43 protein-coding genes are annotated in these 57671 nt (G+C 58.9%); 21 read left to right on the top strand and 22 right to left on the bottom strand.

What is annotated here, in order from left to right; all coding sequences use genetic code 11:
* Positions 1 to 160: 160 nt before the first annotated feature.
* Positions 161 to 685, bottom strand: coding sequence for a hypothetical protein (locus GVL50_RS18410; RefSeq protein ID WP_306109865.1), 525 nt, complete (start codon positions 683 to 685; stop codon positions 161 to 163).
* 469 nt (positions 686 to 1154) lie between these two features.
* Here GVL50_RS18410 and GVL50_RS18405 point away from each other — a divergent pair, with 469 nt between their 5' ends.
* Positions 1155 to 2018, top strand: coding sequence for a DMT family transporter (locus GVL50_RS18405; protein WP_159814660.1), 864 nt, complete (start codon positions 1155 to 1157; stop codon positions 2016 to 2018).
* Positions 2019 to 2138: 120 nt separating this feature from the next.
* On the opposite strand, the gene GVL50_RS18400 is transcribed toward GVL50_RS18405, so the two are convergent.
* Entirely contained in the window at positions 2139 to 3047 is a 909-nt protein-coding gene (locus tag GVL50_RS18400) for a DMT family transporter (protein WP_159814659.1), read from the bottom strand.
* Between the two features lie 220 nt (positions 3048 to 3267).
* Between GVL50_RS18400 and aceK the strand changes: the two genes are divergently transcribed.
* The 6 genes from aceK (at position 3268) to GVL50_RS18370 (ending at position 13924) form a co-directional block, all read left to right on the top strand.
* Positions 3268 to 4989 carry a bifunctional isocitrate dehydrogenase kinase/phosphatase gene (aceK, locus tag GVL50_RS18395; protein ID WP_159814658.1) on the top strand — a complete coding sequence of 574 codons (1722 nt, stop codon included), beginning with the start codon at positions 3268 to 3270 and terminating at the stop codon, positions 4987 to 4989.
* Between the two features lie 155 nt (positions 4990 to 5144).
* On the top strand, positions 5145 to 7439 hold the full coding sequence (locus tag GVL50_RS18390; protein WP_159814657.1) for a hypothetical protein: 2295 nt from the start codon (positions 5145 to 5147) through the stop codon (positions 7437 to 7439).
* 113 nt (positions 7440 to 7552) lie between these two features.
* Complete coding sequence (hrpA, locus tag GVL50_RS18385; protein ID WP_159814656.1) at positions 7553 to 11464, top strand: ATP-dependent RNA helicase HrpA; 3912 nt, start codon at positions 7553 to 7555, stop codon at positions 11462 to 11464.
* 391 nt (positions 11465 to 11855) lie between these two features.
* Complete coding sequence (locus GVL50_RS18380) at positions 11856 to 12977, top strand: beta-ketoacyl-ACP synthase III (protein ID WP_141127922.1); 1122 nt, start codon at positions 11856 to 11858, stop codon at positions 12975 to 12977.
* Between the two features lie 105 nt (positions 12978 to 13082).
* The gene (locus GVL50_RS18375; RefSeq protein ID WP_053118150.1) at positions 13083 to 13697 is read left to right on the top strand and encodes an RNA polymerase sigma factor; all 615 of its coding nucleotides are present in this window, start codon (positions 13083 to 13085) and stop codon (positions 13695 to 13697) included.
* Positions 13691 to 13924, top strand: coding sequence for an anti-sigma factor (locus tag GVL50_RS18370; RefSeq protein WP_159814655.1), 234 nt, complete (start codon positions 13691 to 13693; stop codon positions 13922 to 13924). Before GVL50_RS18375 ends, GVL50_RS18370 begins: the two co-directional genes overlap by 7 nt.
* A gap of 149 nt (positions 13925 to 14073) precedes the next feature.
* Here GVL50_RS18370 and GVL50_RS18365 read toward each other — a convergent pair whose 3' ends face one another.
* The gene (locus GVL50_RS18365; protein ID WP_053118153.1) at positions 14074 to 15396 is read right to left on the bottom strand and encodes a putative porin; all 1323 of its coding nucleotides are present in this window, start codon (positions 15394 to 15396) and stop codon (positions 14074 to 14076) included.
* A gap of 283 nt (positions 15397 to 15679) precedes the next feature.
* Here GVL50_RS18365 and GVL50_RS18360 point away from each other — a divergent pair, with 283 nt between their 5' ends.
* Entirely contained in the window at positions 15680 to 16804 is a 1125-nt protein-coding gene (locus tag GVL50_RS18360) for a GNAT family N-acetyltransferase (protein WP_159814654.1), read from the top strand.
* Between the two features lie 113 nt (positions 16805 to 16917).
* Here the strand turns inward: GVL50_RS18360 and aqpZ are convergent, their stop codons facing one another.
* The 5 genes from aqpZ to GVL50_RS18335 form a co-directional block, all read right to left on the bottom strand.
* The gene (gene aqpZ / locus GVL50_RS18355; RefSeq protein WP_053118157.1) at positions 16918 to 17613 is read right to left on the bottom strand and encodes an aquaporin Z; all 696 of its coding nucleotides are present in this window, start codon (positions 17611 to 17613) and stop codon (positions 16918 to 16920) included.
* Between the two features lie 278 nt (positions 17614 to 17891).
* Positions 17892 to 19724, bottom strand: a complete 1833-nt coding sequence (locus GVL50_RS18350; RefSeq protein ID WP_053118159.1) for an ABC transporter ATP-binding protein — start codon at positions 19722 to 19724, stop codon at positions 17892 to 17894.
* 88 nt (positions 19725 to 19812) lie between these two features.
* Positions 19813 to 20376, bottom strand: coding sequence for a peptidylprolyl isomerase (locus GVL50_RS18345; protein WP_053118162.1), 564 nt, complete (start codon positions 20374 to 20376; stop codon positions 19813 to 19815).
* A 3-nt stretch (positions 20377 to 20379) separates the two neighbouring features.
* The gene (locus tag GVL50_RS18340; protein WP_159814653.1) at positions 20380 to 21183 is read right to left on the bottom strand and encodes an alpha/beta fold hydrolase; all 804 of its coding nucleotides are present in this window, start codon (positions 21181 to 21183) and stop codon (positions 20380 to 20382) included.
* A gap of 14 nt (positions 21184 to 21197) precedes the next feature.
* A complete protein-coding gene (locus tag GVL50_RS18335) occupies positions 21198 to 22121 on the bottom strand; it encodes a LysR family transcriptional regulator (protein ID WP_008086429.1) in 924 nt (307 codons plus the stop codon).
* Positions 22122 to 22170: 49 nt separating this feature from the next.
* On the opposite strand from GVL50_RS18335, the gene GVL50_RS18330 reads away from it, so the two are divergent.
* The 3 genes from GVL50_RS18330 to GVL50_RS18320 all read left to right on the top strand — a co-directional run bounded on the left by GVL50_RS18330 (position 22171) and on the right by GVL50_RS18320 (position 24512).
* Positions 22171 to 22485 (top strand): hypothetical protein, encoded by a 315-nt coding sequence (locus GVL50_RS18330; protein ID WP_053118166.1) that lies wholly within the window; start codon positions 22171 to 22173, stop codon positions 22483 to 22485.
* 231 nt (positions 22486 to 22716) lie between these two features.
* Positions 22717 to 23316, top strand: a complete 600-nt coding sequence (locus GVL50_RS18325; protein ID WP_053118168.1) for an FMN-dependent NADH-azoreductase — start codon at positions 22717 to 22719, stop codon at positions 23314 to 23316.
* Positions 23317 to 23645: 329 nt separating this feature from the next.
* Entirely contained in the window at positions 23646 to 24512 is an 867-nt protein-coding gene (locus GVL50_RS18320) for a carboxylate/amino acid/amine transporter (RefSeq protein ID WP_159814652.1), read from the top strand.
* A 127-nt stretch (positions 24513 to 24639) separates the two neighbouring features.
* Here the strand turns inward: GVL50_RS18320 and GVL50_RS18315 are convergent, their stop codons facing one another.
* Positions 24640 to 25938, bottom strand: coding sequence for a mechanosensitive ion channel family protein (locus GVL50_RS18315; RefSeq protein ID WP_053118172.1), 1299 nt, complete (start codon positions 25936 to 25938; stop codon positions 24640 to 24642).
* A gap of 191 nt (positions 25939 to 26129) precedes the next feature.
* Here GVL50_RS18315 and GVL50_RS18310 point away from each other — a divergent pair, with 191 nt between their 5' ends.
* Positions 26130 to 27470 carry a DEAD/DEAH box helicase gene (locus GVL50_RS18310; protein ID WP_053118174.1) on the top strand — a complete coding sequence of 447 codons (1341 nt, stop codon included), beginning with the start codon at positions 26130 to 26132 and terminating at the stop codon, positions 27468 to 27470.
* Positions 27471 to 27559: 89 nt separating this feature from the next.
* Here GVL50_RS18310 and GVL50_RS18305 read toward each other — a convergent pair whose 3' ends face one another.
* Together GVL50_RS18305 and GVL50_RS18300 are read right to left on the bottom strand one after the other, a co-directional pair.
* On the bottom strand, positions 27560 to 27835 hold the full coding sequence (locus tag GVL50_RS18305; protein WP_053118177.1) for a hypothetical protein: 276 nt from the start codon (positions 27833 to 27835) through the stop codon (positions 27560 to 27562).
* A gap of 182 nt (positions 27836 to 28017) precedes the next feature.
* Positions 28018 to 28752 carry a thioredoxin family protein gene (locus GVL50_RS18300; RefSeq protein ID WP_159814651.1) on the bottom strand — a complete coding sequence of 245 codons (735 nt, stop codon included), beginning with the start codon at positions 28750 to 28752 and terminating at the stop codon, positions 28018 to 28020.
* A 175-nt stretch (positions 28753 to 28927) separates the two neighbouring features.
* Here GVL50_RS18300 and GVL50_RS18295 point away from each other — a divergent pair, with 175 nt between their 5' ends.
* Positions 28928 to 29320, top strand: coding sequence for a hypothetical protein (locus GVL50_RS18295; protein WP_053118180.1), 393 nt, complete (start codon positions 28928 to 28930; stop codon positions 29318 to 29320).
* 103 nt (positions 29321 to 29423) lie between these two features.
* Here the strand turns inward: GVL50_RS18295 and GVL50_RS18290 are convergent, their stop codons facing one another.
* The 3 genes from GVL50_RS18290 to GVL50_RS18280 all read right to left on the bottom strand — a co-directional run bounded on the left by GVL50_RS18290 (position 29424) and on the right by GVL50_RS18280 (position 31495).
* On the bottom strand, positions 29424 to 30296 hold the full coding sequence (locus GVL50_RS18290) for a DUF6279 family lipoprotein (protein ID WP_159814650.1): 873 nt from the start codon (positions 30294 to 30296) through the stop codon (positions 29424 to 29426).
* 76 nt (positions 30297 to 30372) lie between these two features.
* Positions 30373 to 31089, bottom strand: coding sequence for a TorF family putative porin (locus GVL50_RS18285; protein WP_159814649.1), 717 nt, complete (start codon positions 31087 to 31089; stop codon positions 30373 to 30375).
* Between the two features lie 217 nt (positions 31090 to 31306).
* A complete protein-coding gene (locus tag GVL50_RS18280; protein WP_016702300.1) occupies positions 31307 to 31495 on the bottom strand; it encodes a hypothetical protein in 189 nt (62 codons plus the stop codon).
* 340 nt (positions 31496 to 31835) lie between these two features.
* Between GVL50_RS18280 and GVL50_RS18275 the strand changes: the two genes are divergently transcribed.
* The 4 genes from GVL50_RS18275 to GVL50_RS29065 all read left to right on the top strand — a co-directional run bounded on the left by GVL50_RS18275 (position 31836) and on the right by GVL50_RS29065 (position 34765).
* Entirely contained in the window at positions 31836 to 32672 is an 837-nt protein-coding gene (locus tag GVL50_RS18275; protein WP_053118186.1) for a S1 RNA-binding domain-containing protein, read from the top strand.
* A 103-nt stretch (positions 32673 to 32775) separates the two neighbouring features.
* On the top strand, positions 32776 to 33174 hold the full coding sequence (locus GVL50_RS18270) for a DUF2177 family protein (RefSeq protein ID WP_159814648.1): 399 nt from the start codon (positions 32776 to 32778) through the stop codon (positions 33172 to 33174).
* Between the two features lie 250 nt (positions 33175 to 33424).
* The gene (locus GVL50_RS18265; RefSeq protein WP_053118190.1) at positions 33425 to 34354 is read left to right on the top strand and encodes a DMT family transporter; all 930 of its coding nucleotides are present in this window, start codon (positions 33425 to 33427) and stop codon (positions 34352 to 34354) included.
* 282 nt (positions 34355 to 34636) lie between these two features.
* On the top strand, positions 34637 to 34765 hold the full coding sequence (locus GVL50_RS29065; protein ID WP_003184145.1) for a PA1414 family protein: 129 nt from the start codon (positions 34637 to 34639) through the stop codon (positions 34763 to 34765).
* An 89-nt stretch (positions 34766 to 34854) separates the two neighbouring features.
* Here GVL50_RS29065 and GVL50_RS18260 read toward each other — a convergent pair whose 3' ends face one another.
* The 5 genes from GVL50_RS18260 to speB all read right to left on the bottom strand — a co-directional run bounded on the left by GVL50_RS18260 (position 34855) and on the right by speB (position 39717).
* Complete coding sequence (locus GVL50_RS18260; RefSeq protein ID WP_159814647.1) at positions 34855 to 35103, bottom strand: acyl carrier protein; 249 nt, start codon at positions 35101 to 35103, stop codon at positions 34855 to 34857.
* A 131-nt stretch (positions 35104 to 35234) separates the two neighbouring features.
* Positions 35235 to 36614, bottom strand: coding sequence for a sodium:solute symporter (locus tag GVL50_RS18255; RefSeq protein WP_053118194.1), 1380 nt, complete (start codon positions 36612 to 36614; stop codon positions 35235 to 35237).
* Positions 36615 to 36766: 152 nt separating this feature from the next.
* On the bottom strand, positions 36767 to 38278 hold the full coding sequence (locus GVL50_RS18250) for a cytosine permease (RefSeq protein WP_159814646.1): 1512 nt from the start codon (positions 38276 to 38278) through the stop codon (positions 36767 to 36769).
* A 55-nt stretch (positions 38279 to 38333) separates the two neighbouring features.
* Positions 38334 to 38756 carry a nuclear transport factor 2 family protein gene (locus GVL50_RS18245; RefSeq protein ID WP_053118199.1) on the bottom strand — a complete coding sequence of 141 codons (423 nt, stop codon included), beginning with the start codon at positions 38754 to 38756 and terminating at the stop codon, positions 38334 to 38336.
* 10 nt (positions 38757 to 38766) lie between these two features.
* Complete coding sequence (gene speB, locus GVL50_RS18240) at positions 38767 to 39717, bottom strand: agmatinase (RefSeq protein WP_008086245.1); 951 nt, start codon at positions 39715 to 39717, stop codon at positions 38767 to 38769.
* Positions 39718 to 40009: 292 nt separating this feature from the next.
* Between speB and GVL50_RS18235 the strand changes: the two genes are divergently transcribed.
* Together GVL50_RS18235 and GVL50_RS18230 are read left to right on the top strand one after the other, a co-directional pair.
* Positions 40010 to 40903 carry a LysR family transcriptional regulator gene (locus tag GVL50_RS18235; protein WP_053118206.1) on the top strand — a complete coding sequence of 298 codons (894 nt, stop codon included), beginning with the start codon at positions 40010 to 40012 and terminating at the stop codon, positions 40901 to 40903.
* 18 nt (positions 40904 to 40921) lie between these two features.
* Positions 40922 to 41518: a tRNA-uridine aminocarboxypropyltransferase gene (locus GVL50_RS18230; protein ID WP_053118208.1), complete on the top strand. Its 597-nt coding sequence runs from the start codon at positions 40922 to 40924 to the stop codon at positions 41516 to 41518.
* A gap of 114 nt (positions 41519 to 41632) precedes the next feature.
* Here the strand turns inward: GVL50_RS18230 and GVL50_RS18225 are convergent, their stop codons facing one another.
* The 3 genes from GVL50_RS18225 to GVL50_RS18215 all read right to left on the bottom strand — a co-directional run bounded on the left by GVL50_RS18225 (position 41633) and on the right by GVL50_RS18215 (position 46985).
* Entirely contained in the window at positions 41633 to 42994 is a 1362-nt protein-coding gene (locus GVL50_RS18225; protein ID WP_053118210.1) for an HlyD family type I secretion periplasmic adaptor subunit, read from the bottom strand.
* A 360-nt stretch (positions 42995 to 43354) separates the two neighbouring features.
* Positions 43355 to 45514, bottom strand: a complete 2160-nt coding sequence (locus tag GVL50_RS18220; RefSeq protein ID WP_159814645.1) for a type I secretion system permease/ATPase — start codon at positions 45512 to 45514, stop codon at positions 43355 to 43357.
* A 112-nt stretch (positions 45515 to 45626) separates the two neighbouring features.
* A complete protein-coding gene (locus GVL50_RS18215; RefSeq protein ID WP_159814644.1) occupies positions 45627 to 46985 on the bottom strand; it encodes a TolC family outer membrane protein in 1359 nt (452 codons plus the stop codon).
* 531 nt (positions 46986 to 47516) lie between these two features.
* On the opposite strand from GVL50_RS18215, the gene GVL50_RS18210 reads away from it, so the two are divergent.
* Together GVL50_RS18210 and GVL50_RS18205 are read left to right on the top strand one after the other, a co-directional pair.
* Entirely contained in the window at positions 47517 to 56897 is a 9381-nt protein-coding gene (locus GVL50_RS18210) for a retention module-containing protein (RefSeq protein WP_159814643.1), read from the top strand.
* Positions 56898 to 57134: 237 nt separating this feature from the next.
* Positions 57135 to 57650 carry a hypothetical protein gene (locus GVL50_RS18205; protein WP_178124205.1) on the top strand — a complete coding sequence of 172 codons (516 nt, stop codon included), beginning with the start codon at positions 57135 to 57137 and terminating at the stop codon, positions 57648 to 57650.
* Positions 57651 to 57671 lie beyond the last annotated feature (21 nt).

Here is a 57671-nt window from a genome sequence, read left to right as displayed (position 1 = left end):
TCAGTATCGGTTTCCAGTAATTTCAGAAGCCGGTATTGGCTTGCAGTCAGAAGCACCTTTCCAGATTTTCTGCTGCGGGGGAGCGATCCCTTTCTGGTGGGAGCCTTTTTTTCGGATTTACTCATGTTTCCACCACTATTGACCGTTATTTGAACAGTTTTCACGATACTCGGTTCTCCAGGTTTTTTACAAGGCGGCCCTGAGAATCGAAGTCAAAGCCGAGTTTTTGATACTGTGAAACCGCACCCTTCAGAGGCTCCTGGATTTCGAGAATATTGCTTCTAAGAAATTGGGCATATTGTTCGATTGCGATCAACGCCAATGCACCGACACGGTTTTTCAACGGGTGTTTTTCTCTAGGGCGTCCTTCCAGACGCACAATTCGTATTCTTTTCCTGCTGGCGTTTGGATTTGCAAAGCACAGTCCGCAAAGCTGCTCTTCGTGCCAGATCGCTATGTCGAGAGACAAGGGTTCCCGGGATTTCCATTCAACGACTTCACACCACGCGAAGTGCTGATCTTTCCAAAGTCGTGACGCTTCCACTGCTTGCCAATTGATCGGTTCGAAACGAACTTTTGATAAATCTGAGAGAGTCGATTCATTTTGCCCCGATTGAAGCTGTAAACGGGCGGTGACGAAAGTGGCCTGCTTTCTGGCTTCTGACCGATACAACTGATATCGCAAAGATGTCCGTTCCCTTGGCATGTGATTCCGTGCATTCCTTGTCCTCCATGGATGGGTGCTGCCATTGCAATTCAGCCTATGCGCCTCCAATCCACCTGTCGCTAGCGGCCATTCGCCCAAGTCATTGCAATCCATGTCACGCGCTGGTTATAGTCGGCGCTCGTGAGTCGCACGGCTCACTTCTCAACCCTTCAAAAAGATCAGCCCCAATGCCTGCATCCCTCATCAACGCGGTAGTCGATTCAGCGGTCAACGCTGGCGTCGTGCCGTGCGGGAATCAGCAGCCAAGGCAGATCAGTCATTACCCCCCACCTGTCAGTAGCACGCCGGTGTGCGCAGTCGTATCACCGCCGGGCGTTGGCGTTTCGGGCTGATCAGCGTTTTTGCTGCCCCCCGTGCCCGCCTGAAAAAACCTACTGAATTTCAGCCTCGGCTGAGTTGGCTATTTGCCTGACTACAGGTGGTATTCATGTTTGTCCTTTCGAAAAAATCCGCGCTCGCGGCGGCGTCCACGAGCCTGTTCGTTCTGCTGTGGAGCAGCGGGGCGATCTTCTCCAAATGGGGTTTGGCGCACGCGTCACCCTTTGCCTTTCTGCTGATACGTTTTGCGATTGCCTTGTGCGGGCTGGTACTTCTGACGCCGTTGCTCAAGTTGAAGTTGCCCGAGGGCGGCAAGCCGATCCTGTATGCGATTGCCACGGGCGTGGTGTTGTTGGGGGCTTATCAGATTTTCTATCTGCTGGCCCTGAACACCAAAGTCACACCCGGCGTGATGGCCACGATCATGGGTGTGCAGCCGATCCTCACCGTGGTGCTGATGGAACGGCAGCGCTCAGCGAGCCGCTTGTTCGGCCTGGCGCTGGGGCTGGCCGGGCTGATCATGGTGGTTTATCAGGGCATCGGTCTGGCCGGCATGTCCTGGGCGGGAATGCTCTTCGGTTTGCTGGCGCTCGCGAGCATGACGCTCGGTTCGATCATGCAGAAGCGCATCACCGAAAATCCCCTCGGCACGTTGCCGGTGCAGTACCTCGCCGGGCTGTTGCTGTGCGGGATTTTTGTGCCGTTCCAGCCGTTTCATTTTGAACACAGCGCAGGTTTTTTCCTGCCGGTGTTGTGGATGGGGCTGGTGGTGTCGGTGCTGGCGACGCTGTTGCTGTATCGGCTGATTGCGCAGGGCAATCTGGTGAACGTCACCAGCCTGTTTTATCTGGTGCCGGCAGTGACGGCGGTGATGGATTACCTGATTTTCGGTAATCAGCTGGCGCCGTTGAGCGTGTTGGGGATGTTGCTGATCATTGTTGGATTGGCTTTTGTGTTTCGTAAAACCAGTTAATCAATAAATAGGCGGTGACTGCGCGGCCGCCTTCGCGAGCAAGTCCGCTCCCACAAGGGATCGCATTCCAAATGTGGGAGCGGGCTTGCTCGCGAAGACTTATTCAGCAACGCCACAACATCAACGCGCTGACACCTCGACGGGCTTTACCACCGCAGGCTTCAGCACCAGCCACAACGCCGCCGCAATCAGCACGCCGCCATAAATGTGCGCCATCGACAGCGGCTCATCCAGCAGCAACGCCCCCCACAACACGCCAAACGGCGGAATCATGAAGGTCACGGTCATCGATTTCACCGGGCCGATCGAGCTGAGCAGTCGGAAATAAATGATGTACGCAAACGCCGTGCAACCCAGACCCAGACCGAGCAGCGACAGCCAGACATGCCAGCCGCCCCAACTCACGGGTGGCTGGGTCACCACGCTGTAGCCAAACAGCGGCAGCAGGAACAATGTCGCGCCGAGCATGCTGCCCAGTGCCGATAATCGACTGTCCAGTCCGCCAGCCTGATCCAGCCAGCGCCGCGCAAGAAACCCGGCAAAGCCATAACAAGTGGTCGCCAACAGGCAGGCGACGGCGCCCATCAACAATTCCAGATCGAATGCCACCGGCCCTGCGCGCGTCAGCACGCCAACCCCAAACAGTCCGAGGAAGACGCCGCTCAACTTGGCGACGGTCAATCTTTCACTGAAGAACAATCCGCCAATCAACACGCCCATCAACGGCGTGGTGGCGTTGAAAATCGCCGAGTAACCGGCCGGCAGCACTTGCGCGGCAACCGAGTACAGCGTCGCCGGAATCCCCGAGTTGATCACGCCGAGCAGCATCACGGTTTTCAGTTTGCCTTTGAAATCCCAGCTGATACGCATCAAACCGAGGATCACCAGCAGACCGACGGCAGCGATCGATACGCGAAAAAACGCGGTCGGAATCGTCCCGATCACGGGCGCAATCACGCGCATGAACAGGAAACTCGCGCCCCAGATGGCTGCCAGCGACAACATACGGAAAATATCGACAGGGCTCACGGCGGGGCTCCTTCCTTGATCGGGACGAGAGTGTTGCCGAGGCCCCGGATCATGGCAACCGCTAATCGGACATTTAATTTCCCGCAGCCGCTGCTTACACGCAGAAAACCGTACGCGGTAACAACCGGAACGGCATTTGGCCGAAATTGCACTTCACCTGTGCCCGCAACCGTGGCTAAGCTCAGGCACAGATTTCCAAACGTACGCCGAGGTCTCATTTATGCCGCAGCAATGGCCAGCCACCGACATCGCCCGCATGATCCTCGATGGCTTTGACGATTACCGCGAGCATTTCCGGCGGATCACTGACGGCGCGCGCGAGCGTTTCGAGCAAGCACGCTGGCAGGAGACGCAAACGGCGTCGGCAGCGCGGATCAACCTCTACGAGGAAAAGGTCGGCGAGACAATCGCCCGCCTGCGCGAGCATTTCGACGACGACACGCTGATGAACGTCAGCTGCTGGCCGCTGGTGAAAAGCGCCTATATCAGCGTTATCGACCTGCGCTTCGACGATGAACTGTCCGAGACCTGGTACAACTCGATTTTCTGCGGGCTGTTCAGCCATGACCTGATCAGCGATGGCTGCATGTTCATTCACACCACGCGCCCGAGCCTGCGCCGTGCCCGCGCCGCGCAAACCCGCACCTACAAACCGCAAGGGCAGCTGTCGGGCATGCTCGCGAGCATTTTTGCCGATTACCGTTTCAGCGAGGATTACGCCGATTTACCGGGTGACCTGCAGCGCCTCGAAGCGCAACTGCGTGAGAACCTGCCGGACTGGGTGTGCAAGGATCCGGAGCTTAGCGTCGAGCTATTTTCCTCGGTGCTGTACCGCAACAAGGGCGCGTACCTGGTCGGGCGCATCTACACCCGCGACGAACAATGGCCGCTGGTGATTCCGCTGCTGCACCGCGAAGGGCGCGGGATTCAGATCGATGCGTTGATCACTGACGAAGCCGACGTGTCGATCATCTTCTCCTTCACCCGTTCGTACTTCATGGTCGATGTGCCGGTGCCGGCGGAGTTTATTGGCTTCCTGCGGCGCATTTTGCCCGGCAAACACATCGCTGAGCTGTACACCTCGATCGGCTTTTACAAACACGGCAAATCCGAGTTTTATCGCGCGCTGATCAATCACCTGGCCAATACCGACGATCAATTCATCATGGCTCCCGGCGTGCGTGGCATGGTCATGAGCGTGTTCACCCTGCCGGGCTTCAACACCGTTTTCAAAATCATCAAAGACCGCTTTTCGCCCTCGAAAAACGTCGACCGTGCGACGGTGATCGAGAAGTACCGACTGGTGAAAAGCGTCGACCGGGTAGGGCGTATGGCCGATACCCAGGAATTCGCCGATTTCCGTTTTCCACTGACCAAGTTTGATCCAGCCTGCCTTGAGGAGTTGCTGGAAGTGGCAGCGTCGACGGTATCGGTTGAGGGCGACACCGTACTGATCCGCCACTGCTGGACCGAACGGCGGATGACCCCGCTCAACCTTTATCTGGAAAATGCCAACGACGCGCAAGTGCATGAGGCCCTGGACGATTACGGGCTGGCGATCAAACAACTGGCGGCGGCGAACATCTTTCCCGGCGACATGCTGTTGAAGAACTTTGGCGTCACCCGTCACGGGCGTGTGGTGTTTTATGACTATGACGAAATTTGCTTCCTGACTGAGGCCAACTTCCGACACATTCCCGCGCCGCGTACACCGGAAGACGAGATGGCTTCCGAACCGTGGTATTCGATCGGGCCACTGGATGTGTTTCCAGAAGAATTTCCGCCGTTCTTGTTTGCCGATTCAGGGCAGCGAAAGTTATTCGATCAGTTACACGGCGAGTTATATAACGCCGATTACTGGAAGAGTCTGCAGGAGGCCATTCGGGCAGGAAAAGTGATTGATGTCTTTCCCTATCGACGTAAAGGCCTCGATAACGAATGAATCTTAAGTCAGGTGCGGCTGTTTTTTATTGTTTGATGTGTTCTGTGTAGTGCGTGCTTACAGTTAGTGAGTAGCTCAGTACGCCTGGTTTGATTAGTTTGCGTAAATGCCTTCCATGGTGGAGGACTGTCACTAATTTAACTGGGCTAGCGTATATGAATGTTTCTGTGGGCGAACTGAGCCTGTATGGCAATGCTGAAAATCTGAAAAACTTTTTACAGATGTACCGAAAACATGGATTGCACAATGTGGAGACATCCAGTGAAGTACTTGGGCGCCTGCAGAGTGCGCGGATGCCGGTACATCCAGAATCATCCATTATTGAACATGAGGCGGTCGGCGCGGATCGTACCCTTAGCCTGGAAGCATTTATTCTTAGCCAGGGCTGGCTCGTTCCCCTGAACATTGAACAAGGTCAAAATCTGTATCAAGTTTTGATAACACCACTTCCACGCCTGACGGGAAATAACCATTACCTTAAGCTCATATCATGGAGTTTTGTACTGGACATAAACGATGCGCTCAGAAGCGAAATCGAAACGGCTGTACAAGACTGGATAAGTTCCAGGCCGGGCTCCGATGATACACGCGGCCTGTTAAAGCACTTGATTGAGACCCTCGGGGATACCGAATACGGCAACAGCGTTATTCAGCAGAAGATTGATCGGCTGCTAGCCGGGTTTGAAGCAGAACAGTTGGGCGTGTATTTGCAAACCCGGTTTCAAAACATTACTTTCGTCGAGAGCGCCAGTGAGTGGTGCATGGTCGCGATTCTGGTGAATATGCATGCTAATGGCTACATCGCCGACTATGAACTGTTGCAAAGCGACAATTGGGGTTTACCCGCTACAACGGTAATTCAAAACGTCGAAACATATTTGTTGGCGACCGGCCATTTTGAACCGCCCGTCGCTACCGTGGCAGCGTATCTGATGATTGCAGGGATTGCGCCGGCGCTGACGGTTTATGACCTGCCTGGCGATCTGGTCTTTGGTTCAACCGCATGGGCATTGTTCAATGCCACGGCTTTGCGTCTGGATCTACAGACACCGGGTATCTGTGCCGCAATGAGTTTTGGTCAGGTCATGTCGGTCTCGGTGTTGCGGCCGATTACCAACGAGCAAGCATTGATCGATCAGCAGGCATGGCGTTCCACCTTGATTCAATGGGGGGTGATGAATGGTGTCATCGGCATCAAGTCCGATGCGCAGTACGATGCGTATATCGAGCAGGTACGCGATATCTACAATCAACAGGTATGGGAGCAGGCTGAAAGCATTATCAGTTCAAGTGCGGTCATGCCCACTCGCAAAGCCTTGGCGGAATGGGAGTTGATTGGTCTTTTTGCTTCCGATACTTACGTGAACGAGCAGGAGCCAAGATACCGAGAGTCCCACGGTGCCAACGTAAAATTGTCGTTGGTCGAGATCTACATGAGGGGCTGGGTTCCCGGTAAAAAGATTACCTCGAATTTTGCCAATGACCCGTTGTCTGGTTACGCCGATCGACTGGACACTCTTCCTCGTATCGGAACACTGTTTAGTCAGGCATTTACGCCGTATGTCGAGAATCTGCGGGCCGGGTACATGACAATGGTGAAGTCCTTGTTGTCACAATTACCGCTCAAGGACAGGCGCTACCTGGAAACAGGAGAGATTACTGTTTATTCCCTGCAGTGCGGGTTTGCTCACTCAGCTTTTGAAAATTATGCGGCACGTGTCGCCCAGTTGACGTGGCGCCATGGCGTTCTATTGCGAGTTGCGGGAGGGTGGGGCGTTGAATATTACGAAATCATTCCGGGTGCTGGAATAATCAAGAAGAATTATGACCTCCCGGTAGAAATTGAAACGGGTTATGTGAGGCGGGGCGGCAGCATAGGGTCTTCCGATATAAACGGGTATTACGGGCGAGGTTATACATTCAACAGTAGTGATTATGTCTACACGCTGGCACACGCCGATGAGGGGCATGATTCAGGCCCCCGCTACGGGATTATTCTAGAGGAACTTGAGTTTGACCGCGCTGATGTTGTCGGGGCATGGACGCCAATCGATTCAACGGCTACAGGCGATTACACGTACTCGACTCGCACCACTCATTACATCGCTCAAATTGTCGCCCGACATTTGATTGGCCCAGAAGATGCTCTGAAAAAAACGGCATGGGGGCTGTCGCTACAAGACGAAATTGATGGCGAAGCCGACAAGTGGATCGGTTCCGCACTAGCGTTTATACCGTTCTATACCGCAATCAAAAACTTCATTGCTGGAAATATGGCGATGGGTTTGTTTTACGCTTCGCTGGATGTCTTCGGGTTCATGCTGAGCGGGACGGGCAATCGTCTTGTATCCGAACTGGTCAGGAGCGCAGCCGGCAAAGGCACGCTCAAAAGTCTGGCTGCTTTGGCACAGGCACCTAGCCTGAAAAGGCTTGAGCGAACTAGCGGCTGACGATCATCAGCGGCACAGCAAGACGGGCAGGGAAGTGGCCTCGCGAGCATTCCCTGCCCGATTTCTGCGACAATCGCGTCCTTGCATAACCAGACGACCGAATTGCGTACCCGATGACCGACGAATCGCCCTCCATCGACAAACTGCTGAAAAACCTCGACCACGCCATGCTCGCCGACCGTCACCGGCTGCGGCGGCAGTTGCTTGAGCTGCGCAAGAAACCTGATGAGGCCAAACTGGCCCAGTGGGTGGCGCGCATGCAGGCGTCCAGTGATCAGGTGCTGGCGCGCAAGGCCAGCCTGCCGGTGATTCGTTACGACGACAGTTTGCCGATCGCCGCCAAGCGCGACGAAATCAAAAAGGCGCTGGAAAAGCATCAGGTGCTGATCATCGCCGGCGAAACCGGTTCGGGTAAAACCACGCAATTACCGAAAATCTGTCTGGAGATCGGTCGCGGTCAGCACGGCTTGATCGGCCACACCCAGCCGCGCCGGATTGCAGCACGCAGTGTGGCCAGCCGGGTTGCCGAAGAGCTCGGCACGCCGCTCGGTTCCTTGGTCGGCTATCAGGTGCGCTTCGAAGATCAGAGCGATTCCAACACCCTGATCAAACTGATGACCGACGGCATCCTGCTCGCGGAAACCCAGAATGATCGCTACCTCGAACGCTACGACACGATCATCGTCGACGAAGCCCACGAGCGCAGCCTCAACATCGACTTCCTGCTCGGTTACCTGAAAACCCTGCTGCCGCGCCGCCCGGATCTGAAAGTCATCATCACCTCGGCGACCATCGATCTGGAGCGCTTCTCCAAGCATTTCGACGATGCACCGATTGTTGAAGTCTCCGGCCGTACCTTCCCGGTCGACACTTGGTATCGACCGCTGACGCTTGAGCAGGACGAAGAGGGCAACCGTGTCGAGGATGACCTGACGGTGGATCAGGCGATCCTCGCCACCCTCGATGAAATCGCCGCTTACGAACGCAGCGAACGCCGCAGTCCCGGCGATGTGCTGGTATTTCTGCCCGGCGAGCGCGAGATTCGTGACGCTGCCGATATGCTGCGCAAAGCCCAACTCAAACACACTGAAATTCTGCCGCTGTACGCTCGCCTGTCGCCGGCCGAGCAGCAGCGGATTTTCCAGTCGCACCCGGGCCGTCGCGTGGTGCTGGCGACCAACGTCGCCGAGACTTCGCTGACCGTACCGGGCATCCGTTACGTGATCGACAGCGGCACCGCGCGCATCAGCCGTTACAGCTACCGCGCCAAGGTGCAGCGCTTGCCGATCGAGGCGATTTCTCAGGCCAGCGCCAATCAGCGAAAAGGTCGTTGCGGCCGGGTCGAGCCGGGTATCTGCATTCGTTTGTACAGCGAAGAAGATTTCCTCGGGCGTCCGGAATTCACCGATCCGGAGATTTTGCGCACCAACCTCGCCGCGGTCATTTTGCAGATGCTGCATCTGCGCCTCGGCGAAATCACCGCGTTCCCGTTTATCGAGCCGCCGGACGGCAAGGCGATCAGCGACGGTTTCAACCTCCTGCAAGAACTCTCGGCGGTGGATCGCAACAGCCAGTTGACCCCGCTGGGTCGCCAATTGGCGCGTCTGCCGGTCGACCCGCGCATGGGTCGCATGCTGCTTGAAGCGGCCAAGCTCGGCAGCCTGCAGGAAGTACTGATCGTCGCCAGTGCCATGTCGATTCAGGATCCGCGCGAGCGTCCGCCGGAGCGTCAGCAAGCTGCAGATCAAGCCCACGCGCAGTGGAAAGGCATCGACTCGGATTTCGCCGGATTGGTGAATCTTTGGCGTGGCTTCGAAGAACAGCGCCAGGCCCTGACCGCGAGTCCGCTGCGCAACTGGTGCCGGAAGAATTTCCTCAACTACCTGCGTCTGCGCGAGTGGCGCGATTCCCATCGCCAGTTGAGCTTGATCTGCCGCGACATGCAGTTGAGCCTGAACAAAGAGCCGGCGGATTATCCGAAGCTGCACAAAGCCGTGCTGGTCGGTCTGCTCAGCCAGATCGGTCAGAAAACCGAGGACGGCGATTACCTCGGCGCGCGGCAGCGACGTTTCTGGATTCATCCGTCGTCGGGCATCGGCAAGAAGCGTCCGCAATGGTTGATGACCGCCGAACTGGTGGAAACCACCAAGCTTTACGCGCGCATGGTCGCCAAGATCGACGCTGACTGGATCGAACCGCTGGCCGGGCACCTGATCAAGAAAAACCACTTCGAACCGCACTGGGAAAAGAAGCGCGGCCAGGTCGTGGCGTTCGAGCAGATCACTCTGTTCGGGTTGATCGTGGTTGGTCGTCGCCCCGTGCATTACGGCCCGGTGGATCCAGTGGTTTCCCGCGAGCTGTTTATCCGCGAAGGTCTGGTGCGCGGCGAAATTCAGTCGAAAGCCAAGTGCCTGACCGCGAACAAACAACTGCTGGAACAACTCGACGAACTCGAAGCGAAGGCACGTCGCCGCGACATTCTTGCCGACGAAGAAACCCTCTACGCCTTCTACGACGCACGCTTGCCAGCGGAGATTCACCAGACCGCGACCTTCGACAGTTGGTATCGCGTCAACAGCCAGAAAGATCCGCAGCTGTTGATCATGCGCGAAGAAGACGTGCTGGCCCGCGAGGCCAGTGAAGTCACTGCGCTGCATTACCCGGACACGCTGCACATCGGCGATCTGGAACTGGCGCTGACCTATCACTTCGAACCGAATCACCCGCGCGACGGCGTGACCTTGCGTGTGCCGGCGCCGCTGTTGCCGATGCTGCCGCCGGAGCGTCTGGAGTGGCTGGTGCCGGGGCTGATCGAGGCCAAGTGCATCGCCCTCGTGCGCAACCTGCCGAAGGCGTTGCGCAAGAACTTCGTGCCGGTGCCGGACTTCATCAAGGCTGCGTTGCAACGCATGACCTTCGCCGAAGGTTCGTTGCCGCAAGCGCTGGGCCGTGAGCTGTTGCGCATGACCGGCGCGCGGGTCAGCGATGAAGCCTGGGCAGAAGCCGAGCAGGGCGTCGAAGGACATCTGCGGATGAATCTGGAAATCGTCGACGGCCAAGGCAAATTCCTCGGTGAAGGACGTGATCTGGCCGAGTTGACCGCGCGTTTTGCCGAGGCCAGTCAGGCCGCGTTGGCGGTGCCGCAGAGTGCGAAAAGTCAGCAACCGGTAGAGGCGAAAGTCTTCGCACCAGTCGCGGAAAAGACTCAACAGAAGATCGCCGGGCTGTCGATGACGGTGTATCCGGCGCTGGTGGAAGAGGGCGGCACGGTCAAGGAAGGGCGTTTCTCGACCCCGGCCGAGGCCGAATTCCAGCATCGTCGTGCGTTGCAGCGTTTGTTGATGCAGCAACTGGCCGAGCCGGCGAAGTTTCTGCGCAGCAAGTTGCCGGGGCAGACTGAGTTGGGCTTGCTCTATCGTGATTTGGGCCGGGTCGATGCGCTGGTCGAAGACATTCTGCTGGCCAGCCTCGACAGCTGCATTCTCGAAGGCGAAGACCCGTTGCCGCGTGACGGCGCCGGTCTGGCGGCGTTGGCGGAGCGCAAACGCGGCGGTTGGACCGAGCACGCTGAACGTGTGGCGCGGTTGACCCTGGAGATTCTCAAGCTGTGGCACGGTTTGCAGAAACGCTTCAAGGGCAAGATTGATCTGGCCCAGGCCGTGGCACTGAATGACATCAAGCAGCAGATTAGTAACCTGGTGTATCCGGGGTTCGTGCGCGAGACGCCGATGCAGTGGCTCAAAGAAATCCCGCGTTACCTGAAAGCGGTAGAGCAGCGTTTCGAGAAACTTGGCGCGCAAGTGCAGAAGGATCGCGTCTGGAGCGGCGAACTGGCCGGTCTCTGGGCGCAATATCAGGCTCGCGCCGCCAAGCATGCACAGGAAGGCAAACGCGATCCGCAACTTGAGCTGTACCGCTGGTGGCTGGAGGAATACCGGGTTTCCCTGTTCGCCCAGCAGTTGGGCACGAAAACCCCGATCTCCGACAAACGCCTGAGCAAACAGTGGAGCCAGGTAGAACCCTGATCTGGCGTAATCCCCCCGATCCCTTGTGGCGAGGGGATTCATCCCCGATCGGCTGCGAAGCAGTCGCCAAACCAACACACTCGGTAAGACTAATGAACCGAGGTGTCAGGTTTTGGGGCGGCTTCGCCACCCATCGGGGATAAATCCCCTCACCACAAGGGCTCACTCCTACATGGGGGAGCGGTGTTGTGCTTGAGAAAGGCGCCAAATCCCTGCGTTTATGGCAAACTTCGCGACCATAAACGCCGGTTTCGCGACCCAGAGCCTTCGGCCGTGTCGCGTGGCGGAATAAAACGATGCCAGGTTTGCGTCCCCCGGATGGGAATAGACCCTTTGTGTGTTGGTACGACGGTTCCAGCACTTTCTGCCTGAACAGATTAGAGAAACGACCATGCATAACGTCGTCATCAGCGGCACCGGCCTGTACACCCCGGCCAACAGCATCTCCAACGAAGAGCTGGTGCAGTCTTTCAATACTTACGTCGCGCAATTCAACGCCGACAACGCCGACGCGATCGCCAGCGGCGAAGTCCAGGCCCTGACCGAGTCCAGCGCAGCCTTCATCGAAAAAGCCTCGGGCATCAAAAGCCGCTTTGTCATGGACAAGGACGGCATTCTTGACCCGCAGCGCATGGCCCCGCGTCTGCCCGAGCGTTCCAACGACGAATGGTCGGTACTCTGCCAGATGGCCATCGGCGCGGCCGAACAGGCCCTGCAACGCGCCGGCAAAACCGCCGCTGACATCGACGGCGTGATCGTCGCCTGCTCCAACCTGCAACGCGCCTACCCGGCCATCGCCATCGAAGTCCAGGAAGCGCTGGGCATTCAAGGCTTCGGTTTCGACATGAACGTCGCTTGCTCCTCGGCGACCTTCGGCATTCAGGCCGCAGCCAACAGCGTGCAACTGGGCCAGGCCCGGGCGATCCTGATGGTCAACCCGGAAGTCTGCACCGGTCACCTGAACTTCCGTGACCGCGACAGCCACTTCATCTTCGGCGACGCCGCGACTGCGGTGATCATCGAGCGTGCTGACACCGCCACCTCCAAGCACCAGTTCGACGTGGTCAGCACCAAACTGCTGACCAAGTTCTCCAACAACATCCGCAACAATTTCGGCTTCCTTAACCGCGCAGCAGAAGAGGGCGTCGGTGCCCGCGACAAGCTGTTCGTGCAGGAAGGCCGCAAGGTGTTCAAGGATGTCTGCCCGATGGTTGCCGAGTTGATCGGTGAGCATCTGCAAGAGAACCAACTCAACGTCGGCGACGTGAAGCGCTTCTGGCTGCACCAGGCCAACCTGAGCATGAACCACCTGATCGTGCGCAAACTGCTCGGTCGCGAAGCCACCGAAGAAGAAGCCCCGGTGATTCTCGACACCTACGCCAACACCAGCTCGGCGGGTTCGGTCATCGCGTTCCACAAATATCAGGACGATCTCGCCGCCGGTTCGCTGGCCGTGCTGAGCTCGTTCGGTGCCGGTTACTCGATCGGCAGCGTGATCCTGCGTAAACGTTGATCGCGCCCAAGAGATCGTAGCCTTCGGCAGCTCCTGCACTGATCCTTGTAGGAGCTGCCGCAGGCTGCGATCTTTTGCTTTTGACCCTACGAAAAAGAGGCGCCAATGGCCGCAACGGACGACACCCAACTGCTTGAACGCCTGCTGGCCGGTGAGCAGAAGGCTTTCAAGGAACTCGTCAGCACCTATCAAAGCGCCATGCGCGCCGTGGCCTATGCCATCGTCGGTCAGCGTCACGTCGAAGAAGTGGTGCAGGATGCCTGGCTCTCCGTGGTTCGCCATATCGGCACCTTCGAAGGTCGCTCCAGCCTGAAAACCTGGCTGCTGACCATCACCGCCAACTCGGCCAAAAGCCGCTACAAGCAAAATCGCCGCGAAGTGCTGATGGATGACTTGCCGTCACCCCACGGCAGCATTGACGACGACCGCTTCTCCCCCGGTGACGGCCATTGGCTGATCGCCCCGTTCGCCTGGCACCAGGACACCCCCGAAGCACTACTCACCGAAGGTGAATTGCGCGACTGTCTTGAGCACACGCTGCTGAGTCTGTCGGAGCTGCAAAGCAGTGTTTTGCTGCTGCGCGAACGGCAGGGTCTGGAGCTGGAAGAGATCTGTAATCTTCTGGAGATCTCGCTCTCCAATGTCCGTGTGCTGCTGCATCGGGCGCGGCTGAAAGTCTTCGCCACGGTGGAGCATTTTGAGGAGACCGGCGAATGCTGACCTGTAAAGAACAAGTGGCGCGCTCCAGCGATTATCTCGATGGCCAGTTGAGCTTTCGCGAGAAGCTGATGGTGCGTCATCACCTGATGTTCTGCCCCAATTGCCGCCGCTTTATTCGGCAGATGCGCTTGATGCAGGCGACGTTGAAGGCAATGCCGGAAAAACCTGAAGAGGGCGTGGACGCCTTGGCCGAACGCCTCGCCGAACAACGCCGCAAAGACCTGTAGGAGCTGCCGAAGGCTGCGATCTTTTGACCTTGATAAACAAGATCAAAAGATCGCAGCCTTCGGCAGCTCCTACAAGGGAGTAGCACAGTGCGGGTGAAACGAACGGATGATGGGGATCGTCCCGCCCGCACCGGGCTAAATTGACGCGGTTAGAACTTGGCTTCGGCATCCAGTTGCAGGGTGTTGGTGTCCGCGTCACGCTGAGTTCGGCTGGCGAAGTCGGCCTTGGTCAGGAAGTACGTGGCACCGATGGCGAAGTTCTTGTCGATGTCGTAACCGACCTTGAACTTGTGGCCACGCGAGCCGGTGGTGCCGTTGGCGAAGTCGGAGTCGGTGAAGGCCCCCACCACGGCGTCGCGCTGCACATCACGGTAGTTGTAATCGAGGTTGAAACCGAAGACTTTCGACTTGGCGCCGATCAGCCAGGCGGTGTCTGCGTCGGTCACGGCGTCGTTGTTTTTCACGTACTGACCGTAGAACGACAGAGGCATAGCCAGACCGCCGATGTCGAGTTGGCTGAACCCTTCATACAGACGGAATTCGTTGTTCGCCGAGTTGCCGTTGACCGACAGCGCGCACGGTGTCGACGTGCCGGTGCAGCGGCTGTCTTCGTCGTTCTGGTAGGCGTAAACGCTGCCGCCGACGGTCAGTTTCAGGTTGTCGGTGATCGCCAGACGGCTACCCAACTGGCCGGCGGTCAGACGCAGGTCGTGACGGAACTGCACGCCTTCGCCATCGACGTTGTCCTTGAGGGTGTAGTTGCCCAGGCTGCCGAACAGTTCGGCGGTGCTGCCCAGTGGGTATTTGTAAGTAACGGCCAGACCTTCCGGGTTGATGTCGCCATCCCAGATCACGTCGCCCATGCTCACCCACGGTTGCAGCATCTTGCCGCCGATCACGTGCAGGTTCTTGATCTGATCGGGGTGGTAATCGATGTAGCCCAGGTCGAGCCAGATCTGCTTCTTGTCGAAATAGTTGTCCAGATCCTGGTTGGTCGAACGAGCGTCATCGCCGCCGCCAGTGGCGATGCGGATGCCGGTGTCGACTTGCGGGTTGATCTCGGTGTAGGCGCCGAGGCGGGCACGGATACGCTGGCGATCCTTGTCGCGACCGCCGTTGTTGGATTCGCCGTCGATCTTGACGGTCTCCTGACGGATGCGCACGTCGCCCTTGAATTGAGTCTTCGCTGCCCACGCCAGTTTCTGATCGAAAGCGCTTTGCTCGTTGGTCTTCTTCGCGACAGCCGCGACTTGTTCATTGGTCTCTTGCTGCGCCTGCTGCGCGATTTGCTGAGCCTTTTGATCCTTGGCCAGTTCGGTTTGCAGTTCGATGTACTGCGCCTGGGAAATCGAGCCGTTGGCTTTAAGCATGTCGAGCAGTTTGGCGTCGACTGCGGCGCTGGCCGGAACACTCATGGCCAGCAACAGGCCGCCACACAGGGCCGCCGCAGTTTTCGTGGAAGCAAGACGCATAGCAATCTCCGAAGATGAAAGGGGATGGCTGAACCATCCTGGACACAACCGACGGTTGAAGGTCGGAAAACAGTGGCCGGGCTATAACCCGACGCTCTAAAAACAGGCGCCAGTATCGCGATGGTTTATGACAGTGCAGTGGCACAGTGATGGCAGGATGATGACGATGGGTGTTTGGCCGGAACAATTGATTTAGAGCGGTGTCGGCCGAAGGAGCGTGTGCAAAGCACGTCGATAAGCGATACTCGCCGGGCTTTGAAGCCCCGATGTGGAGAGCCCGTTGATGCCGTTGCAACGCCTGCAAAACCTGTCAGAAATCGCCCCGGCAAGCTGGGATGCGCTGGTGCCCGAGAATCAGCCGTTTCTGCGGCATGCCTTTCTCAGTGCGCTGGAAGACAGCGGCAGCGTTGGCCCGCACACCGGTTGGCTGCCGGAGCATTTGCTGCACATCGAAGATGATCGCCTGATTGCCGCGCTGCCCAGTTACCGCAAGTGGCATTCCTACGGCGAGTACGTGTTCGATCATGGCTGGGCCGACGCCTGTGCCCGCGCCGGTATCGACTATTACCCCAAACTGTTGATCGCCGTGCCGTTCAGCCCGGTCAGCGGCCCGCGCTTGTTGGCGGCGAATGTCGAGGACGGTTTCGAACTGCTGAAAAGCCTGCCGGGTTATCTGGAGATCGAAGAGCTTTCCAGCGCACACATCAACTTCACTGACCCGTTTACCGATGCAGCGATGGCCGAGCAACCCGGCTGGTTGCAGCGCATCGGCTGTCAGTATCACTGGCAAAATCGGGGTTATCGCGACTTTCAAGACTTCCTCGACGTGCTCGCCTCGCGCAAGCGCAAGCAGATGCGCAAAGAGCGCGAGCAAGTGGCGGGGCAGGGTTTTGAGTTTGAATGGCTGGAAGGACGTGAGCTGGATGAGGCGCAGTGGGATTTCGTTTATGCCTGCTACGCCAATACCTATGCGGTGCGCCGACAAGCGCCTTATCTGACGCGGGAGTTTTTCAGTTTGCTCGCCGAGCGCATGCCCGAAGCGATTCGTGTGGTGTTGGCAAAACAGGGCTCACGGCCGGTGGCGATGGCTTTCAGTCTGGTCGGTGGCGACAGTTTCTACGGCCGTTATTGGGGCTGCCTGGCCGAGTTTGATCGGCTGCATTTCGAGACGTGTTTTTATCAGGGCATGGAGTATGCGATTGCCAATGGCTTTCAGCGGTTTGATGCGGGTGCTCAGGGGGAGCACAAATTGATTCGCGGGTTTGAGCCGGTGATCACGCATTCTTGGCATTACTTGCGTCATCCGGGGCTGAAAGCGGCGGTCAAAGACTTCCTCGAGCAAGAGCGCGCCGGCGTCCTCGCTTATGCCGAAGAAGCCCGAACAGCCTTGCCCTACCGCCAAACCTAGAACCCATGTAGGAGCAGAGCTTGCTCGCGATAGCGGTGTACCAGTCACGAAAGTATCGACTGATACACCTCTATCGCGAGCAAGCTCTGCTCCTACAGGGTTTTGTGTTGGGCTCAGGTTTCTTCTTTGCCCAGCCAGCGGTAGATTCCGCCGCCGACCACCGCGCCTATCAGCGGCGCCACCCAGAACATCCACAACTGCGCAATCGCCCAGCCGCCCACCATCAGCGCCGGCCCGGTACTGCGCGCCGGGTTGACCGAGGTGTTGGTGACCGGAATCGAGATCAAGTGGATCAGCGTCAGGCCGAGGCCGATGGCAATCGGTGCCAGTCCCGGTGGCGCGCGTCTGTCGGTCGCGCCGAGGATGATGATCACGAACATCGCGGTCATCACCAGCTCAGTGACAAACCCTGCCGCCATCGAATACTTGCCGGGAGAATGCTCGCCATAACCGTTGGACGCGAGGCCGGAGGCAATATCGAAACCTTCCTTGCCGCTGGCGATATGAGCGATCAACGCCGCCGCGAGGATCGCGCCGAGCACTTGGGCAATGATGTAAGCAGGCAACTCTTTGGCGGGGAATCGACCGCCGACGACCAGACCGACCGACACGGCCGGGTTGAGGTGACATCCGCTGATGTGGCCGATGGCGAACGCCATGGTCAGCACCGTCAGACCAAACGCCAGGGCCACCCCCAGCACGCCGATACCCAGCGGCGAAGACGCGGCGATCACCGCACTGCCGCAACCACCCAACACCAACCAGAACGTACCCAACAACTCCGTAGCTGAACGTTTCAACAGAGACATGAGAAGAGTCCTTGATAGCGCTGCTATCGAGACTGCATCGAGTTGTGCGTCCTTGCAGACTTACGACAGGCTCCGTTCCGAAGCCTTGGCTGAGTACAGCAGGGTTTTTACGGATTTCCAGCGGGGCAAAAAAGCAAAGATCGCAGCCTGCGGCAGCTCCTACAGTGATCGTTCCCACGCTCTGCGTGGGAATGCCTCAAGGGACGCTCCGCGTCCAGTGACGCGGAACGTCACGGGCTGCGTTCCCACGCGGAGCGTGGGAACGATCATTCAGTGCATCAGTCGATACCGACGAACCCCCCGGTCTGGTGCGCCCACAGCCGCGAATACAAACCGCGATGCGCGAGCAGCTCAGCATGAGTACCGCTCTCGGCAATCTTGCCGTTCTCCAGCACCACCAGCCGATCCATCCGCGCAATCGTCGAGAGCCGGTGCGCGATCGCAATCACGGTTTTGCCCTGCATCAAGGTTTCCAGACTTTCCTGAATCGCCGCTTCGACTTCCGAGTCCAGCGCCGAGGTGGCTTCGTCCATGATCAGGATCGGCGCGTCCTTGAGCAGCACTCGCGCAATCGCAATGCGCTGACGCTGACCACCGGACAACTTCACCCCACGCTCGCCGACGTGCGCATCGAAACCGGTACGGCCCTCGGCGTCCGACAGCAGCGGAATAAACTCATCGGCGCGCGCCTTGTGTACCGCGTCCCACAACTCGGCATCGGTCGCGTCCGGTTTGCCGTACAACAAGTTGTCGCGGATCGAACGGTGCAGCAGCGAGGTGTCCTGGGTGATCATGCCGATGCGCGCACGCAGGCTTTCCTGACCGACGTCGGCGATGTTCTGCCCGTCGATCAGAATGCGCCCGCCCTCGACGTCGTACAGGCGCAGCAGCAGGTTGACCAAGGTCGATTTACCGGCGCCGGACGGCCCGATCAAACCGATTTTCTCGCCGGGTTTGATGTTCAGGTTGAGGTCGCCGATGATCCCGCGCTTCTTGCCGTAGTGAAAATCGACGTGCTCGAAACGCACTTCGCCACGGGCTACTTGCAGCGGTTTGGCGTCTTCGCGATCGGTGACGCTGACCGGTTGTGCGATGGTCTGCAGACCGTCCTGCACCATGCCGATGTTTTCGAAAATCCCGGTGACCACCCACATGATCCAGCCGGACATGTTGACGATGCGAATCACCAGACCGGTCGCCAAAGCAATCGCGCCGACGGTGATCAACGATTGCGTCCACAACCACAGGGCCAACGCGGTGGTGCCGACGATCAGCAAGCCGTTCATGGTGGTGATCGCCACGTCCATGCTGGTGACCACGCGGCCAGCCAGTTGCGCTTTGACGGTCTGCTCTTCGATGGCTTCTTTGGCGTAGTGCTGTTCGAAATTGGTGTGGGCGAACAGCTTCAGCGTGGCGATGTTGGTGTAGCCGTCGACGATGCGCCCCATCAGTTTCGAGCGCGCGTCGGAGGCTTCCACCGAGCGTTGTTTGACTCGTGGCACAAAGTAGTAGAGCGCGCCGATGTAGGCGGCAATCCACAGCAGCAACGGGATCATCAAACGCCAGTCGGCTTCGGCAAACAGCACCAGCGAACTGATCGCGTAAATCACCACGTGCCACAGCGCATCCACCGCTTGCACCGCAGAATCACGCAGCGAGTTACCGGTCTGCATGATGCGTTGGGCGATGCGCCCGGCGAAGTCGTTCTGGAAGAAATTCAGGCTCTGCTTAAGCACATAGCTGTGGTTCTGCCAGCGGATCATGCTGGTCATGCCGGGGCTCAGCGTCTGATGCACCAGCAGGTCGTGCAGGCCGAAAAAGATCGGCCGCAACACGAGGGCAACCACCACCATCCACGTCAGTTCGAGGGCGTGGTCGCTGAAGAAATTCGGGTTCGGCGTGCCTTGGGCCAGGTCGATGATGCGGCTCAGGTAACTGAACAGCGCCACTTCGATCAGCGCGGCAAACAGGCCAACGACGAGCAGGGCGGCGAAACTCGGCCAGACCTGTTTGAGGTAGTAAACATAGAAGGGCCAGACACGGTCTGGAGGGGACGCCGTGGGGGCGTCGCGGAATATGTCGATCAGTTGTTCAAAACGGCGATAGAGCATCAGATAACCGCCCGGAATGCGGGCTCTCCTTTTATCAGTGTGAGCGGCGTGGGATCAGCCCGGCGCCGCTCGATATGCCCTGCAGTACTCAGTCGATGCGCTTGGCCGACTTGATGATCACAGGGTCGACAGGCACGTTTTGCATGCCGCTTTTGGTGGTGGTCTGCGAGTTGACGATGATGTCGACCACGTCCATGCCCTTGACCACTTTGGCGAATACCGCGTAACCGGCGTCACGGCCCGGGTCGAGGAAGGCGTTGTCAGCCACGTTGATGAAGAACTGGCTGGTGGCCGAATCCGGGTTGGAAGTGCGCGCCATCGACAGCGTGCCGCGAACGTTGTGCAGGCCATTGCTGGCTTCGTTCTTGATCGGTGCCTTGGTGTCTTTCTGTTGCATTTGTTGGGTGAAACCGCCGCCCTGAGCCATGAAGCCCGGAATCACGCGGTGGAAAATGGTGTTGGTGTAGAAGCCGCTGTCGACGTACTCAAGGAAGTTCTTGGTACTGATTGGCGCCTTGACCGGATCCAGCTCGATTTCGATCTGGCCGTTGGTGGTGTCCAGCAGCACGTGTGGCGCCTTGGCTGGCGTCGCTGCCATCAGGTTGGCGGCAAACAGCACGGTACCGGCGGCGAGGGCGAGTTTTTTCAGCATGGGTCAGTGATCCTGAGATTGAAGGTCGGCTGTGGCGAGAAACTCCAGCAGCGTTTGATTGAAGCGTTGCGGTTGGTCGAGCGGGGTGGCGTGGCGGGAATCGTCGATCACCACCAGCCGCGCATCAGGCAGCAGTTTTACATAGGTTTCTTTCAGCGCGACGGGTGTGTAATCACTGTCGGCGCTGACGATGAGGGTTGGACAGGTCACGCGGGAAAGTCGTTCCTGAACGCCCCAACCGACAATCGCATCGAAGCTGGCGAGATAAGCACGTTTGTCGTTTTTTGCCCAGCGTTCGGCCATTTTCTGCCGCAGATCGGCCTGTTCCGGTTTGGGAAAAAGTTTGCCGCCGAGGGCTTTGCCGATGGTCGCGAGGCTGAGCACGCGCATCAGGCTCCAGCGTTTGAACCACTGCCAATAGTCATCACGGCTGCGCAGTTTCACTTCGGGCGCGCTGTTGACGATGGTCAGACTCTTGAGCAGCTGCGGTTGATCGACGGCGAACTGAAAACCGATCATGCCGCCCATGGACAGCCCGGCGTAGTGCACCGGGCCGAGGTTCAAATGTTCGATCAGCGCAATCAGGTCGGCACTGAAACCGGCGATGCTGTAACGCTCACGGGGTTTGTCCGAGCGGCCGTGGCCGCGAACATCCGGAACGATCACCCGGTAGTGCGCGGCGAGTGCCGGGATCTGCATTTCCCAGTCCAGCGTGCTCGAACCGAGCCCGTGAACCAGCAGCAACGGCGTACCGTGGCCATATTCCTCGTAGTGCAGGTTGCAACCTTCGTGCTCGAAATACGCCATCGGTGGACTCCGTGTCAGGCTTGTTCAGGGGCGGCGTACGGCGCATCCAAAGGCAACGTATCGAAGGTGCGCAGTAGTTCGATGAGGATTTGCGTCGCCGGGCCCAGGGGTTTGTCTTTGTTCGAATACAGATAGAAGCTGGAGTTGCGGGTGCCGCCCCTGTCCAACGGTAGCAGCTTGAGCGAGCCATCCTTGAGTTCTCGTTCAATCATGTGCCGAGGCAACCAGGCAAAACCCAGACCGCTGCTGACAAATGTCGCGGCGGTGGCGAGGCTGCCGACCGTCCAACGCTGTTCAGCGCCGAGCCAGCCGACATCGCGGGGTTGCTGGCGGCCGGAGTCGCGGATCACCACTTGCATCTGCGTTTCCAGATCCTGAAAGCTCAATTCACGATTGAGCCGGTGCAGCGGGTGATCGGGGTGGGCGACGGCGATGAACTCGACGTCGCTCAATTCCGCCCCGAGGTGGCCGGGAATGCTCAGGCCGGTGATGGCCAGATCGGCTACGCCTTCAAGCAGAACTTCTTCCACACCCGACAACACTTCTTCACGCAGACGCACGCGGCAACCACGGCTCTGCGGCATGAACGCGGTCAGTGCGCGCACGATGCGCGCACTCGGGTAAGCGGCGTCGACCACCAGCCGCACTTCCGCTTCCCAGCCTTGCTCCATGTGATGGGCAAGGTCTTCGAGCTGACTGGCCTGTTTCACCAATTGCCGCGAACGGCGCAGCAACACGCCGCCGGCTTCGGTGAGCACGGCTTTACGCCCATCGATGCGCAACAGCGGCACGCCGAGCTGATCCTGCATGCGCGCGACGGTGTAACTCACCGACGACTGCGAGCGGTGCAGGGCCTCGGCGGCCTGGGCAAATCCGCCATGGTCGACCACGGCCTGCAATGTTCGCCATTGATCCAGGGTCACGCGGGGCGCTTTCATCAATAGCTCCTCTTGTCCTAAGCTGGCGATCCCTCATGGAGACTGCCGAATGAAAAAATTCTGTTGTGTGTTGCTGGCGCTGCTGCCGCTGACGGCGTTTGCGTACCCGATCGACGTGGAAAAGGATCTCAACGGTTTGAAGATCGACTACGAAACCTACGACACCGACAACGACATCGGCTCCATTCGGGTCGCCAACTACGGCGATGTCGATGCGACGTGCAAGGCCGTCTTCAGCAACGGCCCCGAGGCGCCGCGTACCCGCAGCATCGATGTTCCGGCCGGCAAACATAAAAACGCCACGGCCAAGTTCACCCGCTCGATCATCAAGTTGCGCATCAAACTGACCTGCGTCCCGAAATAACCCCGGATCCCATTGTGGGAGCGAGCTTGCTCGCGATAGCGGTGTGTCAGATAAATTAATGGTGCCTGACACTACGCCATCGCGAGCAGGCTCACTCCTACAGGGTAGGTATCAGCATCTAAACGAATTATTCGATACTTTGCAGCAATTATTTGCGCTTTTTCATCGATTCAACTCTGTTTAACCTTCACTCCATCGACTTACAACATTCTCGGATGGAGGCTACACAACATGTCCCGCGTTCTGATCATTGAAAGCAGCGCCCGCCAGCAAGACTCGGTGTCCCGTCAACTGACCCAGACCTTCATCAGCCAGTGGAAAGCTGCACACCCTGCCGATCAGATCACCGTGCGTGACCTCGCCGTGAACCCGGTACCGCATCTGGACGCCAACCTGTTGGGTGGCTGGATGAAACCTGCCGAACAGCGCAACGCCAGCGAACAATCGTCGCTGGATCGCTCCAATGAATTGACTGATGAACTGCTCGCCGCTGACGTGCTGGTGATGGCTGCGCCGATGTACAACTTCGCCATCCCGAGCACCCTCAAGGCTTGGCTCGACCACGTGCTGCGTGCCGGCGTGACTTTCAAGTACACCGAAACCGGCCCGCAAGGCCTGCTCAGCGGCAAGCGTGCCTACGTGCTGACCGCTCGCGGCGGCATCTACGCCGGCGGCCCGGCGGATCATCAGGAACCGTACCTGCGTCAGGTCATGGGTTTCATCGGTATCAACGACGTGACCTTTATCCACGCCGAAGGTATGAACCTTGGCGGCGACTTCCAGGAGAAGGGCTTGAATCAGGCCAACGCCAAACTGTCCCAGGTCGCTTGACAGGTTAATCGCCAGATAATCTCTGGATGGTCTAGTGACCTGGCGCAACCCCTTCAAGGTTCCACGCGCATCGAACCTCCCTTTGCACTTGTTGCTCCTGAGTGCTGTAGCCCGATTGAACGCATAGGCGAGATCGGGCTTTTTTTTGCCCGGGATTTGTCATTGCTCTTCTGTAGGAGCCGAGCTTGCTCGCGAAAGCGGTGGATCATTCGATATCGTTGTCGCCTGACACGCCGCCTTCGCGAGCAAGCTCGGCTCCTACGGGGGATTTGTGTTGGTTGCAGAATCGAAAACCGCTATCGTCGCCGCCATTCAAAACCGAGGCGAGCATGGGCTATCTACTTTTTGTCACGCTGATCCAGGCGTTTTCCTTCAGTCTGATTGGCGAGTATCTGGCCGGTCATGTCGACAGTTACTTCGCCGTGCTGGTGCGCGTGGTGCTGGCCGGGCTGGTGTTCATCCCGCTGACCCGCTGGCGCTCGGTCGAACCGTCGTTCATGCGCGGCATGCTGATGATCGGTGCGTTGCAGTTCGGTGTGACCTACGTCTGTCTGTACCTGAGCTTCCGCGTGCTGACGGTGCCGGAAGTGTTGCTGTTCACCATCCTCACGCCGTTGCACGTGACGTTGATCGAAGACGCGCTGAACCGCCGCTTCAACCCGTGGGCGCTGATCGCCGCACTGGTGGCGGTGAGTGGGGCGGCGGTGATTCGTTTCGACAGCATCAGCCCGGACTTCTTCATGGGCTTCCTGCTGCTGCAATTGGCCAACTTCACCTACGCCGCCGGGCAGGTGATGTACAAACATCTGGTGGCCAAGCACCCGAGTGATTTGCCGCATTACCGACGGTTTGGCTTCTTCTACGTCGGCGCGCTGGCGGTGGTGCTGCCAGCGTTTTTGCTGTTCGGCAAAGCGAATTTTCTGCCGGAAGCGCCGCTGCAGTGGGGCGTGCTGCTGTTTCTCGGACTGGTCTCGACCGCGCTGGGCATGTACTGGTGGAACAAGGGCGCGTGCATGGTCAATGGCGGGACGTTGGCGGTGATGAACAACCTGCATGTGCCGGTGGGGTTGCTGCTGAATCTGCTGATCTGGAATCAGCATGAGGAGCTGGGGCGGTTGTTCCTGGGTGGTAGCGTCATCCTTGCTGCCGTGTGGATCAGCCGCCTGGGCATCCGCAAATCACCAGCCACCGCATAACCCCTGATTGAAAACTGTCCCCTGTGGGAGCGGGCTTGCTCGCGAAAGCGGTGTGTCATTCAACGATTATGTCGACTGATCTGACGCCTTCGCGAGCAAGCCCGCTCCCACAGTTTTGGTCTGTGCGTTACATAAGATGTTTTTGTGGCTCGGGGATGCTTGCCGAGCCGAGCACCGCTGGCAACAGGCCAGAGCGCAAATCCCCGCCACTCGGCTGCTGATACAAACTCAGCCCGAATTCCGGCAACACCGCCAGTAGATAATCAAAAATATCCCCCTGAATCCGCTCGTAATCCGCCCACGCCGTGGTGCGGGTGAAGCAGTAGATCTCCAGCGGAATGCCCTGCGCCGTGGTCTGCATCTGCCGCACCATGCAGGTCATGTTCGGTTGAATCTCCGGATGACTCTTCAGATACGCCAACGCATACGCGCGGAACGTGCCGATATTGGTCATGCGCCGGCGGTTGGCCGACATTGCCGCAACGTTGCCCTGAGCCTCGTTCCACGCCTTGAGCTCGGCCTTTTTGCGGCTCATGTAGTCGGTCAGCAAATGCACCTGCGAGAGCTTTTCTTCCTCGTCATCGCGGATGAAGCGCACGCCGCTGGCGTCGATGAACAGGCTGCGTTTGATCCGGCGTCCGCCGGATTGCTGCATGCCACGCCAGTTCTTGAACGACTCGGACATCAAGCGCCACGTCGGGATCGACACAATGGTCTTGTCGAAATTCTGCACCTTGACCGTGTGCAAAGTGATGTCGACCACATCGCCATCGGCGCCGACTTGCGGCATTTCGATCCAGTCGCCAACCCGCAGCATGTCGTTGCTGGTCAACTGCACGCTGGCGACGAACGACAGCAGCGTGTCTTTGTAGACCAACAGAATCACCGCCGACATCGCACCGAGACCGGAGAGCAGCAACAGCGGCGAGCGGTCGATCAGCGTGGCGACGATGATGATCCCGCCAAACACATACAGAACCATTTTCGCCAGTTGCACGTAGCCTTTGATCGAGCGCGTGCGGGCGTGTTCGGTGCGCGCGTAGATATCGAGCAGGGCATTGAGCAGCGCGCTGATGGTCAGCAGCAAAAACAGGATGGTGAACGCCAGTGCGACGTTGCCGAGGAAATTCATCGCGGTTTTGCTCAATTCCGGCACCAAGTGCAGGCCGAACTGAATCACCAGCGACGGGGTGATCTGCGCCAGGCGCTGAAACACTTTGTTGTGGCGTAAATCGTTGATCCAGTGAAACGCCGGCTGGCGACCGAGCATGCGGCTGGCGTGCAGGATCAGGTAGCGCGCCACTCGTCCGAGTACCAACGCGATCACCAACAGCAGCATCAGCGCGAGGCTGGCTTGCAGGATCGGATGCTGTTCGAGGGTGCCCCAGAGGTCCTGGGCGTTGAGCCAGAGCTGTTTGATATCCATAAGTGAAACGATTCTTCTGTAAGACGCGATGGCCGATTAGAGCATTTAAGACGCTAGGTATTACGTTTGGAGACAAATCAGGCAACAAAAAAACCACTGATTGCTGCCGTTTGCATAAAGAAACTCGGCCTGAGCGCTCGAAACCGGTAACCTATGCAGCTGTTTTTTTGCATATCTTCGAGGTAGCACCCGTGTTTTCCCAATTCGCCCTGCACGAACGCCTGCTTAAAGCTGTGGCCGAGCTGAAATTTGTCGAGCCAACGCCTGTGCAAGCCGCGGCCATCCCGCTGGCGCTCCAAGGGCGTGATTTGCGGGTGACTGCGCAAACCGGTAGCGGCAAAACCGCCGCTTTCGTTCTGCCAATCCTCAATCGCCTGATCGGCCCGGCCAAGGTTCGCGTCAGCATCAAGACGCTGATCCTGCTGCCGACCCGCGAGCTGGCCCAGCAAACCCTGAAGGAAGTTGAGCGTTTTTCGCAGTTCACCTTCATCAAATCCGGCCTGATCACTGGCGGTGAAGACTTCAAGGTACAGGCCGCGATGCTGCGCAAGGTGCCGGACATCCTCATCGGCACCCCGGGTCGCATGATCGAGCAACTCAACGCCGGCAACCTTGACCTCAAGGAAGTCGAAGTGCTGGTGCTCGACGAAGCCGACCGCATGCTCGACATGGGCTTCTCCGAAGACGTTCAGCGTCTGGTCGACGAATGCACGAACCGTCAGCAAACCATGCTGTTCTCGGCCACCACCGGTGGTTCCGGCCTGCGCGAAATGATCGCCAAAGTGCTGAACAACCCTGAGCACTTGCAGCTCAACGCGGTCAGCCAGCTGAACTCGACCACCCGTCAGCAAATCATCACCGCCGACCACAATCAGCACAAAGAGCAGATTGTGAACTGGCTGCTGGCCAACGAGACCTATCAGAAGGCGATCATCTTCACCAACACCCGCGCCATGGCCGACCGCATCTACGGCCGCCTCGTGGCTCAGGAATACAAAGCGTTCGTGCTGCACGGCGAGAAAGACCAGAAGGATCGCAAACTGGCGATCGACCGTCTGAAGCAGGGCGGCGTGAAGATCCTCGTGGCCACCGACGTGGCGGCCCGTGGTCTGGACGTTGATGGTCTGGACATGGTGATCAACTTCGACATGCCCCGCAGCGGCGACGAATACGTGCACCGCATCGGTCGTACTGGTCGTGCCGGTAACGACGGCCTGGCGATCTCGCTGATCTGCCACGGCGACTGGAACCTGATGTCGAGCATCGAGCGCTACCTCAAGCAGAGCTTCGAGCGCCGCACCGTCAAGGAAGTCAAAGGCACCTACGGCGGGCCGAAAAAGGTCAAGGCCTCGGGCAAAGCCGTTGGCGTGAAGAAGAAAAAGACCGACGCCAAGGGCGACAAGAAGAAAACTGCCGCCAAGACGCCGACCAAGCGCAAGAGCGCCAACCGTCCGAAGCCAGACTCGTTGGTAAGCAGCGACGGCATGGCCCCGCTCAAGCGCCGCAAGCCAGCAGAGCCAGCGGCTGAGTAAGACTTTTCAGGCGCACAGAAAAAACCCGGACAATATCCGGGTTTTTTTTCGCCCCTCTGTAGGAGCTGCCGAAGGCTGCGATCTTCGCTTTAGCCTTCCGCCTTCTTCTCCGCCGTACCCAACTCTTTCAAGCGCTGATCAATCAACTGGCACTTGTCCGGCAGATCCGCACTGGCCGTGCCCAGATCCATTTTCTGCAACTCGGCGTTGATCTCTTTGGCCTTGGCCGGATTCTGTTCAGTGAGCTTGGTGACCTCTTTGGCCAGTTGTTCACGTTTGGCGGTCGCCTCCTCAGGCGTGCAGGCCCAGACGGGCAGGGCGCAGGCAAGGGTGGCGGCGAGGGTGAGCTTGATCAGGGTTTTCATGGGGGCAGGCCTCAGTTCCGGTTAAGGCGGGTTAACCGGTTGAGGGGCAAAGCCTGTGAAAAGTTCAGAAACTGTAGGAGAACCTGTGGGAGCGAGCTTGCTCGCGAAAGCGGTATGTCAGGCACTATTCATGGTAGCTGACCCGACGCTTTCGCGAGCAGGCTCACTCCCACAAAGGACGATCAGTTGCCGTGGCAGCAGCTGGATTTTGTCGCGCCTTCATACCGATCATGATGCCGCACCCATTCCATGATCTCGTCTTCATTGCGGCCCTTCGGCGTCAGGTCGAGGTAGTTGTAGGCGCCGACCAGCATGTCCAGACCTCGGGCGTAGGTCGAATAGGTGTGGAAGATGTTTCCGGCGTTGTCCTTGTAAAACACGCTCAGCCCGGGCATTTCTTCTTCGGCGCTGTCAGTTTTTTCGTAGTTGTACGTAGCCTTTCCGGCGGCAACATCCTCGGCACGGGCGCACACGCCGAAGTCATAGTTGAAGTCGCAGCCTTCTGAGGATACCCAGTCAAACTTCCAGCCCATGCGTTTTTTGAAGTCTTGAAACTGGTTAAACGGTGCGTGGGACACCGCAACCACGGCGATATCGTGGTGGGCCAAATGCTGGTTGGCGCCGTCGATGTGGTCGCTGAGGAACGAGCAACCCTGGCAGCCTTCCTCCCAATCCTTGGCGAACATGAAGTGGTAGGCGACCAATTGGCTGTGGTCGCCAAACAGGTCAGCCAGCTTCAATTCGCCGTTCGGGCCCTGGAAGTGGTAGTCCTTGTCGACTTTCACCCAAGGCAAGGCGCGGCGTTCAGCGCTGAGGCGATCGCGCTCTTTGGTGAAGGCTTTTTCGTGTTCAAGATGTTGTTTGCGGGCGGCGAGCCATGCTTCACGGGACACCACCGGATGATTCTCAACGTTCATGATGATTTCTCCTGCGGGGTTGAAACCGTCTGTTTCAGACTAGTCGTTTAACCCGCCGGGAAATCGACAGACCGCCGGTCGGTCGGCAACGGAAATACAGCTGAACGGCTGCGTCAGGCTCCGGTCACAACCTAGGTACGCGCCCCAAATCATGCGCACCGGAGGTTGAATCAGGATGACGACTTATAACTGGGATTTGATTGAACGCTTGCTGCACGAAGTGCAAAACAGCGCCGGCCACAGCTTCGCCCCTCGCGCCTACGCTGAGGATTACGCGGCGGAGAAAGCCAGCGCCGGCGAGCCGATCGAGAATCTGGATCACCTGAAAACGGTGGCCTGCGACTATGAACGGCTGTTGCTTTTGCGCGGTTTTATCCAGCCGCGTCCGGATGAAGAGGGCAGCACCGGCAACAATTTTTCTCTGACCCCGCGCGGTTCGAGCTTGCTGAGCCTGATCGACAGCAGCATTCCCGGCAATGACCACCCGCGTCAGGTGCTGGATGAACAGGCTGATGCGCTGGATGAAGCGACGTTTGATGAAGTCGCCTCGAAAGCCCAGATCGCCTAAAGGTTGACCGCGATCCTGTAGGAGCCGAGCTTGCTCGCGAAGGCGGCGTCAGCCCCAACATTATTGTTGAATGACAGACCGCTTTCGCGAGCGAGCTCTGCTCCTACAAGGATTTTTGTGCGGCCTTCAGACATTTGAGGTCGTTGAAGTCTTTGCGTACGCCTTCGATTTTTTTCAATAAGCGCTGACGCTGCTGCGGCGTGCTCTCCGCCATCAAATCAACGAACAACGAGCGTGCCTGCGCTTCGGTATCGGCGTAGGCCTTGCGGTAATCCGCTGTCCATAAGCTCTCGCGATTCACCAGAAGCGTCTCGATACGCTGTGGGAATTCTGCACTCTTGCGTTGCGCCACGGCGGCACTGAACTGCTTTTGCCAATGCGCGCGGTTGGCGATCCACTGGGTGTTCTGATCCCCGAGAGCGTTAGTCCAGGCCACTACACGCTGTTCTTGGGTGGCGCTCAGCGGCCCGAGCCAGTCGTTTAGGCGTTTGGTCATGCGCTCGCCACGTTCCTTGATCTGCTGGGCCAGCGGCGGATTGACGTAATCCTGCTGGCGTTTGCGCAAGTCCTTGGCGAACGCTTCATTCATCTCCGCCACTTGCTTGTCGTCCAGGCCTTGCAGCAATTCGATGGCTGACGGGGTGATCTCTTTCGCGGTTTCGGCGATGGCTTGCTTGGCTTCGGCGGTGCGCGCCTGCAGGGCGGCGTCGGTGACCTGATTGGTCTCGACCATGGTTTGCAAGCGATCCAGCCAGTCGAGGTAACCCGGTAATTGCGTGGTGCAGTGCCAGTTCAGGTGTTCCTTGAGGCGCTCGTTGAACCAGTCTTTCTGCTCGCCGTTCATGTCGACGTAGTCGCCGAGCGTCCACGGAATGATCACGTCGAGGTTGCGATAGGCCAGGCCGACGCGGCTGCAGGCGCCGAGGGCGAGGGTGAACATCAATAGCGCGGCAATGTGCTTGAACCAGCGAGACATGGGCGAATCCTTGCGATGGCCGGCCTGAGGGTCTGATGTGTATGTGAACGCAGAATGAGCCCGGCAGTTCAGCCGATCAATAGAAGGCGCGTTCGGCCTTGAGCGTGACGAGGCCGTCGCACTGGCTGTTGTGGCCGGAATAGGCCGAGCAATCGCTGCCGCTGAGGCTGGAGTTGCTGTAAATGAGATCGAGATCGACGCCCATGACCGGGCGGGAAAATTTCACCGACCAATCGGTAAAACTACTGACGTAGCCGCCGTCCACCGCTACTGGCGAGTTCAACTGGTGGGTGGTGTATTTCATGCTGACGCCGATGCCGAACGGCTGATTGCCGCCAAGGTCGGCGAAAAGGGTGTTGTTCTGTTTATCCGGGTCGTTGCTCAGCGCGATGCCGAAGCGGCTGCCAAGCAGGGTCAGGCCACCGAACACTTCCTGGCTGTCGAGAGTGTCGACCTTCGGATAGCTGTAATGAATCATCCCGACTTCGTAGCCGAGCAACTGATCGAATGGTTGTTTAAAGCCGACGTAGGAGTCGATTTCAAGGTTCTTGCCCGGCGAGATGCCCATGCTCGGTGCGTACTGACCGACGTAGAGGCCACTGTCGTGGCTCAGATCGAGACCGCCGTGGAACGAACCGACCGCCGCCGGTTTGACCAGACCCTGCGCCATGCTGCGGCTGGGTGTGGTGCCGAGCTTGAGGTCGAAATCACCGAGTTCACGCTGGAAAATCTGCGCGTGCGCGGTCGTTGCCGCGAACAGGCCTACAAGCAATAAACAGGAAGATGTGCGCATGCGTCACTCCATGAACAGCGAGCGCAGGACGGCGGGCCTGCTGAAACGCTTGATCTAGACGCGTGCAAGGATACCGGCGAATGCTCGGCATTGAAGGCCGTTCGTCGATTATTGAATATTTGCTGTTTGGTTTGTTTAAAACGGGGAGGGTGTTGCGCGGTGCCAGTCCAGGCGCTTCGAAGCTCAAAGCGCCTCTGGACGGGTGTAAAACCGGGTGTTACTTCTTGCCCAGGCTGATCTGCTTGGACGGGCCGAACGTCTGGCCACTGACGCCTTTGGCAATTTGCTGGATCTCGCCGCCGGACTTGAGGAACGCTGCGATTTGATCGTTGATCGATTCGCTGGTTTCAACGGCTGGAGCTGGCTTTGCTTTGCTGTTGGATGCTTTTACACGCATGGCGGCCATTAACCTGTAGAAAAGTAACTCGGCCAGGCATCGTACAGTAATTACTTGACAATTGCTTGGTAAATATCCCCGGGAATAACCCAGTGCGGTGCTGCATTATTCGCGGTTAATTAATTGGAATATCCAGCTAACCTGCTGTTTTAAATAAGATCATTGCTGTTTGACGGGACATTATGTCGCGGCTGAACCCCTCGCTGGCAGACTGACGAGCGGCACCTCGCTCGTCGGCGATCAAGGAAAATCAAGGCGCGGCGCAGTTTTAGCCGAAACCGAGGATCTGCCGGCGAACGTTCGCGGCAAAAACGGGTAGAATGCCGCCCACGTAATGAGGGTTCTGGAAATGGCTTTAGTCGGGCGTTACAACAGTTTGCAAGTGGTTAAACACACTAACTTCGGTTTATATCTGGACGGCGGTGCGGACGGCGAGATTCTTTTGCCCAACCGTTATATCCCTAAAGATATTCCCAGCGAAGATGAAGATTGGCTCAACGTTTTTGTTTATCTGGACAGCGAAGACAAACTTCTCGCTACCACAGAGAAACCAAAAGTTCAGGTCGGCGAATTTGCCAGTCTGAAAGTTGTTGAAGTCAACAGCATCGGTGTGTTCCTCGATTGGGGGCTGCCGAAGGATCTGTTGCTGCCGTATTCCGAAGAAAAGCGCCAGATGACTGCCGGCGAGTACTGCGTGGTGCACGTCTACCTCGACAAGCACACCCGCCGCATCACCGCCACCGCGCGGCTGGATCGCTACCTCGACAAAACCCCGGCCAATTACAGCCAGGGCCAGGAAGTTGATCTGCTGGTTGCCGAAGCCACCGACATGGGCTTCAAGGCGATCATCAACAACAAGCACTGGGGTTTGATCCATAAGAACGAAATCTTCAAGTTCATGCGCGCCGGCATGAGCGAGAAGGGCTACATCAAGGAAGTGCGCGCCGACGGCAAGATCGCTCTGAGCCTGCAACCGGTGGGTCAGGAAGCAGCGAGCAGCCTTAACTCGAAGATTCTCGCCAAGTTGCGTGACAACGACGGCACGCTGCCGGTCAGCGACAAGAGCGATCCAGCGTTGATCAGCAGCCTGTTCGGCGTCAGCAAAGGCAACTTTAAAAAGGCCATCGGTTCGCTGTACAAGGAAGGCAAGATCGTTATTCATGCCGATCGCATTGAACTAACCTGAGTCCACGCCAGCCCCATGTAGGAGCTTTCGCAGGCTGCGATCTGTTGATCTTCAAGGTCAAAAGATCGCAGCCTTCGGCAGCTCCTACATTGAGGGTGGTGTGATGAAAAGATCGCTGATTGCCTACGTCGCCACGCTGCTGACGTTTCTTCTGCTCGACGGCATCTGGCTCGGGCTGTTGATGGCGCCGACCTACCGCGAACTGCTCGGTTCGCTGATGCTGGAAAAACCGCTGCTGTTACCGGCCGCGGTTTTTTATTGCCTGTATGTTTTTGGCTGCGTGGTGTTTGTGGTGTTGCCCGCGCTGAGTTGGCAGTGGGCGGTGAAGAGGGGGGCGTTGTTGGGGCTGGTGGCGTATGGGACGTATGACCTGACGAATTGGGCGACGTTGCGTGGGTGGTCGGTGCAGGTGACGTTGATGGATTGGGTGTGGGGGATGGTGGCGACGGCTGTGGCTTGTGCGGTTGGGTTTTTGGTGGTGAGGCGGTTTGGGCAGGTCTGATCCGTAATGTGTGGTGTTGTTGCCGGCCTCTTCGCGAGCAAGCCCGCTCCCACATTTGAAATGCGTTGCCATTGTGGGAGCGGGCTTGCTCGCGAATGGCGGCGCAGCCGACGGCCATTCACCGCTGACGCTGCAGAAGAAACAAATGTCTTTTCCAGACGGCTTTTTCCGCCCGACTCATTGATAATCCCAAGCACTGTTTTCTGACCATTGGATGGCCTGCCATGTTGTGTGTGTTCGAGGTGTTGCGGTGAGTGTCGAGCGGCGCAATGCCGACCGGTTTGCCCTGCAAGTGATGATCGGCCTGTGCCTGATCTGGGGTGTGCAGCAAGTCATGATCAAATGGGCTGCGCCCGACATCGCGCCGGTGATGCAGGCGGCGGGGCGGTCAGGCATTTCCGCGTTGCTTGTAGGATTGTTGATCTGCTGGAAGGGTGGTTGGGATCAGGTCGGCAACACCTGGCGCGGCGGTTTGCTCGCCGGTGCGTTGTTCGGTCTGGAATTCTTCTTTATCTCCGAAGGCCTGCAACTGACCACGGCCGCGCACATGTCGGTATTCCTCTACACCGCGCCGATCTTCACCGCGTTGGGCGTGCATTTTCTGCTGGCGAGCGAGCGTCTAAGGCCGCTGCAATGGCTGGGGATTCTGCTCGCCTTCATCGGCATCGCGATTGCCTTCGCCGGCGGCGTGTCGTGGGACAACCTTGACCGGAGCATGCTGCTCGGTGATTTCTTCGGGATTCTGGCCGGTGCCTGCTGGGGCGCGACCACCGTGGTCGTGCGTGCCTCGCGCCTATCCGACGCGCCAGTGACCTTGACCCTGTTCTATCAATTGATGGTCGGTTTCGTCGGGCTGTTGTTGATCGCGCTGTTCAGCGGCCAGATCACTCACGTCAACCTGACCACGGTGGCGGTGGCCAGTGTGCTGTTCCAAGGGCTGGTGGTGTCGTTCTTCAGTTACCTGGTGTGGTTCTGGCTGTTGCGTCGGTATCTGGCGGCCAATCTCGCGGTGTTTTCGTTTATGACGCCGCTGTTCGGCGTGACCTTCGGCGTGATTCTGCTCGGCGAAGAGCTGAGCCTGAACTTCATCATCGGCGCCGTGCTGGTGTTACTCGGCATCACCTTCGTCAGCGCCGAGCAGTGGGTGCGTCGGCGTTTGCGCAAAGCGCTGGGTCAGTAGCCGCTGGCCGAGCATTCAGGGGGTGCGACAACATGGCTCATGGGGCCAAAGTCAGGGTCGGGGCCGATCCGAATGCGTCGATAGAAGTGCTGCAGGCTGTCTATCCCGCGGCTTCGGCGGATGTGCGAGAAACGGCTTGAACCAATGGCTGCAGATTCTGTTCCATTCAGTAACAGATCATTGCGGATTTCGCCGAGCATTGCGTAGGACTTCGGACTATTATCAGTGCGAAGCGGCCTCAGAATTCCGGTCGCTCAGCACCACCCTGAAGGGGGCATGACGATGAAAGAGAAAATTCAAAACTGGCTGCACGACTTGGGTGTTGCCCTCGGCTTGATCGAACCGCCTCTGCAACCTGTCCCGATCCGCACCGATGACGAGCAGCGTCGCCGCCAGCCGCGCCGGCGGTAAGTGCCTCTTTAAGGATCAAGAGATCGCAGCCTTCGGCAGCTCCTACATGGATCAGTGTAGGAGCTGCCGAAGGCTGCGATCTTTTGCTTTCAATGCCGTCCAATCTCTATTAAAAACCGGCTCAAGTCATTCGCGGTCTTCGCGGTCTTGAGCATACGGTCTTCTTCGGCGGTGAATGCCGTCAGTCCGAATTCATCTTCCAGATGAAAGATCAAATCCTCGATATCGGCCTTTTCCAACCCCAATTGCACCAGGCTGGTGTGGTCGTTGAAGTCGTGGTTCTCCAGCAGACGGCGGATGAACCGGTGCACGGCGGCACGCACGGCAGCTCTTCTCATGGCAGATTTTTCTAGTCGTTGTTCTGCTTGAGTGAAGCATCTTCATCAGCACTTTTCTACAGACGAAAAAAAACGGGTGTGGCAACCGACGCCACACCCGTCGAAGAAAGCATCAAGTCGTTACATCAAGCTTAGATCGCGCTCGCCACGGTTGCCGGGCGAGGGGAGACCAGGCTGACCACCACAAAACTGATCAGGCCCACAGCCAGGCTGTAGTAGATCGGCGTGTTGGCGTCGAGGCCGTCCTTGATCATGAACAACAGGGCGGTGGCGAAACCCAGGCCCATGCTGGCGATGGCGCCGGCGGTGGTTGCGCGTTTCCAAAAGATCGCCCCGATCAGCGGGATCAACATGCCGCCGACCAACAGGTTGTAAGCGAGGGTCAGCGCGCTGATCACATCGTTCACCACCAGAGCGATACCCAGCACCACAACACCGGTCAGCAGGGTGAACAGGCGGTTGATGCCCAGGCTCGATTGTTTACCGCCGCGCAGTTTCGGCAGCAGGTCTTCGGTGATGGTGGTGGCAGCGGCGAGCAGGCCGGCACTGGCGGTAGACATCATGGCGGCCAGTGCAGCTGCGATCACCAGACCCCGGATGCCGTCCGGCAGCGACAGTTTGACGATGGCGGCGAAGGCGTTGTTGACGTTGGACAGATCAGGAATCAGCACGTGTGCCGCCATGCCGATCAGGGCGCAGGCCAGGCCGTAGATGATGCAGTAGATGCCGGCGGCGCTACCGGCGTACTTGGCGACTTTTTCGTTCTTGACGGTGAACACCCGTTGCCAGATGTCCTGACCGATCAGGATGCCGAAGAAGTAGATCATGAAGTAGGTGATGATCGTGTCCCAACCGATCGTGGTGAAGTTGAACGCGGTGGCCGGCAACTTCAGCACCAGCTCGTCCCAACCGCCGACGCGGTACAGGCAGATCGGCAACAGGATGAACATCAGGCCGACGGTCTTGATGATGAACTGGACGATGTCGGTCAGGGTCAGCGACCACATGCCGCCGATCGCCGAGTAGATCACCACCACGCCACCACCGACCAGTACCGAAACCCAGAATGGCAGGTCAAACAGCACTTGCAGGACGGTGCCGATCGCGAGGATCGAGGTCACGCCGATCATCAATGCGTAGGCCAGCATGATCAGCGCGGAGGCCGAGCGGGCCATCGGGTTGTAGCGCTTTTCCAGCACTTGGGTAACGGTGTAAATCTTCAGTTTCAGCAGCGGTTTGGCCAGAAACAGGTTCAGCGCGAGAATCCCGCAACCCAGCGCGGCGCACAGCCAGAAACCGGAGATGCCGTGCACGTAGCCGAGGCGAACGGTGCCGACGGTGGACGCACCACCGAGCACGGTAGCGGCCATGGTGCCCATGTACAGGCTTGGGCCGAGGTTACGACCGGCGACCAGAAAGTCCTCGTTGGTTTTGGCCTTGCGCATGCCGAAATAGCCGAGCAAAAGCATGCCGGCTGCGTAGATGAGGACGACGAATAAATCCAAAGCCATGATGGCGTGTCTCCGATTGTCTTTTTTATGGTGAAACAAAAACCAAACCTGTAGGAGCAAGGCTTGCCCGCGATGGGTGCGCCAAGGTCAAGCAGGCTGACCGCGTTATCGTTCTTCGCGGGCAAGCCTTGCTCCTACGGTTCATGCGTAAATCAGGCGGCTTGTCGCATTGCCGCTTTAACCGGCGACTCCGCGCCTTGGCTCCGTGCATCCTTCGGGCCGAACACTTCCCGCGGTTCCGGGAACAGGCTCAGCAGCGTCAGGTACACAACCGAAGCCAGGCCCAGGGTCACCGGCAAGCTGATGTCGATGCCGCCGGCCATTTCGCCCAGCGGGCCAACGAACTGCCCCGGCAGGTTGACGAAGCACAGGCCGACCGCCGCGCTCGGGATCCACGCGCCCAGACCGCGCCAGTTCCAGCCGTGGTTGAACCAGTAGCGTCCGCCCTGTTCGCCGCGCGTGAACACTTGCAGGTCATCCGGGCAGTAGAAACCGCGACGTACCAACAGGCCGATGATCATGATCACCATCCATGGCGTGGTGCAGGTGATGATCAGCACGGCGAAGGTCGACACGCTCTGCACCAGGTTCGCCGCAAAGCGACCGATGAAGATGAAGGCAATCGACAGCACGCCGATCAGCAGCGTCGCTTTCACCCGCGACAGCACGCGCGGGAACACGCTGGACATGTCCAGCCCGGTGCCATACAGCGACGTGGTGCCGGTGGACATGCCGCCGATCACCGCAATCAGGCACACCGGCAGGAAGAACCAGCTCGGCGACACCGCCAGCAAACCACCGACATAGTTGTTCGCCGCGATGTAGTCCGGCGCCTTGATCGCGACGATGGTCGCGGTGGTCAGGCCGAACAAAAACGGAATCAGGGTTGCCAACTGTGCCGCGATCACCGCCAGCATGATCCGGGCTTTCGGGGTTGTGCGCGGGATGTAGCGTGACCAGTCGCCGAGGAAGGCGCCGAAGGAAATCGGGTTGCTCATCGCTACCAGCGCAGCGCCGATAAACGCCGCCCAGAAACCTGCCTGACCGAGGGCCACGCTGCCGGCGTACTGGCTGTCGAAGGCCGGGGCAAAGGCGAAAATGCCGAGCAGGAACAACAGGCTCGCGGCCCACACCGCAATGCGGTTGACCCACAGCATGATGCGGAAGCCGTAGATGCACACGGTGAGCACCAGCAACGCGAACAAGCCATAGGCCAGACCCAGGGTCAGGTCGGTTTCCGGCAGGCCGATCAGACGTTTGGCACCACCGACCAGCGCGTCACCCGAACTCCACACCGACAGTGAGAAGAACGCGATCGCCGTCAACAACGACAGGAACGAGCCGACGATCCGCCCGTGCACACCGAAATGCGCACCCGATGACACGGCATTGTTGGTGCCGTTGAGCGGGCCGAACAGGCCCATCGGCGCAAGGATCAGCGCACCGACCACCACGCCCAGCACAATCGCCCAGACGCCGGCCTGAAAAGACAGACCGAACAGCACCGGGAAACTGCCGAGCACGGCGGTGGCGAAGGTATTGGCACCGCCGAAGATCAAGCGAAACAGGTCGCTGGGTCGGGCGTCGCGCTCATGATCCGGGATCTGTTCGACCCCGTTTGTTTCAATGCTGCTAAGGCTTTTTTCGTTGTTGTTGTTATTCATGATCTGCTCCGATCACAAAGGCGCGCTCATCGTTCGTGAGCGTCACCTGTTTTGGCTAAGGGGATGGCAGCCCTTCCGGCATCGCGGACAAATGTTCGTGGCAGGCCAGCCAATGGCCTTGTTGTTCTAGGCTCGACGCTTGTTTCTTGAAAACAATCGTCTCGCGCTCCTGGCTGAAGTGTTGCTCCCCTTGCATGCGCAGCTCGGTGGCCACGTCATGGATGAAAATCGCCACGTCACCTTGCAGGCTGACGAAGGCGTTGCTCGAGGTGCACGCAAGCACCTCGAAGCCATCCTCGGCGCGCCAGCTGTCCCACAAGGCCTGATAGGCATCGCGCGACAGCAACGGCTGTTCGAGGGTGTAGAAAACGAAACTTGCATCGGCGCTGAACGCGCCGAAGTAAGCCTCGCGATCATTACGGGCAAAGGCAGCCACCAGTTCGGCGGCCGCTTGCAGAACCTGATCACGTTCGTTCATGACGCAACCCTCAGCGGTGAACCACGCCTGGCAGTACGCAGAGCATTTCGTACAGCAGGTTGGCGGCCAGCAGCGAGGTGTTGCCGGTGGTGTCGTAAGCGGGCGAGACTTCTACCAGATCGCAACCGATCAAGTCGAGGCCTTGGCAGCCGCGAACGATTTCAATCGCCTGAATGGTCGTCAGACCGCCGATTTCCGGGGTGCCGGTGCCAGGTGCCCAGGCCGGATCGATGCCGTCGATGTCGAAGCTGAGGTACACCGGGCCGCCGCCGACTTTCTCGCGCACTTCAGCCATCAGCGGTGCCAGCGACTTGTGCCAGCACTCTTCAGCCTGAACCACGCGGAAGCCCTGATCGCGGCTCCAGTTGAAGTCGTCAGCGGTGTAACCCTGAGCGCGCAGACCGATCTGCACGACGCGATCGCAATCGAGCAGACCTTCTTCAACCGCGCGGCGGAAGGTGGTGCCGTGGGCGATTTTCTCGCCGAACATGTGATCGTTGACGTCCGCGTGGGCATCGATGTGCACCAGACCGACCTTGCCATGCTTTTTATGAATCGCACGCAGGATCGGCAGGGTGATGGTGTGGTCGCCACCCAGGGTCATCGGGATCACGTTGTGCTCGAGGATGTTGTCGTAGGCTTCTTCGATGATGCGCACGGCGTCGAGCAGGTTGAAGGTGTTGATCGCCACGTCGCCAATGTCGGCCACGGCCAGCGAGTCGAACGGCGCAGCGCCGGTCGCCATGTTGTACGGGCGAATCATCACCGATTCGGTGCGAATGTCGCGTGGCCCGAAGCGGGTGCCGGGGCGCAGCGAAGTACCGATGTCCAGTGGCACGCCTACGAAGGCAGCGTCCAGGCCGGCAGCGGTCGGTACATGGGGGAGTCGGAGCATGGTGGCGATGCCGCCGAAGCGCGGCATTTCGTTGCCGCCCAGTGGTTGGTGAAGAATCTTGTCCACGGGTAGGGCCTCATCGTCTTTGTTTTATTTATATCGGCGCGCCGTTGAGCACAGGTTCGGACGCCGCTGTGGGGCCGATGATGCGAAATGTAGTGAGGGGAAAGAATCGCTACGGGCAAATACTTAGTTCAGATTTTTCTAAACTAATGCCAGACTTCCACACCGGCTCGTTCCCATGCTCCGCGTGGGAATGCATCTACGGACGCTCCGCGTCCAGCCGTACTTGCAGGTGACGCAGAGCGTCACAGGCTGCATTCCCACGCAGAGCGTGGGAACGATCCTTGGAGTAGACATGGCCAACGCTTTACCCGACCTGAAACTATTGCGCATCTTCGTCAGCGTCGTGCGCCATCAGGGTTTCGCCAATGCGCAGCAGGAACTCAACCTGTCGACCTCGGCGATCAGCACCTACATGAGCCAGCTCGAAGCCGCGCTCGGTCTGGTGCTGTGCCATCGCGGGCGCGGCGGGTTCAGCCTGACCAGCAAGGGTGAGCTGTTCCATCAGGAAACCCTGCGCCTGCTCGCCGAACTCGAAGGGTTCGAGCAATACGCCGCCGCGCTCAAGGGCGAATTGCGCGGCACGCTCAACCTCGGGGTGATCGACTCCACGGTCAGCGACAAGGCCTTGCCGTTCGCCGAAGCCATCGGCGGCTACAGTCAGGAACACCCGGCGGTGCACTTGCACTTATCGGTGATGAGCCCATACGAACTGCAACTCGGCGTGCAGGACAATCGCCTCGATCTGGCCATCGGCGCGTTCTCCACACGGATGAGCGGTCTGGTCTATATGCCGCTGTACCGCGAGCAGCACTGGTTGTATTGCAGCAGCCGCCATCCGTTGTTCAACGAGCGGCGCATCCCTGAGCAAGTCATCACCCAGCAGCGCATGGTCGGTCGTGGTTATTGGAGTCAGGCCGAGCTGGCGCGTCACGGTTTCAAGCACAGCGCAGCGACCGTGGAAAGTATGGAGGCGCAGCTGATTCTGGTGTTGTCCGGCGCCTACATTGGTTACTTGCCGGAGCACTACGCGCAGGCGTGGGCCGACAAAGGGGATTTGCGGGTTCTGCTGCCGGCGACGTTCGGTTATCAGGCGCCGTTTTCGATGATCATGCGCCGGGGCCGCAGCCGCGAGCCGCTGATCCAGACTTTCCGTGATTTGCTCAAAGCACAGCTCAATCAGGCTTAGCTTGTAGGAACAAGAAGTATGTCCAGACCTCAATGCCCGCGCTGCCTGCGCCCACAAACCCATTGTCTGTGCCCGCTGATCCCCAGCCTCGACAGCCGCACGCGAGTGTTGCTGTTGCAGCATCCGAGCGAGGTCAATCATGCGTTGAACACCGCGCGATTGGCGGCGCTGGGTTTGAGCAATGCTGAGCTGATTGTCGGCGAGGTGTTTGAGGATTTGCCGACGCTGCTGAATCAGCCGGGCTATCGGGCGCGGTTGTTGTTTCCCGCCGATGATGCGCAGCCGATGCAGGCTTACGCTGAGTCGGATGAACCGCTGTTATTGGTCGTTCCGGACGGCACGTGGCGTAAAGCGCGCAAGATGCTGCACCTCAATCCACTGCTGGCGGCGTTGCCACGGGTGACGCTGGCCGAGGGCGGGGTGTCGCGCTATCGGTTGCGCAAGGCCCCGGGGCCGGGGGCATTGTCGACGGTTGAGGCGATTGTGCAGGCATTGCAAACGCTGGAGGCGCCGGTTTCGTTTGAGCCGTTGCTCAAGCCGTTTGAAGCGTTGATCGAGGGGCAGATTGCGGCGATGGGGGAGGAGACCTTTCAGCGTAATCATGGCGATAGATGATCGTTCCCACGCTCTGCGTGGGAATGCATCCAGTGACGCTCTGCGTCACAGTCGCGAAGGGACGCGGAGCGTCCCGGGCGGCATTCCCACGCGGAGCATGGGAACGATCATTCGCTACCGCTCGCGCATCGCCTCAGTCCGCGCCTTCAACACCGGTTTCAACAGGTAATCCAGCACACTTTTCTCGCCGGTAATGATGTCCACCGTCGCCACCATCCCCGGAATAATCAGCAACGGCTTCACATCTCCGCCCAAATGGTTTTTATCGGTGCGCACCTGAATCAGGTAAAAGCTGTTGCCCTTGTCATCAGTAATCGTGTCCGCGCCGATCAACTCAAGCTTGGCGCTCAGCCCGCCGTAAATCGTGTAGTCATAAGCACTGAACTTGACCATCGCCTTCTGCCCCGGATGCAGAAACGCCACATCCTGCGGGCGCACTTTGGCTTCGATCAGCAGGTTGTCCTCCAGCGGCACGATTTCAACCATGTCGCTGCCCGGCTGCACCACGCCGCCGATGGTGTTGACCTTCAATTGCTTGATCACGCCGTGCACCGGTGAAGTCACGGTGGTGCGGGTGACCCGGTCGTCGATGGCGATGCTGGTCGCGGTGATTTTTGACAGGTCAGTGCGTTTCTCATTCAGCTCTTTGGCGGCTTCGGAGCGGAAGGTTTGTTCGGATTCGTCGATCTTGCTGCGGATCTCCGCAATCGCCGATTCGGCACGGGGAATGGCGAGTGTGGTGGCGTTCAGCGAGCCACGGATTTCCACGGCGCTGCGCTTCAATCGCAAGATTTCCACCGGCGACACCGCACCGGTTTTCACCAGTGGTTCGGACATGTTCATCTCTTGCTGCAGCAACGCCAGACTGGAACTGAACTGGCCCTGCTTGGAACGAAATTCCGCCAGTTCCTGGGTTTTCTGCCGCAGTTGTTCGCTGAGGGTTCGTTGTTCGCTGGCCAGTCGGCGCTGGCGTTGGTCATACAGCGAGCGCTCGTCTTCAGCGACTTGCGGCGCTTTGGCGACCACTTCATCGGAGAGCTTGAACGGCCGGCCTTCCGCTTCTGCTGACAACCGTTCGACCTGCGCCGTCAGCGCATAACGATCGGCCTCGCTCTCGCCTTTGTTCGAACGGAAGCGCGTGTCATCCAGACGCAGCAGGGTGTCGCCCTTGTTCACCATTTGACCTTCGCGTACGAAGATCTCAGTGACGATGCCGCCCTCAAGGTTCTGGATCACCTGAATTTTGCTCGACGGAATCGCCTTTCCTTCGCCCATGGTCACTTCTTCGAGCACGGCGAATTTGGCCCAGACCACCGCACTGATCAACAGCCCCGCCGCCAGCCACACGGTGATCCGCGACCAGCGCGGCGAATCCTGCAACGCGGCCCCGGCGGTTTCCGGCATGAACTCAGCCTCGGCGCTTTTGCCGAAACTGTCGAAGTAGCCGCGAGATTTGCTATCTGAAGATGCCGACATGGGGCGATACCCCTCAATTAAGAAACATCAAACTGGATGACCCAACAGTGGCCAGGGGCGCGTATCTGTAACCAGAGAACTCCCTTTGGCCTGAGAATTTCCCTGTGGCCACAGAAAATTCCTGTGGCCAAAAAGTTTTCCTGTGGCGAGGGGATTTATCCCCGTTGGGTTGCGCAGCAACCCCAAAAATTTCATGGGCGCTGCGCACCCAAACGGGGATAAATCCCCTCGCCACAGTTTTTGTGCAAACCACAAGTTTTGTGTAAGGCACAGGTTTTGTGTAAAGCCACTGATTTTGTATAGGCACAGGTTTTTGTGCAGGGCACTTTTTTGTGTAAGCCATAAATTATGGTTAAGCATCTACACCGCCGCAGAGCCGACGCGGCCCTTGCGCAGTGCTTCGATGACTGCTTCTTTCGGGCCGTCGGCGACGATCCGGCCGTTGTCGAGTACCAGCAGCCGATCCACCAGGCTCAGCATCGAGGTGCGGTGGGTGACCAGCAGCAGGGTTTTGCCTTGCACCCAGCCGTGAAGTTTCTGGCGCAGGATGTCTTCGCTGCTGTTGTCCATGGCGCTGGTGGGTTCGTCGAGGAGCATGATCGGCGGGTCGAGCAACAGCGAACGCGCGAGCAACACCGCTTGGCGCTGGCCGCCGGACAGCAATTGCCCGCGCTCACCGACCGGTCGATCAAAACCTTGCGGATGCTGGCGAGCGAGTTCGGTAACGCCGGTCAGCTCAGCCACTTCAAGCATCCGCGAATCGCTGACGTAGCGTGCGCCGAGGGTGAGGTTATCGCGCAGGCTGCCCGCCAGCAGCGGCAGGTCGTGGGCGACATAGCCGATTTGCTGGCGCAGATCCGCGACATCCAGTTGCCGCAGGTCGAGACCGTCGAGCAGCAACTGGCCTTCTTCTGGCTCATAGAAACCCATGACCAATCGCGCCAAGGTGCTTTTACCCGAGCCACTGCGACCGATAATGCCAACCCGTTCGCCGGCCTTGAGGCTGAAACTGATGTTGCTCAGGGCCGGCGCATTCTGGCCGTTGTAGTGAAAGGTCACGCCGTTGACGTCCAGCGCACCTTGCAGTTGCGTGCGTTCCAGCGGCCGCTGTTTGCCGTCGCGTTCCTGTGGCAGTGACATCAGCGCGTCGGTGCTTTTCATGGTCAGTTGCGCTTGCTGATAACGGGTGATCAGCCCGGCGATCTGCCCCAGCGGCGCGAGTACGCGGCTGCCGAGCATGTAGCTGGCGACCAGCGCACCAACGCTGAGGTTGCCGGCGATGATGCTGTAAACCCCGGCGACAATCGTCGCCATCCCCGAGAACTGCTGAATGAACAATGTGCCGTTGGTTGCCAGCGCCGAGAGATTGCGCGCATGGCTGTCGAGGCGGGTGAGTGCGCCGTGGGTGCTTTCCCATTTGTGCTGGCGCTCGCTTTCGGCGCTGCAGGCCTTGAGGGTTTCCAGACCGCCGAGGGTTTCGATCAGCACGGCCTGGCGTTCGGCGCCGAGGCTCAGGCTTTTCTGCACGGTGTCACGCAGACGCACCTGAATCGCCAGGGCGAAGATGATCGTGATCGGAAACGCCAACATCGGAATCACCACCAGCCAGCCGCCGAGGAGGCCGATCACCACCAGCATCAAAACGACGAAGGGCAGGTCGATCAGGCTGGTCAGGGTGACGGCGGTGAGGAATTCACGCAGACCCTGAAAGTCATGAATGCTCTGCGCAAACCCGCCGATGGTCGCTGGCCGCGCCTTCATCGACATGCCGGTGATGCGTTCAAACAAAGTCGCGGAAAGGATCACATCGGTTTTCTTGCCGGCGGTGTCGAGCAAGTGCGCGCGCACCACCCGCAGCACCAGTTCGAAACCGGTGCCGATCAACAGGCCGATCGACAACACCCACAAGGTCGACGTCGCTTGGTTTGGCACCACACGGTCGTAGGTTTGCATGACGAACAGCGGCACCATCAGGCCCAACAGGTTGATCAGAAAACTGGCGAGAATCGCGTCGCCGTATAGCCATTTCGACAGCTTCAGCGTGTCGCGAAACCACGCATGCACGCGCGGCACCAGCGGTGAGCGCAGGTCTTCGAGTTCGTGGCGCGGCCGGGCGAACAAGGCCTGGCCGCTGTAGTGTTCGGTGAGTTCTTCACGGCTGACCCATTGCTCGCCGCCATCGGCTTCGCTGGGCAGAATCAGCGCTTTGCCGTCATCGCCAAAACGCCGCAACACGGCGGTGCGGCCGTCGTTGAGCAACAACAGAATCGGCAGGTTCAGTGGTGAGATGTCTTTCAGTTCACGGCGCAACATCCGCGCCTGCAACCCTGCACGAGCAGCAGCGCGCGGCAGCAAATCCAGGCTAAGACGTTGTTTGTTCAGCGGCAGCCCGGCACTCAGGCTGGCGCGACTGACCGTCGCGCCGTGCAGTTTGCAGAGGATCAACAGACCGTCGAGTAACGGATCATCGAAGCTCAGCCGCGGATCGACCCCAGAGTTACCGGGTTCCATGCTGGTCATATTGATCGCTCCTTTGAACTGGCTCGGACACCCACATCAACCCTGCTGCATGATCGTTCCCACGCAGAGCGTGGGAACGATCATGCAGCCTTCGGCAGCTCCTACAGAGGGGTTATTTCAGCTCTGGGAGGCGGGCTTCGTTTTTCACTTCGCTGGAGGCGATCGCATCGGCGGGCAGCACCACCCGTTGTTTGCTCAGCAACTGGCCCATGTTCGCCAGCACGCGGTACATCGAATATTCCTCGGTGTAGCGAATTTCGGTGTAACGACGGTTGGCGTTGTAGAGCTCGTTTTCACTGTCGAGCAAGTCAAGCAGGGTACGTTGGCCGAGGCCGAACTGATCCTGATACGCGGCGCGTACACGCTTGGTGGTTTCCGCGTATTCGCGGGCGGTCGGGGTCTGTTTCTTCGCGTTGAGCATGGCGTTCCAGGCCAGGTGAATGTTCTCGTTGAGCTGACGCAGGGCGTTGTTGCGGATGTCCATCGCCTGGTTGATCTGGTGCGCATCGGAGGCCAGTCGCGCCTTGTCGCTGCCGCCACGGAACAGGTTGTAGTTCATGATCACGCCGACCCGCCATTCGTTGTCGTGACCTTCATCGCCCTGCACGTTGTTGTTCGCGCCCACCGCCGCTTCTGCGTCGAAACGTGGGTAGAACGGCGACTTGGCGACTTCGTATTGGCTCTCGGCCGATTGCACGTCGGCCTGCGCCGATTTCAGGTACGGGTTGTTTTCGACCATGCTCTGCTGGGCTTCTGGCAGGGTGGTCGGCAACTCGCCACGGGTCGTGGCCGGGGCTTCCAGTTCATCAGGCATGCGCCCGACAACGCTGAAGAAGTTCGACTCGGCATCCGCCAGATCCACTTCAGCGGTGTCGAGGTTGTTTTGCGCCAGCGCTTTACGCGCCACTGATTGATCGGAGTCGGCGGTGCTGCCGATGCCGCGCTCGGTGCGCAGGCCGATCTGATCGTTGACGCGCAAGTGCGCTTGCAGGTTATTCGTGGCCAAAGTCACCAGTTCGCGGCGCTTGAGCACTTCGAGGTAGACCTCGATGGTGCGCAGGGCCAGATCCTGAGCGGTGCCTTGCGCGTAGTAGGCGCGCGAATTGGACACGCCTTTGGTGCGCTCAACCTCGTTGGCGGTGTTGAAACCGTCGAACAGCATTTGCCGCAAGCGCAGCTCGGATTGGGTGTAGTTGAGAATTCGTGTGTCGTGGTTGCCGAAGGCGCGGGTGTTGGTGTTGTCGCTGTAGCCACGGCCATACGCGGCGTTCAAATCGACGGACGGATAGAAACCGCCCTTGGCGACTTTGATCTGTTCATCAGCCGACAGGCGTGCATCCACGCGCGAAGCGAGTTCCGGGTGGGTGGCGATGGTGCTTTGGATCGCCTCGGTAAGGTTCATGGCCTGGGCTTGGGATGTGCAAGCCATGGCCAGCAAAACCGCGCTGCAGAGGGGGGTTAAAACGCGCATGGGTGCATCTCCCTGAGTCCTGATGGTGTGTTACTGTCGCCAAAAATTTGACGATATTTTTAGTGGAAAGCGTTTCACTCTTGTAACAACAGAGCTAAGAACATAATGAAGCGTAGCTAAGAAAAAATTTTCATAAGGCTTATTCCGAAAAAAACTTATGCGGTTTGTAAAATCCGGCACATTGTTCAGCACGAAAGCCTTTGTTTTATGCGCGCTAGGGAGCGCAGAAAGGCTTGAGGAAAGTTCCATTCACTTTGCGACATACGGCGAAGTACTGCTGAAGGGGAGGGACGCGTAGCGGCTGGGGAGCGACAGATTTTTGTCACTCGGGTGATTCGCCAGCGTTACGTAGCGCTCGTGGGAATGCTGCATTGATCAGGGTTTTCAAGTGCTTGATAGCACTGATTTTTCCTGAACGGCGCAACCTGCGAACGAACTGTCGAAGGCGCGAGCGTCGCCACGGCAACCCGATTGAGCCATGGGCTACTTCGTTAACCAGTGCCGACAGTGGTCGGCAGCGGAGGAATTCACATGGCAACGCTCATCGGTACCGTCACTAAAGTCATTGGTCAGGTTTTCGCACAGGCAGCGGACGGCACAAAACGCGCCTTGGTCGAAGGCGATCGGCTGTTTGCCGGCGATCAATTGATCACCGGGGCCGAAGGCGCCGTTGCCGTTCATCTGCAAAATGGCAAAGAGCTAACCCTTGGGCGCGGCAGCAGCATGACCCTGTCCGGGCAATTGCTCGCCGATCAAGCCGCGCACGTGAGCGCGGCCGAGGCGGTCACGCCGAGCGAAGCGCAACTGACCGACGTTGAGCAAATCCAGAAAGCCATCGCCGCCGGTGATGACCCGTCGAAAACCGCTGAAGCCACCGCCGCCGGGCCAAATGCACCGGGTGGCGCGCCGGGTGAAGCGGGCGGTGGTCACAGTTTTGTCTTGCTGACGGAAGTTGGCGGGCGCGTTGATCCGATCATCGGATTCCCCACCGCCGGGTTCGGCGGCATCCCTGAATTCCCCGAAGAACGCCACAACGTGGTGATCGACAACGGCGACGACACGCCAGTGATCGTGCCGCCACCGGTCAACAATCTGGTGACCCTCAACGGCCTGTCCGTGCCGGGTGGCGAGCTGAACCTCAACGAAGCCAATCTGCCTGACGGTTCCGCCGCCAACCCTGCTGCACTGACCCAAAGTGGCAGCTTCACCGTTAACGCGCCGGATGGTTTGACCAGCCTCAGCGTCGGCGGCATCAGCCTGGTCAACGGTGGTGTGGCGGTCGGTTTCCCGCAGTCGATCACCACGCAATTGGGCAACACCCTGACCATCACCGGCTACAACGCGAGCACCGGTGTCGTCACCTACAGCTATACCCTCAACGGCAACGACACCCATGCAGCGGGCGATGGCGCGAACAACCTCAGTGAACAATTCACCGTGGTTGCCGGCGACAGTAATGGCGATACCGCGACCGGTACGCTCGACGTCAACATCACCGATGACGTGCCGCGCGCGGTGGATGACAGCAACAGCTCAACCGCTTCGGAAGCCTTGCTGACGCTGACCGGCAACGTGCTGACCAACGATGTGCAAGGCGCTGACCGCGTGGCCACCGGCCCGGTGACGCCGGGCACGTTCACCGGCACTTACGGCACCCTGGTGCTGAACGCCAACGGCACTTACACCTACACGCTCAACACCAGTGACGCCGATTTCAAAGCGCTGCACGGCGGTGGCAACGGCACCGAAACCTTCGCCTATACCCTCACCGATTCGGACGGCGATAGCAGCACCGCGAATCTGGTTTTGCAGATCCACAACAACGACGACCCGGTGACCCTCGGCGGTTTGAATATTGCGGGCGGCGAGCTGACGGTTTTCGAGAAGAACCTGGCCCTGGGCAGTTCGCCTGATTCGGCAGCGCTGACGCAAAATGGCAGCTTCACGGTGACGGCACTCGATGGCGTCACCACGCTGACCGTCGGCGGCATTGCCGTGGTCACCAACGGTGTCGCGGCTGGGTTTCCGCAATCGGTGACGACGCCGCTGGGCAGCACGTTGACCATTACCGGGTTCAACGCGGCGACAGGCGTGGTCAGTTACAGCTACACCCTGGTCGATAACGAAGCGCATCCGAACGCCAATGGCGCGAACACTCTGCCAGAGCAATTCGCCGTCACCGTCGTCGATGACAACGGCACCACCGCCAACGCAACGCTCGATGTGAACATCATCGACGACCTGCCAAAAGCGGTGGATGACAGCAACACCGGCACCGCCTCGGAGACCAATCTCAGCCTCACGGGCAACGTGCTGACCAACGATGTGCAGGGCGCCGACCGTGTGGTCACTGGCGAGACTGCCGGGCCGATTACCGCCGGGACGTTTGCCGGGACTTACGGGACTTTGGTGCTCAACGCCAACGGCACTTACACCTACACGTTGAACACCAGCGATGCGGATTTCAAAGCGCTGCACGGTGGCGGCAACGGCACTGAAAACTTCACCTACACCATCACCGATTCCGACGGCGACACCAGCACCGCGAACCTCGTTTTGCAGATCCATAACAACGATGATCCAGTAGTAATCGGCGGCCTCGATGTTAACGGCGGCGAACTCACCGTTTACGAGAAAAACCTCAGCGACGGCAGCGCACCAGACTCCGGTGCACTGACTCAAAGCGGCACGTTCAACATCACCGCACTCGACGGCGTGACTACCCTGACAGTCGGCGGTATTGCGGTGGTCACCAATGGCGTAGCCGCAGGCTTCCCGCAATCAATCACCACGCCATTGGGCAGCACACTGACCATCACCGGTTTCAACGAAACCACCGGCGTCGTCAGTTACAGCTACACCCTGGTCGATAACGAAGCGCACCCAACCGCGAACGGCGCAAACAATCTGCCAGAGCAGTTTGCCGTCACCGTCGTCGATGACAACGGCACCACCGCCAACGCGACCCTCGATGTGAATATTGTCGATGACTTGCCGAAAGGCGTGGATGACTCGAACGCAGGCACCGCCTCGGAAACCAATCTGTCGCTCACTGGCAACGTGTTGATCAACGATGTGCAGGGCGCCGACCGTGTGGTTATTGGCGAGAATGCCGGCCCAATCACCGCCGGTACTTTCTCCGGGACTTACGGCACATTAGTGCTCAACGCCAACGGCACGTACATCTACACGCTGAACACCACCGACGCCGATTTCAAAGCGCTGCACGGTGGCGGCAACGGGACAGAAACCTTCACCTACACCATCACCGATTCCGACGGCGACACCAGCACCGCGAACCTAGTCTTGCAGATCCACAACAACGACGACCCGGTGATCATCAACGGCCTCAACGTGAATGGCGGCGAACTCACCGTTTACGAAAAAAACCTCAGCGACGGCAGCGCACCAGACTCCGGCGCACTGACCCAAAGCGGCACCTTCAACATCACCGCACTCGACGGCGTGACCACCCTGACCGTCGGCGGCATCGCCGTGGTCACGAATGGCGTAGCAGCAGGCTTCCCACAATCAATCACCACGCCATTGGGCAGCACACTGACCATCACCGGTTTCAACGAAACCACCGGCGTCGTCAGCTACAGCTACACCTTGGTCGACAACGAAGCGCATCCAACTGCCAACGGCGCAAACAACCTGCCTGAGCAATTCGCTGTCACCGTGGTCGATGACAACGGCACCACCGCCAACGCGACCCTCGATGTGAACATCGTCGACGATTTGCCAAATGCTGTGAATGACAGCAACGCTGGCACCGCTTCGGAAACTCTGCTGACTCTGTCCGGTAACGTCCTGACTAACGACGTGCAGGGCGCCGACCGTGTCGCCACCGGGCCTGTTACTGCCGGGACTTTTGCCGGGACTTACGGCACGTTGGTACTCAACGCCAACGGCACTTACACCTACACGCTGAACACCTCCGATGCAGATTTCAAAGCGCTGCACGGCGGCGGCAACGGTACAGAAACCTTCGCCTACACCATCACCGATTCCGATGGCGATACCAGCACCGCAAACCTCGTCTTGCAGATCCACAACAACGACGACCCGGTGATCATCAACGGCCTCAACGTCGAAGGTGGCGAGCTCACCGTTTACGAGAAAAACCTCAGCGACGGCAGCGCGCCAGACTCAACTCAGTTGACTCAAAGCGGCACGTTCAATATCACCGCACTCGACGGCGTGACCACGCTGACCGTTGGCGGTATCGCCGTCGTGACCAACGGCGTGGCCGCAGGCTTCCCGCAATCGATTACTACACCGCTGGGGAGCACACTGACCATCACCGGTTTCAACGAAACTACCGGCGTCGTCAGTTACAGCTACACCCTGGTCGATAACGAAGCGCATCCAACCGCCAACGGCGCGAACACTCTGCCTGAGCAGTTTGCCGTCACCGTGGTCGATGACAACGGTACGACTGCCAACGCAACGCTGGATGTAAACATCGTCGATGATTTGCCAAATGCTGTGAATGACAGCAACGCTGGCACCGCTTCGGAAACTCTGCTGACTCTGTCCGGCAACGTTCTGACCAACGACGTGCAAGGCGCCGATCGTGTCGCCACCGGGCCGGTTACCGCCGGTACTTTCACCGGTACTTACGGCACTTTGGTGTTGAACGCCAACGGCACTTACACCTACACGCTAAACACCACCGACGCCGATTTCAAAGCCTTGCACGGCGGCGGCAACGGTACAGAAACCTTCGCCTACACCATCACCGATTCCGATGGCGACACCAGCACTGCGAACCTCGTCTTGCAGATTCATAACAATGACGACCCGGTGATCATCAATGGCCTCAACGTGAATGGCGGTGAGCTCACCGTTTACGAGAAAAACCTCAGCGACGGCAGCGCGCCAGACTCTGGTGCACTGACTCAAAGCGGCACCTTCAACATCACCGCGCTTGACGGCGTGACCACGCTGACCGTGGGCGGTATCGCCGTCGTGACTAACGGCGTAGCCGCAGGTTTCCCACAATCAATCACCACCCCATTGGGCAGCACACTGACCATCACCGGTTTCAACGAAACCACCGGCGTCGTCAGTTACAGCTACACCCTGGTCGACAACGAAGCGCATCCAACTGCTAACGGCGCAAACAACCTGCCTGAGCAGTTCGCTGTCACCGTGGTCGATGACAACGGTACGACTGCCAACGCAACGCTGGATGTAAACATCGTCGATGATTTGCCAAATGCTGTGAATGACAGCAACGCTGGCACCGCTTCGGAAACTCTGCTGACTCTGTCCGGTAACGTCCTGACTAACGACGTGCAGGGCGCCGATCGTGTCGCCACCGGGCCGGTTACCGCCGGTACTTTCACCGGTACTTACGGCACTTTGGTGCTAAATGCCAACGGCACTTACACCTACACGCTAAACACCACCGACGCCGATTTCAAAGCCTTGCACGGCGGCGGCAACGGTACAGAAACCTTCGCCTACACCATCACCGATTCCGATGGCGACACCAGCACTGCGAACCTCGTCTTGCAGATTCATAACAATGACGACCCGGTGATCATCAACGGCCTCAACGTGAATGGCGGTGAGCTCACCGTTTACGAGAAAAACCTCAGTGACGGCAGCGCGCCAGACTCCGGTGCACTGACTCAAAGCGGCACGTTCAACATCACCGCACTCGACGGCGTGACCACGCTGACTGTGGGCGGTATCGCCGTCGTGACTAACGGCGTGGCCGCAGGTTTCCCACAATCAATCACCACTCCGCTGGGCAGTACGTTGACGATTACCGGTTTCAACGAAACCACCGGCGTCGTCAGCTACAGCTACACCCTGGTCGACAACGAAGCGCATCCAACTGCTAACGGCGCAAACAATCTGCCTGAGCAGTTCGCCGTCACCGTGGTCGATGACAACGGCACCACCGCCAACGCGACCCTCGATGTAAACATCATCGACGACCTGCCAAAAGGCGTGAACGACACCAACGCCGGCACCGCGTCAGAAACCAATCTCAGCCTCACTGGCAACGTCCTGACCAACGACGTGCAAGGCGCCGACCGCGTACCGACCGGCCCGAATGCTGGCCCGATTACCGCAGGTACCTTCACCGGCACCTACGGTACTTTGGTACTCAACGCCAACGGCACGTACACCTACACGCTGAACACCAACGACGCCGACTTCAAAGCGCTGCACGGCAATGGCAACGGCACCGAGACATTCACCTACACCATCACCGATTCCGACGGTGATGCCAGCACCGCCAACCTGGTGCTGAACATCCACAACAACGACGATCCGGTGGTGCTCAACGGCCTCGACGTCAATGGCGGCGAACTCACCGTTTACGAGAAAAACCTCAGCGACGGCACCAGCCCGAACACAGCCTTGCTGACCCAAAACGGCACCTTCACCGTCACCGCTCTGGACGGTCTGCAAACCCTCACCGTCGGCGGTATTGCCGTGGTCACCGGCGGCGTGGCCGCAGGCTTCCCGCAATCGATTACGACACCGCTGGGCAGCACGCTGACCATCACCGGTTTCAACGAAACTACCGGCGTCGTCAGCTACAGCTACACCCTGGTCGACAACGAAGCGCATCCGACCGCCAACGGCGCCAATAGTCTCACTGAGAACTTCAATGTGGTCGCCACCGATGGCGACGGCAGCACGGCCTCGGGCCAGATCAACGTCAACATCATTGATGACTTGCCAACCGCCAAAGCCGACACCGGCTCGGTGACCGAGGGCGGCACCGTCAATATCAGCGTGTTGGGCAACGACGTCACTGGTGCCGATGGTGCAGCGACAGGCGGGGCGGTAGTCGGCGTGCGTGCTGGCAGCAATACCGGCACATCAGCCATTGGCGGCCTCAACAGCAACATCAACGGCAACTTCGGTTACCTGACCCTTGATGCAGCGGGCAATGCGGTCTACCACAGCAATCCGAACTCGGTGAGCCCTCCGGGCGCGACTGACACCTTCACCTACACCATCCGCGATGGCGACGGCGATGAAAGCACCACGACCATCACCATCAACGTCGCCGACAGCAAACTGATCGCCTCGGTCGATCAGGACGTCACGGTCTACGAAAAAGCCCTCGACCTGACCAAGGACGGCCAGGATCTGGCCCCCGGTACGGTCACCGGCAGCGATCCAACCAACACTGGCGAAACCGCCACGGGCACACTGGTTGGCGCAGTCACCGGCGGCAGCGGCGCGCTCACTTACACCCTGGTCGGTAGCGCCACCGGCACCTACGGGCAGATCCAGTTGAATGCCGACGGCACCTACACCTACACGCTGACCTCGGCGCCGAAAACCTCGCCGAACGCCAACGACGGGGCGAACACCCTCAGCGAAAGTTTCACCTACAAAGCCACTGACGCACTGGGCAACAGCACCACCAGCACCATCGTCGTCAACATCGTCGATGACGTGCCAAAAGCCGTGGCTTCCGATCGTTCGGTGGCGGCGGTGGAGATCGATTCCAACCTGCTGATCGTCCTCGACATCTCCGGCAGTATGGCCGACGCCTCCGGCGTGCCGGGTCTGTCGCGGCTGGCGCTGGCCAAACAGGCCATCAGCGCGCTGCTCGACAAGTACGACGATCTCGGCGATGTGAAAGTGCAACTGGTGACCTTCAGCAGCAGCGCCACCGATCGCACCTCGGTGTGGGTCGATGTCGCCACGGCCAAGTCGATTCTCGCGGGCCTGACAGCGGGCGGCGGTACTAACTACGACGCCGCCGTAGCGACCATGCAGACTGCGTTCAACACTTCGGGCAAACTCACCGGCGCCCAGAACGTTGGCTACTTCTTCTCCGACGGTAAACCGACCACTGGCCAGGAAATCGGCACGGCGGACGAAACCGCGCTGAAAGCTTTCCTCGACGCCAACAACATCCGTAACTACGCGATCGGCCTGGGCAGCGGCGTGAGCAACGGCAACCTCGATCCAGTGGCGTACGACGGCATCACCCACACCAACACCAACGCGGTGGTGGTGACCGATCTCAACCAACTCAACTCGGTGCTCTCGGGCACGGTGGTCGGCGCGCCGGTTACCGGTTCGTTGCTGGGCGAGGGCGGCACGTTCGGCGCGGATGGCGGCTTTATCAAAACCATCATCGTCGACGGCACCACCTACACCTACGATCCGAAAGCGCTCAGCGGGCAGGGTTCGTTAACTAACGTTGGCACTAACCACGGCACGTTCAACACCGTGAACAATTCGGTGAGCATCGCCACCAACAATGGCGGCACGCTGGTGATCAACCTCGACACCGGCGACTACACCTACACCTCGCAGAAAACCACCGCCGTGGTGATCACCGAGAACATCGGCTTCACCGTCAGCGACAACGACGGCGACCTCGCCAGCTCGACGCTGACCGTGAAAGTCATCCCCAATGCGCCGCCGGTGGCGGCGGACGATCACGTCATCACCAACGTGCTGTCGAGCAACGTTGTGGTGCCGGGCGAATTGCTGCTGGCCAACGACACCGATCCGAATGGCGATACGCTCAACGCCACGCCGACGACGTTCAATACCGGTTGGATCTCGAAAGCGGCGGACTTCACCGGCACCGGGGCGATCAACTTCACTGGCACCAACGCCAATACCGCGGCCAACCAGAACCTGGCTAACGTGCGCAATTCGTTCAGTGCCAACGCGGCAACCATGACCGCTGTGCTGGTGGTCAGCGGTTATCTCGGTGCTGTGACCAACAGCAACGCCAACGATGAAGACCGCATCACCGTCAATCTGCGTCAGGGTGAGACCCTTAATCTGGATCACAACCTGGCGGCCGGTCACGTCACCATGGAGTACTCGATCAATGGCGGCGCTTACACCACGCTGGCAGACGGGCAAACGCTGACGGCAGCCGCGAATGGGACCTATCAAATCCATATCACCAACATCAACGACACCACGGGCAGCGGCGGTAACTCAGCGGAAAACTACCAACTGACCATGACCCTCAACTACGCCGGGGCGCACGACATCACCCCGGACTTCAACGGCACCTACACCGCCAATGACAACCATGGCGGCAGCGACACCGCCAACGTCAGCATCAGCTATCAGGATGGCCACACCCTCACCGGTACCTCCGGCGATGACATCCTGGTCGCAGGCACCGGTAACAACATCATCAACGCCGGCGACGGCAACGATGTGCTCACCGCAGGCTCCGGCAACAATGAAATGCACGGCGGCGCCGGCAACGATTTGCTCTACAGCGGCCCGGGCAATGACCTTCTCGACGGCGGCACCGGCACGGACACGGCAAGCTATGCCCACGCCACCGCCGGGGTCACCGTCAACCTCGGCCTGCTCGGTGCGCAAAACACCCTCGGTGCCGGAACTGACACCCTGACTGGCATCGAAAACCTCGTCGGCTCGAACTTCAACGACACGTTGACCGGCGACAACAATAACAACGTGATCAATGGTGGGCTGGGCAACGACATCCTCAACGGCGGCGGCGGGGACGACCTGCTGATCGGCGGCCTGGGCAACAACACCCTGACCGGCGGAGCAGGGGCCGACACCTTCCAGTACCTCAAGGGCAACAGCGGCCACGACACCATCACCGACTTCACCCCCGGCACCGACAAGCTCGACCTGTCGCAACTGCTGCAAGGTGAAAACGGCACCACGGCGTCGCTCGATGACTACCTGCACTTCACCGTCACCGGCACGGGCGCGTCGGTGCTCACCAGCATCGACGTCAGCGCGATGGCCGGTGCCACGCCAAACCAGACCATCGACCTGGCCGGCGTCAACCTCGCCAGCCACTACGGTGTAACACCGGGGGCCGGCGGGATGATTGCCAGCGGTCATGACACCGCGACGATCATCACTGGCATGCTCAACGATCATTCGTTGAAGGTCGATACCGTCTGATTCGCGGCTGAAAGGAACAAACCCGCGCTCCCGGTTGAAGGGGAGGGCGGGTTTTTTTGTGCCTGAGCATTCCCAATGGGCGTATCTCCGACAGACGGTAGCAATACCTGTAATTTCTGACAGTAGCCAAGCTCACGACGACGCCGTTAAATCAACTCACGGCCCAAGAGAGGCCTGAACACACAGGCCGCGCGTCCGCGTGTTCCATGACAGCCGAGTCTTGTGGGAGTGGGTGTAATGGCGTCTTCTGATAGCCCGATCAATCCTGTCGTGGAGCTGGCGCTCGAAGCGCCGAAAGTGCCCGTCATTCTCAAGGATGAAAACGGTCAGGAAAGCCCTGAAGGCCTGTTGCCAAGAGACGCGTTGAGCGGTGACCTGGTTGTCGTTGTTCCCAATTGGAGCGCCGCCTTCACAGCACCGGAGCCGCTTTACATCATCGACATCAGCTGGACGCTGGAGGGAGGGCCATTTACTTCTGTGTTCCGTGATGAATACGAGGAACCGGGGGATAAAACCTTGAAGGTGCCTCGTGACAAGCTGGATCAGGGCACCTATTCCCTGTCGTATCGGGTCAGTTATGGCGGCAATCCTTTGTACTCGGCACTCAAGCGTGTGACCGTCGACCGATCCCCGCCCAACGACAATCAGGAAACCGTGCCGACCGAAACGGTGATGCGCGTCTCTGTGCACCAGTCTTCCGATTGGTTGCCGACGATGTCAGTGACCAGAAATGTCACCGCCAGGCCTGCGTAATCGGTGTCGCCGGCCTCTTCG

Source organism: Pseudomonas sp. 18058 (assembly GCF_902706155.1).
GTDB lineage: Bacteria > Pseudomonadota > Gammaproteobacteria > Pseudomonadales > Pseudomonadaceae > Aquipseudomonas > Aquipseudomonas rustica.
Note: the sequence above shows the minus strand (reverse complement) of the source record. Positions and strands in the feature narration are given on the sequence as shown.

Coding starts and splice junctions, on each gene's coding strand:
- GVL50_RS18365 (WP_053118153.1), bottom strand. CDS start 15,396: ATGCGTCTTGCTTCCACGAAAACTGCGGCGGCCCTGTGTGGCGGCCTG.
- GVL50_RS18285 (WP_159814649.1), bottom strand. CDS start 31,089: ATGCGCACATCTTCCTGTTTATTGCTTGTAGGCCTGTTCGCGGCAACG.
- GVL50_RS18380 (WP_141127922.1), top strand. CDS start 11,856: ATGCATAACGTCGTCATCAGCGGCACCGGCCTGTACACCCCGGCCAAC.
- GVL50_RS18225 (WP_053118210.1), bottom strand. CDS start 42,994: ATGTCGGCATCTTCAGATAGCAAATCTCGCGGCTACTTCGACAGTTTC.
- GVL50_RS18275 (WP_053118186.1), top strand. CDS start 31,836: ATGGCTTTAGTCGGGCGTTACAACAGTTTGCAAGTGGTTAAACACACT.
- GVL50_RS18235 (WP_053118206.1), top strand. CDS start 40,010: ATGGCCAACGCTTTACCCGACCTGAAACTATTGCGCATCTTCGTCAGC.
- GVL50_RS18300 (WP_159814651.1), bottom strand. CDS start 28,752: ATGAACGTTGAGAATCATCCGGTGGTGTCCCGTGAAGCATGGCTCGCC.
- GVL50_RS18290 (WP_159814650.1), bottom strand. CDS start 30,296: ATGTCTCGCTGGTTCAAGCACATTGCCGCGCTATTGATGTTCACCCTC.
- GVL50_RS18255 (WP_053118194.1), bottom strand. CDS start 36,614: ATGGCTTTGGATTTATTCGTCGTCCTCATCTACGCAGCCGGCATGCTT.
- GVL50_RS18325 (WP_053118168.1), top strand. CDS start 22,717: ATGTCCCGCGTTCTGATCATTGAAAGCAGCGCCCGCCAGCAAGACTCG.
- GVL50_RS18210 (WP_159814643.1), top strand. CDS start 47,517: ATGGCAACGCTCATCGGTACCGTCACTAAAGTCATTGGTCAGGTTTTC.
- GVL50_RS18315 (WP_053118172.1), bottom strand. CDS start 25,938: ATGGATATCAAACAGCTCTGGCTCAACGCCCAGGACCTCTGGGGCACC.
- GVL50_RS18345 (WP_053118162.1), bottom strand. CDS start 20,376: ATGCTGAAAAAACTCGCCCTCGCCGCCGGTACCGTGCTGTTTGCCGCC.
- GVL50_RS18270 (WP_159814648.1), top strand. CDS start 32,776: ATGAAAAGATCGCTGATTGCCTACGTCGCCACGCTGCTGACGTTTCTT.
- GVL50_RS18370 (WP_159814655.1), top strand. CDS start 13,691: ATGCTGACCTGTAAAGAACAAGTGGCGCGCTCCAGCGATTATCTCGAT.
- GVL50_RS18330 (WP_053118166.1), top strand. CDS start 22,171: ATGAAAAAATTCTGTTGTGTGTTGCTGGCGCTGCTGCCGCTGACGGCG.
- GVL50_RS18280 (WP_016702300.1), bottom strand. CDS start 31,495: ATGGCCGCCATGCGTGTAAAAGCATCCAACAGCAAAGCAAAGCCAGCT.
- GVL50_RS18335 (WP_008086429.1), bottom strand. CDS start 22,121: ATGAAAGCGCCCCGCGTGACCCTGGATCAATGGCGAACATTGCAGGCC.
- GVL50_RS18390 (WP_159814657.1), top strand. CDS start 5,145: ATGAATGTTTCTGTGGGCGAACTGAGCCTGTATGGCAATGCTGAAAAT.
- aqpZ (WP_053118157.1), bottom strand. CDS start 17,613: ATGTCTCTGTTGAAACGTTCAGCTACGGAGTTGTTGGGTACGTTCTGG.
- aceK (WP_159814658.1), top strand. CDS start 3,268: ATGCCGCAGCAATGGCCAGCCACCGACATCGCCCGCATGATCCTCGAT.
- hrpA (WP_159814656.1), top strand. CDS start 7,553: ATGACCGACGAATCGCCCTCCATCGACAAACTGCTGAAAAACCTCGAC.
- GVL50_RS18340 (WP_159814653.1), bottom strand. CDS start 21,183: ATGGCGTATTTCGAGCACGAAGGTTGCAACCTGCACTACGAGGAATAT.
- GVL50_RS18245 (WP_053118199.1), bottom strand. CDS start 38,756: ATGAACGAACGTGATCAGGTTCTGCAAGCGGCCGCCGAACTGGTGGCT.
- GVL50_RS29065 (WP_003184145.1), top strand. CDS start 34,637: ATGAAAGAGAAAATTCAAAACTGGCTGCACGACTTGGGTGTTGCCCTC.
- GVL50_RS18230 (WP_053118208.1), top strand. CDS start 40,922: ATGTCCAGACCTCAATGCCCGCGCTGCCTGCGCCCACAAACCCATTGT.
- GVL50_RS18305 (WP_053118177.1), bottom strand. CDS start 27,835: ATGAAAACCCTGATCAAGCTCACCCTCGCCGCCACCCTTGCCTGCGCC.
- GVL50_RS18215 (WP_159814644.1), bottom strand. CDS start 46,985: ATGCGCGTTTTAACCCCCCTCTGCAGCGCGGTTTTGCTGGCCATGGCT.
- GVL50_RS18260 (WP_159814647.1), bottom strand. CDS start 35,103: ATGAGAAGAGCTGCCGTGCGTGCCGCCGTGCACCGGTTCATCCGCCGT.
- GVL50_RS18350 (WP_053118159.1), bottom strand. CDS start 19,724: ATGCTCTATCGCCGTTTTGAACAACTGATCGACATATTCCGCGACGCC.
- GVL50_RS18205 (WP_178124205.1), top strand. CDS start 57,135: ATGGCGTCTTCTGATAGCCCGATCAATCCTGTCGTGGAGCTGGCGCTC.
- GVL50_RS18360 (WP_159814654.1), top strand. CDS start 15,680: ATGCCGTTGCAACGCCTGCAAAACCTGTCAGAAATCGCCCCGGCAAGC.
- GVL50_RS18320 (WP_159814652.1), top strand. CDS start 23,646: ATGGGCTATCTACTTTTTGTCACGCTGATCCAGGCGTTTTCCTTCAGT.
- GVL50_RS18375 (WP_053118150.1), top strand. CDS start 13,083: ATGGCCGCAACGGACGACACCCAACTGCTTGAACGCCTGCTGGCCGGT.
- GVL50_RS18250 (WP_159814646.1), bottom strand. CDS start 38,278: ATGAATAACAACAACAACGAAAAAAGCCTTAGCAGCATTGAAACAAAC.
- GVL50_RS18220 (WP_159814645.1), bottom strand. CDS start 45,514: ATGACCAGCATGGAACCCGGTAACTCTGGGGTCGATCCGCGGCTGAGC.
- GVL50_RS18295 (WP_053118180.1), top strand. CDS start 28,928: ATGACGACTTATAACTGGGATTTGATTGAACGCTTGCTGCACGAAGTG.
- GVL50_RS18405 (WP_159814660.1), top strand. CDS start 1,155: ATGTTTGTCCTTTCGAAAAAATCCGCGCTCGCGGCGGCGTCCACGAGC.